This is a genomic window from Nocardia aobensis NBRC 100429, assembly GCF_000308375.1.
GTDB lineage: Bacteria > Actinomycetota > Actinomycetes > Mycobacteriales > Mycobacteriaceae > Nocardia > Nocardia aobensis.
In genome coordinates, this window is record NZ_BAFQ01000179.1 from 1 (window position 1) to 47427 (window position 47427).

Genomic DNA, 47427 nt, shown 5'->3' on the forward strand with positions numbered 1-47427 from the left:
GTCCGACGCCGGCTCCCGCGGCGCCGACCGCACCCGCGCAACAGCCGCTGATCCCCGGCCTGCCCGCCCTGCCCGGTGTTCCGGCGCTGCCCGGTCTGCCGAGCCTGCCGCTGATTCCCGGCATCACCGCACCGGCCGCCTACCGCGCCACGCCCGGTGATCCGGCGGCCACCCGTCCCGCCGCCCTGCGTGGGCCCGCCGCGGTCGCCGCGGTGGTCGGCGGTCCGCCGAATCTGGCGCAGCTGCTGCTGCTGGGGCCGGTCCTCGCCGGGGGCTATCTGACCGTCGGTGAGACGCCGGAAGGCGGTGTGACGCAGTGAAATCGACGAAGGCACTGATCGGTTTCGGCATCTTCGCGGTCGTCGCGATCGCGCTGACCTCGACCATCTACGGCACCCTGCAACGCACGGTGCCGGGCTCGACCAGCCGGTATTCGGCCGTCTTCTCCGATGTGCTCGGACTGCGGGTCGGCGACGACGTGCGCATGGCCGGGGTGCGGGTCGGCCGGGTGGACAAGATCGACTTCGTCGGCGACTACAAGGCCGGTGTGGAGTTCAGCATCCGGAGCAACCAGCATCTGACCACCACGACCAAGGCGATGGTGCGCTACCAGAACCTGATCGGCCAGCGCTATGTCGCGCTGGCGCCGGGGAAGGAAGCGGGCACATCGTTGCCGGCGGGTGGGCGCATTCCCCTCGAGCACACCGAGCCCTCGTTCGACGTCTCGGCCTTGCTGTCCGGCTTCGAACCGCTGTTCTCGGTGCTGCAACCCGATCAGGTGAATTCGCTGTCCGAGACGCTGATTCAGGCGCTGCAGGGCAATCAGGTCTCGCTGAGCACCCTGATCACCCAGGCCGCGCAGCTGGCCGGAACCTTCGGCCAGCGCGACAAGATCCTCGGTGATGTGGTCTCGAACCTCAGTAGCGTGATGTCCGGCCTGGCGCATCGCAGCAACGAGCTGGAGACACTGATCACTCAGACCCGCTCGCTGATGGACGGGCTCTATGCCCAGGGTGAGGCGCTGAAGTCGTCGGTCGACCAGGTCGCCACCTCGACCGATTCGCTGGTCGGATTGGTGGCCCAGGTCAAGCCCGGCATCGCGGCCGCGCAGAACAAGGCGACCACCGGTGTGGCGCTGCTGCTGCTCAACGGCGCGTCGCTGGACCGGGCGGCGGTGCAATTGCCGAACGTGCTGAACCGGGTGGCCCAGTTCTCCAGTTACGGCGCCTACGGCAACGCCTACTTCTGCGGTCTCGACGTCTCGCTGTGGGGCGTGCTCCTGCCGCCGGGCCTGTTCTCCCAGATCGGTGGCAACGCGCATTCGGAGGTGTGCCGGTGATGGCGAGGTTCGCGCGACCGAGGTTGCCGAAGATGTTCGGCTTCCTGCGCAACCGGTATCTGCGGCTCGGCCTGATCGCCTCGGCGACCGTGCTGATCCTGCTGCTCGGCTCCAGCGCGCTGACCCAGGCGCGCCTGGGGGACAAGACGATTCACGCCGAATTCGCGCAAGCCGCGGGGCTGCGTCCCGGTGCGACCGTCGACGTCTCGGGGATCGAGGTGGGCGCGGTGCGGGCGGTGCGGCTCGACGGCGCCAAGGTGGTCGCGGACCTGAAGGTGCGCGGCGATCTGCGGCTGGGACCGGACGCGCGGGCGGCGATCAAGATGTCGACCATCCTCGGGCGGCTGCACGTGGACCTCGTGCCGGGGAACGGAAAAGGCCTGCCGGGCAACCGGATCGAGCTCGATCACACCAGCGTGCCCTACAACCTGAGCAAGGTCATCCAGGACCCGCAGTACAAGGCGTCGTTCGAACGAATCGAGCGGATCGACCCGCAGAAGTTGCGGGAGGCGCTCGACACCATGAACCAGCAGATGGGCGACTCGCCGCAGCTGGCGGTGCAGGCGCTCGACAGCATCGGCTCGCTGGCCAAGGTGATCAACGACCGCCGCGACGAGGTCGACACCCTGCTGAAGGGGATGGATCAGGTCTCCCAGCTGGTCGCCGACAACCAGAACAGCGTGCTGATGCTGCTGACCCGCGGCGAGGCCATCGGCCAGGCGGTGCAGAAGCGCCGGCAACTGCTGAAGAACCTGCTCGACAATGTCGCCGCACTGTCGAAGTTGCTGCAGGACATGGGATTGGAGAACAACAACCAGTTCGGCCCGATGATCCGGGATCTGAACACCATGTCCGAGGGGCTGGAGAAGAACAAGACCAACCTCGACCGGCTCTACGAGATCATGCCGGTCACCTTGCGGCAGTTCAACAACGTATTGGGCAACGGACCGTACGGCGATGTGTATGTGCCGTGGGGGCTGTTCCCCGACAACTGGATCTGTTTCGCACAGGTCGTTCAGGGGTGTAAGTGATGAAACTGCGCGCACTGGCCCAACTCGCCGCGGTGTGCCTGGTCGCCTCCGCCGGCTCTGGCTGTTCGTTGCTGCCGGGTTCGCTCGGCACGGCCACCGACGAGGTGCTCGGCGACAACATGCGCATCAGCGCCGATTTCGACAATGTGGCCGGGCTGTACGCCGGCAACGAGGTCGATGTGCTGGGTGTGCCGGTCGGCACCGTCGAATCGGTGGAGGCCAAGGGCACCTACGTGCAGGTGGTCATGAAGGTCGACAAGAGTGTGAAACTGCCCGCCGACGCCATGGCCGCACTGGTGAATCCGCAGCTGATCACCAACCGCCACGTCGAACTGGCGCCGGCCTACGACGGAACCGGACCCACCATGGCCGACGGCGCGCATATTCCGTTGCCGCGCACCAGGACACCGGTGGAGCTCGACCGCATCATGCAGACCTTCGACCAGCTCGGGGCATCGCTGAAGGGCGACAGCGACACCGGGCCGATGGCCAGCCGGGTGTTGTTCCCGCTGCTCAACGGCAATGGCGACAAACTGCGCGAAACCCTGGACGCGCTCTCGGGCGCGTTCGAGACGACGTTCGCCAACAAGGACCAGATCTCCAATACGATCGTGAAACTCAACGACGTCACCCAGGTCATCGCCCAGAACGACCAGACCGTGCGGGATTTCAGCGGCCGGCTCACCGAATTGCTGAAGCTGATGGGCGATCAGGCGCCCGGCTTGCAGGCGGTGCTCACCCAGCTCAACGATTTCGTCGCCAATACCGCCACGGTGGTGGGGCAGAACAAGGACCAGCTCGCCGGAGCTCTGACCCGGTTCGTCGCGATCAGCGACCAGATGCGCGCCAATGCCCGCAATCTCACCGAAATCGTGGATGTCGCACCGCTGATGTTCGAGAACCTGGCCAACGCCACCAGTTACGAACATCAGGCGCTGCGCCTGCACGGCCTGCTCGACAAATCCGTGCTCGACGGTGAAGCGCTGTCCACCTTCTGTGAGCGGGTGATGATGCGCCTCGACGGCTGCCGGACCGGAAGGATCGCCGATATGGGGCCCGATTTCGGACTCACCGCAGCACTTCTGGGGATCAGCGGAAAATGACACGATCACAGCGCAGAACATCCCGTCGCGGCCTCGTCGTCACCGCCGTCGCGGCCGCCACCACACTCGGCATCAGCGGATGTGGGCTGACATTGGAGAATGTGCCGATGCCCAAGCCGGGTATCGGCGGTCCCGGCTACACCGTGCACGCCGCGTTCACCGATGTGCTGAATCTGCCCGATCACGCGCACGTGCGCATCGGCGGCACCGATATCGGCACCGTCACCGGCATCGAGACGACGAATTTCGTCGCCGATGTGCGGATGCGGATCAGATCCGACATCGTGCTGCCACGTGGGACGACAGTGGAATTGCGCCAGGCCACGCCGCTGGGCGATATGTCGGTGGCCATGACCCTGCCGTCCGCGCAAGAGGCGGGTCCGCCGTTGCGCGACGGAGACACCATCGGCGTCGATCACACCGGCACCGCCGCTTCCGTCGAGCAGTTGATGATGTCGGTGGCCATGCTGGTCAACGGCGGCGGTATCAACCAGGCCGCGCAGATCACCACGCAGATGAATTCGATGTTCGCCGGACGCGGACCGCAATTGGCGCATCTGCTGAGCGAGATGACCGGCGTGATCGCCGCGCTCAATCAGCGCACCGGCGATATCGACGCCACCCTCCAGGGATTGAATACGCTTTCGGATGAATTGGCCAGGCGCAAAAAGGAACTCGGCGCGGCGGCCGATACCTTCCCGCAACTGCTCGGGCTGGTGAACGAGAACAATCAGCGCATCGTGGATCTCACGACGAAGGTGTCGACCACCATGGCAGCGCTGGGCGATTTCACCGATACCACCAGCCCGCAGTTCCTGAGCCTGTTCGACAGCATTCAGAAACTGATGTCGGGCTTCACCGAAATGGGCGGCAATCTCACCGAAGCGCTCAACGGGCTCAACGACATCTATCCGCCGCTGATGGCCAGCCTGCGGGGTTCCGGACTGGCCGTCATGCCCGTGGTGTCGTATCTGAGTATCGGCGCGCTCAGTGATCCGCACGGCAGCCGGTGGCCCGAAATCGGTGACGTTCCGGCATTCGCCGGCAGTCTAGCGCAGGTATTCGAGAAAGTGTTCGGCCGGGTCATCAGTCCGCCGCAGCCGGTGCCGGGTACGACGCCTCCCGGCGCGAATCCGCCGGACGCGCCCGGTGCGCCGACCGAACCTTCCCAGCAGGGTGGTGAGCGATGAATACTCCGCTGTGGAACTGGGTGGTGCGGCGGCGCATCGCTCTGGCCAACCTCAGCCTGATCGTGGTGCTGGTGATCGGGTCCGGATATCTGGCCCGATATGTGTTGCGGTTCGATCCGATTCCGCACACCTTCACCGTCACCGTGCAACTGGCGACCTCGGGCGGCATCCTCCCGGGCAACGACGTGACCTTCCGCGGCACCCGGGTCGGCAAGGTCGCCGATGTGCGGGTCTCCGGTGACGGAATCGACGCGATCGCCGAAATCGACGACAGCGCCGAGATTCCCGTCGGCGGTGCGGTGCACGTCGGCCGGCTGTCCGCGGCGGGCGAGCAGTACCTGGACTTCCGGCCCGACGCCGATACCGGTCCGTATCTGTCCGACGGCGCCGTGGTGGAGCGCGCACGCACCAGCGTGCCGATCCCGGTGCAGAATCTGCTGACCGACCTGAGCGGATTCATCGGCGGATTGAATCCGGACCGGCTCACCGTCATCGTCGACGAGCTGGACACGGCGCTCGGCGGGGGCCCGGATCGATTGCGCAACATGATCTCCGGGATCAGCCGTGCGATGGCGGGGCTGTCCGATCTGCTGCCGCAGACCCAGCAGCTGCTCGAGAACCTGCAGGCTATCGCGGAGACCACCTCGCACGCCCAGCCCGACCTGAGCACCCTCACCGCGGCGGGCAGCGCGTTGTTCCAGCAGGCCACCGCCGCCGACAACGAAATCCGGAAGTTCCTCGATCAGGGCCCGGGTGAGCTGGCGACCCTCGGTGACGTGGTGGCGAAGAATCAGGATCCGCTGACCGATCTGGTCACCAATTTCGTCGCCATCACCAAGGCCGCGAAACTGCGTCAGCCGGCGATCGAGGCACTGTTTCCCGCACTGCGCCAAGGCATCCAGGCGCTCGGGGTTCCCGCCCACGACGGCGCGTATCACACGCTCGCCGACTTCTGGCCGCGTCCGACGTGCGACTACGACACGATTCCGGTCACCCCGACCAAGATCATGACCGATACCCGGGTGCGGCTGTACAACTACTGCCTCACCGCCGATCCCGCACTGCAGGTGCGTGGTTCGGCCAATGCGCCGCGGCCGAACCTCCCCGACAACGGATCCGGACCGCCGCCGGGAGTCACCGGCAACGAGATGTCGCGGCCCATCCCGTCCGGCCCCATACCCGACAACTAGGAAGCGAACACGATGAGTGACAAGGAAAGCGGAGGCGCCGAGAAGCGCGAACCCACGGTCGACGCCGTCGACGAATCGGAGACCACGGCAGCTGTGGAACCCGGCACGGCCGGATCGGATGCGGCGGGGACATCCGATACCGGCGAGTCGAATCCCACCGAAACGAATCCCGCCGAAACGTCCACCGCGGCGAAGGTTTCGCCACTGTCGCGACTGCGTCCGGCCGCCGGCGGACGCGGTGCGCGGATCGGTCTGCGGGCGGCGGTGGCCGTGGTTCTGGGCGCCGCGATCGGCACGAGTATCTACTTCTACCTGCAGAACAAGGATCACGAGGAGGTACTGGACGCGCAGGCGCAGGCCCGCCAGGCCGCCTGCGCCTATGGCCCCGTGGTCTCGACCTACGATTCCGAACATCTCGACCAGTACGTTCGCGATGTGCTGGCCGGCGCGTCCGGTGAGTGGAAGAAGCAGTTCGAATCCAACAGCAAGGACCTCAGCGACGTCCTGGCCAAGGGCGAGGTCGTCGCGAAATCGACCGATGTGCAGTGCGCGATCCGTTCCGGGGACAAGAATTCCGCGGAGGCGATCGTGGTGATCGGGCAGACCATCACCAGCCTGGGCACTCAGGGCAAACCGGAACCGGGACAGCTGTCGACGGTGATGCGACTGCAGAAGCAGGGCGACCGCTGGCTGGTCGACAAGATCAGTACGCCGCTGACTCCGCTGCCGCCGCAATCGTAGCGGTCCTCGGCGAAAAGGATTGGCAGACAATTTGAGTCGCGCACAGGACGGTCGCGCGAAGGCGACGGCGCCGGCCACGCACAACCCCGAACGCGTGATCCGCCGCCGGCCCAAGAACCGCCGGGCGCAGATCGCCTCCGCCTCGGCGGCGGCCTTCGGATCGCTGGGCTATCACGGCGTGAGCATGGAGGATATCGCCGCCCGGCTGGGGATTTCCTCGGCGGCGCTGTACCGGCACTATCCGAGCAAGTACGCGCTGTTCCGCGAGGAGCTGCTGCGTTTGTCCGCCGCCGCGGTGACGGCGGTGACGCTGCCCGTGGAGGCGCAGGGCCACAGCGCCGAAGCGCGACTCGGACTCGTCGTCGACGCCATCGTGGCCGATACCATCGCCAACCGTCCGACGGCAGCGCTGGCGCGGTGGGAGGCCCGCTACCTCGATCGCGACGATCGCCGGACCTTCGACGAACGGTTCGAGACCGCGATCTCCGCGCTGCGTGCGCTGATCGGCGAACTGCGCCCGGAATCGGCCCGCCGCGAGGGCCTGGTGCGCGCGGTCGCGATCTTCAGTGTGGTGAGCAGTATCGGCGACCACCACGCGCATCTGCCGGCGAAATCGCTCGCGGCGGTGCTGAGTGAGGCCGCCTGGTCGTTGATCCGAACCGACCTGCCGGTTGCCGCCGACCCGCCGGAACCCGTGCGGGCGAACGATATTCCGCCATCGTTCAAACATCAGGTGCTGCTGAACAAGGCGGTCGAGCTGTTCCACGAGCGCGGCTACCCGAATGTGAGCGTGGAGGAGATCGCGGCGGCGGCCGAACTGTCGGCGGCCTCGGCGGTGTACCGGTACTACCGCAGCAAGGATGCCCTGCTGGCGGCGGCATTCCGGCGGGTGGCCGACCGGATGGCCGCCGCGATCGCACCCGCGGTGGAGGCGTCGCGGACCTCCGAGGAGGCGCTGGCGAAACTGATCGACCTCTATGTCGCGGGATCGTTCGCCGAGCGCGAGCTGACGTTCGTCTACTACGCCGAATTCGGCAATGTCGGCGCCTACGAGCGCACGGTGCTGCGCAATATCCAGCGGCTGGTGGTGGCCGAATGGGTGGAGCTGCTGGTGGATGCGCGGCCGGAGCTGGCGCGGGCGCAGGCGCGAATCCTCGTCCATGCCGGGTTCGGGCTCGTCGTCGGTCTGGGGCGGCTGTTCGGTAACAACCAGCAGATGTGTCCTCGCGCCCATGTGGTCAGGCTGATGGAGATGACGTTGTTCGGGCGACTCACCTCGCGGTGAACGTGCAGCCGTCGGAATGTTCGGCAACTTAGTCGGCGGACCTGGGCTGAAGATCCGAATATCGCGGTTCCCCACCCGTTGATCAAATGAGAATTGTGAGTAACATAGTGATGGCCGGGCCGACCCTGCGGAGTACCCGAGGGGGTGTCGCCGTGGCAGAGGGAGAAATCCGCGAGAGCGCCGGTAACCGCGCATCGGTGGTTGTCGCGTCGGCTCCGAGGCGAGCCGGTCTGCCGGGTGTGCCCCTCGGTCTCCCGTGTCGCATGGTGCCGCCGATCCCGGCGGCGCCGCCCGCGCCTCGAAGCGCGGGGCCCGGCGCATCTCCGGTCGCGCCGGCGAAACGTTCCGAGAGAGGACTCGCATGACAACGGCAACGCAGCCTTGGGAGCCGAATTACACCGACCCGCACAGTGATTCCTACATCCCGGAGGAATCCGTGCCGGTCGGTCGGGGCCGGACGGAGGGCGAGCGAGCTCCACACCCCGACCTCGCGCAGACGCCGCCGCTGACGCTGGAGCGGACGCGCATCCACATCCCGGACTTCCATCGCTCGCCGCGCAAGCGCCCCGCGCAGCTGCCCGACTCTCTGGATTTCTGGATGTTCGCGGGCGCGGCCGCCAACGTCGCGATGCAGTTCGCGCACCCCGCGGTGGCGGCCGGTGTCATGGAGAGCACCGTGGAATCGGGTGCGCTCATGGTGCATCCGTGGAAACGACTGCGCACCACGGCCTCGTATCTGGCGGTGGCGATTCTCGGTACGCCCGAGGAGAAGAAGGAATTCCGCGAGGCGGTGAACGTCGCGCACCGGCAGGTGCGGTCCGAGCCCGGGGCGAAGGTGAAGTACAACGCCTTCGACCGGAATCTGCAGCTGTATGTCGCGGCCTGTATCTACATCGGGTTCGAGGACTCCCACCAGCTGATCAACGGCAAGATGTCCCCGGAGGAACTCGAGGCGTTCTATCAGGGGGCGGATACCTTCGGCACCACGCTGCAGGTGCATCCCGACATGTGGCCGAAGACGCGCGCCGACTTCGACGAGTATTGGGTCGAGGCCTGCCGGCAGGTGATCGTCGACGACGCCTTCCGCGCGTATATCGGTGACCTGCTGCATCTTCGGATGATCCACTGGTACATGCGACTGCTCTTCGGCGGGCTGCTGCGCTTCCTCACCGCCGGATTCCTGCCTCCGCATTTCCGCGAACAGATGGGCGTGGAGTGGAGCGCGGCCGATCAGCGCCGATTCGAGCATCTGTTCCTGTTCGTGGGATTCGTGAACCGGTTCATCCCCAAGTTCATCCGGTTCTCCGGGACGAAGATGATGATGCGGGATGTGCAGCGGCGGATCCGTAAGCAGAAGGTTCTCGTCTGAATTCACCGGTGCGGCACATCGATTGCTCACCGTGACAGGTGCGGCGGATCCGGCCATCCGCCGCACATTCCGCGCGGTGAACTCGATTCGGTGCCCGAGTCGTTTCGGGGACCGTTCGCCGCGGGCGGGTGTGTGATAGCGCACTAATAGTTTGTGCACTAACGATTAGCGCGCTAATCTGGCCTCGACACGAGGAGGTGCGCCATGACGACCGACGTCGAGGACCCGCTGCGGCTGGACCGGCAGGTGTGTTTCGCGCTGGCCGTCGCGAACCGATCGGTGCTGACGGTGTACCGCCCGCTGCTGGAGCCGCTGGGACTGACCCATCCGCAGTATCTGGTGATGCTGGCCCTGTGGGGTGAGGCGCCCATGTCGGTGAAGGGCATCGCCGAGGCGATCCAACTCGATTCCGCCACGCTGTCCCCCCTGCTCAAGCGGCTCGAGTCGGCGGGCCTCATCACCCGCCGCCGCGATCCGCGCGACGAACGCACGTTGCTGATCGATCTGACCGAGGCCGGGTGGGCACTGCGCCGCCAGGCCGAGCAGATCCCACCGGCGGTCGTGCGGCGGCTGGGCGTCAGCCTGGGCGATCTGGAGGAACTACGCGAGGTGCTGACCCGCGTCAACGAGGCCGCACGGCGAGCCGCGCTCGCCGATACCCAGGGAGCTACCGATGAGTGAGCAGAAGCCGAATCCGGTTCAGCGCGTGCGCTATATCTGCGGCGCCACCCTGCCGCCCTCGATGCAGCAGTGGGTGCTTCGCGATCTGACCGGGCCGGGCGCCGCCCGCCGCTATCTGCTGCGGTTCCTGGTGCCGATCATCCCCGTGCTGTGCCTGTTCCTGCTGGTTCCGGGCCCGTTGTGGATCGGATTGTCGATGGCGGCGCTGCTGTACGTGCCGCTGGTCTACTTCACCATCGCGCTGATGTACGTGTATCGGCGCCACCGCCTGCTCAAGCACGGACTCGATCCCGAACTGGCCGATGTCGCCGAACGGCAGCGTGCGGCGGCCGAACGCGAGCAGTACGAACTGCGGCACGGCCGCGGCTGACGGCCGCGCGGTCGCGGAATGTGTGCCCGCCGAACCGATTCCGCGCCGCGACTCGAATGACCGGTCCGGCTCGTCGCGCCCGCGGTCGGTTATCGGGGGTGTACTGTAAGTCCTGTCGGTAATCGCACAGTGCGCTGTGCGCGCGAGCGGTGCGGCCGATTCGCTGGCCGGACGGGCCGTCGATGGTGAGAATCTGAAGGACATCCGATATGAGTGAGCAGCCGAATCTGTTCAGCCACAGTCCGGTACCCATCGAGACGCCGGCGCCCGCCGGCGGGGTGGCGCATCGTCCGCTGTTTCGCAGTGCGAGTTCCTCGGCCGGACCCGAGGGCGGGGAGGCGCCCGCCGACGACGTAGCCCGATGAATTACGCGGCGCCCGTCGCCGATCGGTCCGGGGACCTCGGACACGATCCGGCAACGGGCGCGCCCGTGTGAACCGGGCGCGACCTGGGCGAACGGGTGGTGACACGCGGTGGCGGACGGAATTGACACGAAAGCGATATCCGTCGCGACCGAACCGTTAGCAAATCCTCACCGAATTGCCGATTTCCGGCCTCAGATACCGATCAGAGGCCCGAGGAGCGATTCCGTGCTCCGGTAGTGTCGGTCCCGCAATCATTCGGCTAACGAATCGGCGGGGTAGTCACGCCCAGGCGTTACCTGCTGGGGACGGAGTCCGGCATGAGTGCTGTGACTTTCGGTTCTCCGGATATCCGGGGGCACGTACAACGGTTGTCGGCCGGGATCACCGACGCGCAATGGCTGCGAGTGGCCGCGGAAACCTCGGCCGCCTGCATTACCGCCGCGGTCGCCGGGCTGGCCATGATGATGCCGATCAGCCAGTCCTGGCTCTCGCCGGGGTCGGCGCTGCAGGTCGACCTGCTGATCTTCAATATGCCGCTGGCCCTGACCGCCGGAGCGCTGATCGCGGTGATCGCGGTCTCGGTGTCGGCGGCGATCGGCAACAGTCGCCTGGCGTGGTGCACGGTCTTCTGCGCGACCGTCGCGATGCTGATCAACCACACCCTGCTCGTGCGACTGGAGACCCGGACGCTGTCGACGCTCAACTATGTCGACTCCATGCTCGCCGGGGTGATCCTGGGCTGTCTTGCCGCGGCGGTCTGGCATCGCCGTGCCCCGGCCGGCGGCTATCTGTTCGGTGCGCTGGCCTCGATCCTGTTCGCCGACCTCACCCAGGCGCCGGACTTCGCGTCCAGTGTCCCGGGGGAGGGCATCATGCGCGGGGCGCCGCCGGTCTGGCTGATTCTCGCGGCACTCGGACTGATGCTGTTCACGGCCGTGCTGTTCCGTCAAGAGCAGCAACCGGAACCCGACGACAGTGCGATGGTGCCGCTGAAACCGGTGGTGTCCGCGGTGGTGATCGTCTCGGCGACACTGGCCACCTCCGTGTGGATGGCCCGCGGCGGCGCGATCGTGCCGATCGTGTTCGGCGTCGTCGTACTGCTGCTCGCCACCGCGGTGTCGGCGCTGCTGCTGCCCGGGCGCGACGGAATGCTGGTGGTGGTCATGGTGGCCTTCGCCTCGGCGGGCTCGGCGCTGCTCACCGTGCCCCGGCCGGCCTGGTCGACGGTGCTGGTCGTCGCGGCCGCGGGGGCCGGGCTCTACGCCGGATGGCGAATTCGCCTGCCGCTGCCCGCGGTCGCCGGCTCCGTCGCGCTGTCGATCGCCGCGGCGGTGAGTTCCGCGTTGGTGGACGTGCCGACCGCGGCGGTGACCGTGCCGAGCTGTATCGCGTTGGCGGCGGCCGCGGGCTATGCCGTCGGATGCGCGATCGGCCCGCGGGCGACCAGTGCGGTCGTCGGAATCGTGATCCTTTTCGTACCCTCCGCGGGAGTCGCGCTGCAGGGCCGCGATCTCGGCCGGATCGAGTATTCGCACACCTGGTTCCGCAGCGCCGAGGCCGCTGTCACCGCGGTGCCGGGCATCGTCGCCGCCACGATCGGCATCGGCTGTGCGGGCATCGTGCTACTGATCGGGCGGCTGCGGCCGGGTGATCCCTTCGGCCGGCATTCCGTCGTCGGTGCGCGCGAGCCCAGGCCGAATCCGGCTCAGGCGCGGCGCAATTCGCTCACCACGTCGAAGTCCACGCCGTCGGCATCGGCGAGGTAGACGGGCTGGGTGGTGTGGGCGCCGCGCACCTTCACCTCACCGCGCGGGCCGCCGTAGCGCACCCGGGCGGCATGGCGCTCGATATCGCGCACGTCGAGGCTGCGGGCCGCCTCCGCCAGTGAGGCGAACAGCAGCAGACCCTCGTAGCAGGATTCGCCGATATTGTTCAGCGCCGGAGCGAAGGTGCCGTACCGGGCGGTGTAGCGGCTGCCGAATTCCATCGCCTCGGGCGACACCACGCTCTCGAAATAGCCTGAGGCGGTGAACAATCCGCGGGTGCTGTCCGGGCCGCCCGCGTACAGGACGTCCTCGCCGATCATCATGCTCAGCCGCAGCCGGTCCTCGTCGAGCCCGGCGCGGGCGAAGGCGCGATTGAACGCCGCGCAGTCGGCGCCGACCATCAGCAGCAGCACCCCCTGGGCGGACGAGCGTCGAATCAGGTCGAGGGCCGGCCCGAAGGCGCGGCTGCCGAGCGGGACGAATGTCTCGCCGACGATGTCGATATCCCCGAATGCCGCCGCCTCACGGGTGACCCGGGCGGTTTCGCGCGGCCACACGTAATCGTTGCCGACGATGCACCAGCGGCGGATGCCCTGTTCCGCGCGCAGCCAGCGCAACGCCGGGAAGAGCTGATGATCGGGCGTCTCGCCGACCATGTACACGCCGTCGGAATTCTCGCCGCCTTCGTAGAACGTGGTGTAGACGTACGGCACCCGTCCGGCCGTGCGGGGTGTCAGCACCCGGCGGGCGTTGGACAGATGCCAGCCCACGACGCCGTCGACGGCGCCGGTGCCGATCATGCGATCGATGCGCTCGGCCAGCATCGGCAGCGGCGCGCCCGCGTCGACCGTGTGCAATCGCACCGGTCGATCCAGAATTCCGCCCGCGCGATTGATGTCCTCCACCGCCAGCGCGGCGCACGCCTCACAGGACGGGCCGAACAGGCCCGCCGGTCCGCTACCGGGCACCACCAGCGCGATATCGACGGTGTCGCGCCCGCCGCGGGAGTTCGACACCCTCACCGGAACCTCCGCCGCCCAAAACATCCTTCGCCGAATAGTCGCCCCCCGAACCGACCATGTTAACGACGGCCCGTGACGGTGGCGAGCCCCGACCTTCCGGGGCAGGTGAAGGCGCGTTGTTTGGCATATACCCCCTGTGGGTATATGGTCGTGGTAGTCGGTCGAGAGGAGTCGTGCACATGCAGGACAACGGTCACGGAACCGTGGTGCTGGATCTGAGTGGCCTGCACTGGGCGAGTCGCCAGCAGGTCGCCACCCGGGTCCTGCAAGCCCGTCCCGGTGTACTCGAGGCCACGGTCAATCCCGCCGCCCAGACCGCGACGGTCGGCTTCGACCCGGCCCGGACCTCGGTCCACGAACTGCGGGAATGGTTGCGCGACTGCGGAATCCACTGCTCCGGACTGTCGGTGCCCCGGCACGTCTGCGACCCGCTGGCCGAGCCGTCGGAACCGGCCGGCGCGCACCGGCACGAACCCGCGGAACCGCCGCACGATCATCACGGCACGCACGATCATCACGACATGTCGATGGCCGCGATGGCCGCCGATATGCGCAACCGATTCCTGGTCGCGCTGGTCTTCTCGGTGCTCGTCATGATGTGGTCGCCGATGGCGACGGATATGTTCGGCATCGACCTGCCGGTGCCCTTCGGGCTGCGCCAGGATGTGTGGGCGTTGATCCTGAGCCTGCCGGTGATCGGCTATTCCTCGACCATCTTCTTCACCGGTGCGTGGCAGGCGCTGCGGGCGCGGACCCTCGACATGATGGTGCTGGTGGCGGTCGCCATCGGCGCGGGCTGGTTGTATTCGCTGACCATCACGCTCACGGGCGGCGGCGAGGTCTTCTACGAGGCGTCGACCATGCTCGCCACCTTCGTGCTGCTCGGCCACTGGTTCGAGATGCGCGCCCGCGGCGGGGCCACCGACGCCATCCGCACGCTGCTGGATCTGGCGCCGCCACGCGCGGTGGTGTTGCGTGACGGCGAGGAGGTGGAGATTCCCACCGCCGAGGTCGCCGTCGGCGATCTGCTGCTCGTGCGGCCCGGTGCCAAGATCCCGGTCGACGGCGTCGTGGAAGACGGCGACAGCGAGGTCGACGAGTCGATGGTGACCGGAGAGAGTCTGCCGGTGCACAAACAACCGGGTGCTCCGGTGATCGGCGCCAGCATCAACGTCGACGGCACCCTGCGCGTGCGTGCGGACAAGGTCGGCTCCGACACCGCGTTGGCGCAGATCGTGAATCTCGTTCAGCAGGCACAGAATTCGAAGGCGCCAGGCCAGAAGCTGGCCGATCGCGCGGCGTTCTGGCTGGTCCTGGTCGCGCTGATCGGCGGTGCGGCCACCCTGGCCGGATGGCTGCTCGCCGGTGCCACCTTCGCCACCGCCATGTTGTTCGCGATCACCGTCGTGGTGATCACCTGCCCCGACGCGCTCGGCCTGGCCACGCCGACGGCGATCATGGTCGGCACCGGACTCGGCGCTCGCCGGGGCGTGCTGTTCAAGAACGCCCTCGCGCTGGAGACCGCGGCCCGCGTCGACGTGGTGGTGCTGGACAAGACCGGCACCCTGACGAAGGGCGAACCGGCCGTCACCGAATTCGTGACCTCGGCCGCCGAGCCCTCACCCCGGTTGCTCGCGGCGGTGGCCGGCGTCGAGCGGGAGTCCGAACACCCGCTGGCCCAGGCGATCGTCCGCTACGCGGAGGAACGCGGCGCCGCGCCGGCGCGAGCCGAGAAGTTCGAGAACGTACCCGGCCACGGCGCCGTCGCCACGGTCGACGGGCAGCGCGTCGTCGTCGGCAACCGGCGACTGCTGGACCGCGAGGGGATCGAACTCGGCGACTTGGCCGCCGCTCGGGCCCGGATCGCGGACGGCGGGCAGACCGCGGTGCTGGTGGCGGTCGACGACAAGGCGGTCGCGGTCGTCGGCATCGCCGACGCGCCCCGCGAGACCGCCGCCGCGGCGGTGCGCGAAATGCACGATCTGGGCGTGGAAGTCGTGATGCTCACCGGTGATAATCGCGCGACCGCCGACCGCATCGCGGCCGAATTGGGTATCGACACCGTCATCGCGGAGGTGCTGCCCGGCGACAAGGCCGACACCATCGCGCAATTGCAGTCCGGCGGAAGGAGGGTCGCGATGGTCGGCGACGGCGTGAACGACGCGCCCGCGCTGGCGCGGGCCGACCTCGGTATCGCCATCGGCGCCGGTACGGACGTGGCCATCGACACCGCCGATGTGGTTCTGATGCGATCGGACCCCCTCGACGTGCCCACCGCGTTACGGATCGGGCGTGCCACCCTGCGCAAGATGCATCAGAACCTGGCGTGGGCAGTGGGATACAACGCGGTCGCCCTCCCGATCGCGGCAGGTGTGTTCGAGCCTGCCTTCGGCTTCACCCTGCGTCCGGAGATCGCCGCCCTGACCATGTCGGGCTCCAGCATCATCGTCGCGCTGAACGCGGTGTCGCTCAAACGACTTCGCTTGCCGGAGCGCCAGGGGTGAGAAAGCCGGACGGTGCTACCCCTGCGGCCGGACGATGGGCGAGCGCGGAACGACCGCCGAGATCTGTGCGCACAACTGCCAAGGTCGCTCGGTGTCCACGGTCGATTTCCCGCTGGTCAAGATCGCGCCGGACAGTCCGCGGTCGAGGTCGGCCCAGCCGTACTGGGTGGTCAGACCGCTACGGCCGAAATGGGTTTCGGTGTGGGCGCCGAATTTCGACCGGCGCCCGCCCAGCTCGAATCCGGCGCGACTGACCCGGCCCGCGATGCCCGGGATCCGGGGCGCCGGTGCGATCGCACTGCGCAGCGTGTCGGGGGACAGGATCCGTACACCGTCGAGTTCCCCACCGCGACACAGTATTTCGTAGAAGCGGGAAAGTTCCGAGGCGGTCGTCACGAGATTCCCGGAGGGCAGCTCCGCGGTGAGGAACGCGCGCACCGATTCCGCCGACGTGGCGGCGCTCATGCCGCCGCCGAGCGCCTTCCCGGCCACCATCGAAAAGGCTCGGGAAGGCCGCGGTCCGGTGCGCACGCTCGGCACCACCCGGTCGACGTCCTCGGGGGCCACGCCGAACGTGGTCCATCGGAAACCGAGCGGATTCAGCACCTGGTCGGCGAGATGGTCGCGCATCCGCTTGCCGGTCGCGCGCTGGACCAGCAGGCGCAGGATCAACCCGCTGGTCAGGGCGTGATAGACACGGAACCGCCGGGGCGGCCAGCTCGGCCGCAGCTCGATCAGCGCCCGGACCGCGAGTTCCTCGTCCACGACGGCGTCGAAGCCGCGGTAGCCCGCCGGCATGAACGGCACCCCGGCGGAGTGGGAGAGCACATCGGCGATGGTGATGCGGCCCTTGCCGTGCGCCGCGAATTCCGGAATGTAGTCGCACACCCGGTCTTCCGGTGCGAAGGCGCCCTGCTCGATCAGCATCGCCATCACCGTCGCGGCGACGCCTTTGGCGGTGGAGAAACCGCAGAACGGGGAGTCGACGGTGATCGGTGTGCGCTCGACGCCGGGCCCGTCGCCGGGGGCGTTACCCCAGCCGTGACCGATGGCCCGGTTCAGCACGATGGCGCCGTGGCGGCGCAGGCAGATCTGGATCGCGGGAGTGGTTCCCATCCGATACCACGCGCGGACCGACTCCCACACCGCGTCGATGTCGCCGCGTCGCAGACCGACCGCGGTGGGGTCGTCCTCGGGACCCACCGCGGTCACGGTGTCCGGATCGGCGGGGACGGAAACCATCGGCGCGACACTGCTCACGGCGTCAGCATAGTGATCGGGGGCATCGGTGCAGGTCGGAGCGTCGTTGCCGCTCAGCTGTGCAATTCGCGGGCGAGCGCTCCCACCGCCTTGCCGAGCGCTTCCACGGCGTAGGCCAGCTCACGGGTGGCGGTGTCGCGGGCATAGCCACTGGCTCGGCCCGCGCTGGCGGCCGCGGTATCGGCCCATTCGGCGGCATCGGTGGAACCCACGAGCTCTCCTTCATCGGTCGGTCGATCACCCTCACGGTAGGTGCCACACCGGCCTCCGGGCGAGGGTCGCGACCGCTCTACCAGGGAACTCTCAGCGGGCTCTGACCGATGTGCGCCCTACACCCCAGGCGCGACCGGTTCGACCGTGCGCCATCCGACGCTGGTCACCGACGGTTCCAGACTCAACCGGCTGACGGCCGACTCCATCTGCCGGTCGTCGCGCTGATCGCCGACCAGATCCGCGCGCACCTCCACCCGGCCCGCATCCTCCGCATTGGCGCTCGCGACCGACACGAGCTGAAAGTCGGTGCGGGTCAACGCCTGTACCAGCAATGCCCGCACATGCGCTTCGTGCGCGTCGTCGGTGACGGCGGTGAACGCGTAGTGCGCGGGTTGCTCGTGACCCGATTCCGGCTGACGGTCGACCCTGCGCCCGGCCGCCCGCAACGCGATGTTGACGATGACGACCGCGACCGTCCCGGCCGCCGCGGTGCCGTACATCCCGGCACCGGAGAGCGCGCCCACCGCCGCCGCGCACCAGAGCGTCGCGGCGGTGTTGAGACCCCGCACGTTCAATCCGTCGCGGATGATCACACCCGCGCCGAGAAAGCCGATACCGGAAACGATTTGGGCCGCGACCCGCGTCGGGTCGGCAGCGCCACCGTGAAACCCGTGCGCGGACAACAGCACGAACAACGCCGCGCCCGCGGAGACCAGAGCGTTGGTCCGCAATCCGGCCATCCGGGCCCGGTACTGCCGTTCGAAACCGATCACCGCACCGAGACCGACACCGGTGGTCAGGCGCAGCAGCATCTCCCACGTCGACATGAGAAAACAACCCTTCGATGGAGGGCGAGAACTCGCGCGCGCAGGCTACCGCGACATCCGCACGCCCGCGTCGACACGAGAATGGTCGCCGAGTGAACTCTTGGCAAAACGACGTATATGACTGTCGTCGGGCACAGTGACCACCTCCTTCCGGGACACGAACCGCGTAGACAGCGCCGGGCACCGGCGCCGGGAAGGAAGTAAACACCGGCATCGCGATCCTGGCAACCTGCCGCCGGCCACCGATTTGACAATCGCGAACTCCGGGTTCACCCTTTTGTCGTTAGCACCTCGCTAGGCGAGGCTCCTGTACGAACACAGGCCACTGATCCGACGACGTCGAGAGACGCCCAGGGTTAGGACAGGTCTTCCCGGATTAAGGGATGACCCGAAGTGGCTTCTCCCGCAAGGGGATACGTCGTACAGTGCCGAAGCTCTGACGAGAGGGGTGCGCGATCCGCCGTCCGGCGGGTCTCCCTCTCGCGTGGTGCCGATCACCCGAACACGACGTGCGCGTGCGTCCCGGCAGCGAGGAGGTGAGGGGCGATGCCATCCGGAGATAGTCCGTATCCGAGTTCACGAACCGTATCGTTCCCGGCTCGCTGCCTGTCCGCCTGAACTCATCCCCCGATCCACCGCATCGGCGTCACCGGTGCGGGGTTCCGGGGTGCCGCGGTCTGCCCACAGCCGGGTTTCCCTGTGAGGAGATCCCATGCACCGCAACGTCTTCCGTCGGCTCGCCGGCCGTCGTCCGGGCGCGTTCCGCTAGCCCTGGAACTCGAAAATCCACAGAACTGCACCGAGTTTCAGGAAGCGAGCGCGGCAATGACCACCTTCTCCGACGACACCCGCACCCCGGCCGCACCGCCCGGCGCGGTCGCCGATCACGCTCACGTCGGCGATATCGTCGGCGCGCTGGGCGTGATCCGGCAGCACGACGGCCTCGCCGGCCGCAGCCGGACGCAGAGATTGCGCATGCTGGCGGCGGTGATCGGGCCCGGCCTGATCGTCATGGTCGGCGACAACGATGCCGGCGGCGTGGCCACCTACGCCCAGGCCGGGCAGAACTACGGGATGGCCCTGCTCTGGACGCTGGTGCTGCTGATTCCGGTGCTATACGTCAACCAGGAAATGGTGGTCCGGCTCGGTGCCGTGGCCGGGGTCGGCCATGCCCGGCTGATCTTCGCGCGCTTCGGGAAGTTCTGGGGCGCGTTCAGCGTCGGAGACCTGTTCGTGGTCAACGCCCTGACCATCGTCACCGAATTCATCGGTGTGGCAATGGCTCTGAGCTACTTCGGCCTGCCTAAGGCGGTATCGGTGCCGCTCGCGGCGGTCGCGCTGTTCGCGGTGGTCGCGGGTGGGTCGTTCCGGCGGTGGGAAAGCCTGATGATGACCCTCATCGCCGTGAACATCGTGCTGTTCCCGATGGCGTTGCTGGTCCATCCCAGCTTCTCGGGGACCGCGCACGGCCTGATCCCGTCGCTGCCGGGAGGGCTCTCGTCGACCCTGCTGCTGATCATCGTGGCGATCGTCGGCACCACCGTCGCGCCGTGGCAGTTGTTCTTCCAGCAGTCCAACATCGTCGACAAGCGCATCACCCCGCGCTGGATCCGCTACGAGCGCATCGACCTGTGGCTGGGAATCGTGGTGGTGATGGCCGGTGCGGCCGCGATCATGGCCGCGGCCGCCTACGGATTGTCGGGAACCGGTCCGGCCGGGGGCTTCACCGATGCGGGAGCGGTCGCGGCCGGATTGCGCGCGCACGCGGGCCCGGTGGTCGGCGCGCTGTTCGCGATCGTCCTGCTCGACGCCTCGCTGATCGGCGCCAACGCGGTCGGGCTGGCGACGTCCTACACCCTCGGCGATACGCTCGGCCGGCGGCATTCACTGCACTGGAAGGTGTTTGAAGCGCCCGGTTTCTATGCCGGCTACGCGGCCCTGCTGGCTGTCGCGGCCGCGATCTCGTTCAGCCCCGACCATGTGCTGGGCCTGATCACGCAGGGTGTGCAGGCACTGGCCGGGGTGCTGCTGCCCTCGGCGACGGTATTCCTGGTGCTGCTGTGCAACGACCGTGCCGTACTCGGTCCCTGGGTGAATACACTGCGGCAGAACATCTGCGCCGCGATCATCGTCTGGGCGCTGGTACTGCTGTCGGCGGCGCTCACCGCAGCCACGTTCTTTCCCGGCCTGAGTGCCCGAACCCTCGAGTTCGGGCTGGGTGGGGCGTCCTCGCCGGTCTGGTCGCGGGTGCGGTCGCACTGCTCGCGCACGGGCGAACCCGGCGCCGCTGTGCCGCTGTGACCGCGGCTCGGTTCGGTGACCTCGATTCCGGTCAGGTGAGGGATCTGGACCGCGATGCCGAACGCGCCGAACTCGCGGGGGATCGCGACAGCTTCCGCACCCCGGCGCTGCACACCCTCGAGCGTCCGTCGTTCACCCCGCTGCGCACCGCGGGCATGCTCGCCCTGCGCGGATATCTGCTGGTGGCGGTCGTGCTGGTCGTGGTCAAGATCGTCGAATCGATCGGCTGAGGGGCGCTGGGCCGGTGGGATTTGCCTGATTCGAACCGCCGAAGCCGGGTAGTACGCCTGCAAGCAGGGAGGAGTGTGCCCTGTGCGGCCGACACCGGGAAACGGAGGTGCCATGATGACGGACCCGCGGATGACGCGTGGAAGTACATCGCAGGAGCAGGCGCAGCGGCGGCGGGTGCTGCGAGCGCCGCGCAAGCATGCCGGTGAGGGAATCGAGGACACGTACAACATTCCGGGCATCGTGCTGTGTGCCTTGAGTTTCGTCGCGCTGGCGCTCGCGCTGACCGCGGCCGGATACGGCTTCGGCGGATGGGCGATCGTGGCCGGTGTGGTGTGCGCGGTATGCCTGATCAGCGGCGTGGCGTGGATCGCGCTCGAGAGCAAGCGGACGCAGGCTCGCGACCAGTGGGAGCCGCATCAGCGACAGGGGCACTGATCGCGGGAGAACCGCGGGTCCGCCGCGGAGCGTGACCACCGCACCGATCCGGTCCGGGAGAGGAGAGAGATGGTCGAGAAGACTCGCGCCGGCGGTTTCACCACCGACGACGCCGGAATTCCCGTGGCAAGCGACGAAGATTCGCTGACGATAGGCCCTGACGGCCCGATCCTGCTCAACGACGCGTATCTGATCGAGAAGATGGCGGCGTTCAACCGCGAACGCGTCCCCGAGCGTCAGCCGCACGCCAAGGGCGGCGGCGCGTTCGGGGTCTTCGAGACCACGCAGGATATGAGTGCCTATACCTGCGCGAAGGTCTTCCAGCCCGGGGCGAAAACGGAGATGCTGGCGCGGTTCTCCACCGTGGCCGGTGAACGGGGCAGCCCGGACACCTGGCGTGATCCGCGTGGATTCGCGTTGAAGTTCTACACCGAGGACGGCAATTTCGACTTGGTCGGCAACAACACGCCGATCTTCTTCGTCCGCGATCCGATGAAGTTCCAGGACTTCATCCGATCGCAGAAACGCCGGGCGGACAACAACTTACGCGACCACGACATGCAGTGGGATTTCTGGACGCTGTCGCCGGAGTCGGCGCACCAGGTCACCTGGCTGATGGGCGATCGCGGTATCCCGCGCACATGGCGTCACATGAACGGCTACTCCAGCCACACCTACATGTGGGTCAACGCCGAGGGCGAGAAGCACTGGGTCAAATACCATTTCCTCACCGACCAGGGTGTCGAGTTCTTCACCCAGGACGAGGGCGATCAGATGGCCTCGATGGATACCGACTATCACACCCGGGATCTGTGGGAGGCGATCGAACGCGGCGACTATCCGAGCTGGACGCTGAAGATGCAGATCATGCCGTTCGAGGCGGCAAAGTCCTATCGGTTCAACCCGTTCGATCTGACCAAGGTGTGGCCGCACGGCGACTATCCGCTCTACGAGGTCGGCCGGATGACGTTGAACCGCAATCCGTCCGACTATCACACCGAGATCGAACAGGCCGCCTTCGAGCCGAGCAGCGCGGTGCCGGGCACGGGACCGAGCCCGGACAAGATGCTGCTGGGCCGGTGGTTCTCGTATCCGGACGCCCACCGCTACCGGATCGGCGCGAACTACAAGGAATTGCCGGTCAACGCGCCGAAGTCGCCGTCGCATTCCTACACCAAGGACGGCCACATGCGGCACCACAATCCGGGCGACCCGGTCTACGTGCCGAATTCCAAGGGCGGTCCGCACGCCGAACCCGGCCGGGCCGGTCCGACCGCCGGCTGGTACACCGACGGCGAAATGGTGCGCGAGGCCTACACACTGCGCCGCGACGACGACGATTGGGGCCAAGCGGGCACTCTCGTGCGCCAGGTACTCGACGACGCGGCGCGAGAACGGTTGGTGGACAATATCGTCGGCCATCTGCTCAACGGGGTGTCCGAGCCGGTCCTGGCGCGCGCCTTCGAATACTGGCGCAATGTCGACAAGGATCTCGGCGACCGGGTGGAATCCGGAGTCCGGGCGAAACAGGACGAGAAGGATCCGAAGGCGGCCGCGCAGGGCAACCCAGCCCGCTCCGCCGCTCAGCACAAGGCTTGAGGAGGATCCGGAAAGGCGAATGCGGTGATCGCGAATTCCGCTGCCGCCCCCCATGTCCTGCGGGAGTACTCGTTCATCGCGGACGGTCAGCGCGGCGCCCTGGTCGGTCCGCGCGGCGATATCTCGTGGATGTGCCTGCCGCGCTGGGACGGAGACGCGGTCTTCGCGAGCCTGCTGGGCGGTTCCGGCATGTATGCCGTCACGCCGTCGGGGCCGTTCGTCTGGGGTGGCTACTACGAGGACGGCACGCTGATCTGGCGGTCGCGGTGGCTGTCCGGAGGTGCGGTGATCGAATGCCGGGAAGCATTGGCCTTTCCGGGCGATCGGCATCGGGCGGTGCTGATGCGGCGCGTCGTGGCGGTACAGGAGGATGCCGAGGTCGATGTGGAATTGCGGCCGGTCGCGCGGTTCGGCACCGCGCCGATACACCATCCGCGCCGCGCGGAGGGGGTGTGGACGGCTCGCGCGGGCGGGCTGCGGATGCGCTGGACCGGTGCGCCCGGCGCCGAGATCGACGAGGACGGTTCCGGCCGGGGATGGACGACTCACCTGTCGGTGCCCGCGGGCGGCTACCACGATCTGATCCTGGAACTGTCCGATCGCACCCTGCCCGATGATCTACCGGACCCCGAAACCTATTGGGAGGCAACCGAAAACGCCTGGCGGCGCGATCGGCCGGATTTCGGTGCCACGGCCGCGCCGCGCGACAGCGCCCACGCGTTCGCGGTCCTGCGCGGGATGACCGCCGATACCGGCGGCATGGTGGCGGCCCCCACCACCAGCCTGCCCGAACGCGCCGACCGGGGTGAGAACTACGACTATCGCTATGTCTGGATCCGCGACCAATGCCTGGCCGGGCAGGCGATCGCGATCGGCGGCCCCCACCCGTTGCTCGACGCCGCGGTCGGTTTCACGGCCGCCCGCCTGCTCGACGACGGTCCCACGCTGGCGCCCGCCTACACCATCGACGGGAAGAGTGTGCCGCGGGTGCGCGAGATCGAGCTTCCCGGATATCCGGGCGCGCGGCCCGTCATCGGGAACCGGGTCCGCGGGCAGTTCCAGCTCGACATCTTCGGCGAGGCGTTGCTGTTGTTCGCCGCGGCCGCTCACCACGACCGGCTCGGCAGCGATCACCGCCGCGCGGTCGATATCGCGGTGTCGGCGATCGCGGACAACCATCACCGCCCGGACGCGGGGATCTGGGAGATCGAGGACCGGCTGTGGACCCATTCCCGGCTGATCTGCGCGGCCGGGCTACGCGCGGTCGCGGCTTGTGCCGACACCGGCGCCGACACCGCCTACTGCAGTTCGCTGGCCGATACGCTGGTGGCCGAGGCCGCCCGCACCGGACTGCATCCGACCGGCCGCTGGCAGCGGGCTCCCGATCAGCCGGGTGTGGATGCCGCGCTGCTCCTGCCGCTGATCCGCGGTGCGATACCGGCCGACGACCCGCGCTACGCGGCCACCTTCTTCGCGATCCAGCGGGATCTGACCACCGACTACTGCGTCTACCGCTACCGTCACGACGATCGTCCGCTCGAGATGAGTGAAGGCGCGTTCCTGCTGTGCGGCTTCACCATGGCGATGGCGGCCGCCCAGCTCGACCGCCCGGTGACCGCGATGCGCTTCTTCGAGCGCAATCGCGCCTCGTGCGGGACACCGGGCCTGTTCGCCGAGGAATTCGACGTCCGGCAGCGGCAGTTGCGCGGCAATCTGCCCCAGGCGTTCGTGCACGCGATGCTGCTGGAGGCGTCGCTGCGGCTCGGACCGCTCGCGCCGGAGCTACCGTCGGAAGCGGTGGTGCCGACGGATCGGGGCAACTAGGTGATGTCGACGATCGGCAACCGCAGCGCACCGGGGGCGTCGGCGGGAACCATCGGCGCCGTGGGGGAGACCGGGGCCAGCCGCCGGTAGGGTGCGCCCAGGGCCGGACGCCGATCCGGCTCACCCTTGTTGGGCCACAGCGCCAGCGCCCGTTCGGCCTGTGCGGTGATGGTCAGCGACGGATTGACGCCCAGATTCGCCGAAATCGCCGAGCCGTCGACGATGTGCAGGCCCGGATGGCCGTACATGCGCTGATAGGGGTCCACGACGCCGGTCTCCGGGGAATCGCCGATCACGCAGCCGCCGATGAAATGTCCGGTCATCGGGATGCCGAACAGGCTGGTGAAACCGGCGGTCGCGATGCCGTCGATCTTGTCGGCCACGCGGTGGGCCACCTCGTGCCCGGCCGGAATCGAGGTCGGATTCGGTTGTCCCTCACCCTGTTTCGTCGTCATCCGGCGGCCGAACAGCCCGCGTTCGGTGTAGGTGGTGAGCGAGTTGTCCACCGACTGCATCACCAGCAGCCCGATCATCCGCTCCGACCAGTGGCGCGGATTGTGCACCTTCGCCAGATCGCGGCGGCGCCGCCAGTTCTCCCGCAACCACAGCCGGGTACGCGAGGTGCTGCCGTCCTCGTCGTACATCACGGTCGTCATCAGCGACAGCACATTGCTGCCCTTGCCGTAGCGCACCGGTTCGATGTGGGTGTCGCCGTCGGGATGGATCGAGGAGGTGATGGCCACGCCCTTGGTGAAGTCGGTATCGGCGCGCCGGCTCCGGATCGACAGCAACTCTTCGGAATTCGTGCGCGACAGATAGCCCAGGCGCGCGGAGATGTGCGGTAGCGAGCCGCGATCGCGCAGCCGGTGCAGCAGCCGCTGGGTGCCGAGCGCGGCGGCGGCGAAGATCACCTGGTCGGCGGTGAAGCTGCGGCGTGCCTTGCGAATCCAGCGCCCGGTGCGAACGGTGGCGACACGGTACCCACCCGACGGCAGCGGCACCACATCCACCACGGTGGTGTGCGGATGCACGGTGGCTCCGGCCTTCTCGGCGAGATACAGGTAGTTCTTCACCAGCGTGTTCTTGGCGTTGTGGCGGCATCCGGTCATACATTCGCCGCAGTGGGTGCAGGTGCGCCGGGACGGTCCGACACCGCCGAAGTAGGGGTCGGGCACCTCCTGTCCGGCGCGAGTGCCGTTGCCGCCGAACAGGACTCCCACGGGGGTGTGCCGGAACGACGCTCCCACGCCCAGTTCTTCGGCCACCTCGCGTAGCACCCGGTCCGAGGCCGTGGTCGCCGGATTCGTGGTGACGCCGAGCATGCGTTTGGCCTGGTCGTAGTGCGGCGCCAGTTCGGCGTCCCAGTCGGTGATGTGGGCCCACTGCGGGTCGGCGAAGAATTTCGCGGGCGGTTCGTACAGGGTGTTCGCGTAGACGAGGGAGCCGCCGCCGACACCGGCGCCGCTCATGATGAAGGTGTCCTTCAACAGGGTCAGGCGCTGGATGCCGAAACATCCCAGGCGTGGCGCCCACAGGAATTGCCGCGCGCGCCAGGAGTTCTTCGCGAACTCGTCGTCGGCGAAGCGGCGGCCGGCCTCGAGGACGCCGACCCGGTAGCCCTTCTCGGTCAGGCGCAGCGCGCTGACACTGCCCCCGAATCCCGACCCGATGACTACCACGTCGTAGTCGAACCCCATCGCCGCGCCCTTTCCTGGTGCCGATCGTCCTCCCGTACCGTATGGGCAGATCAGGGGGCGGACGCAGAGATCGACGGCCAGAAAATCAATAGTTCCGGTCACGCCGGTAGGCGGCCGGCGTGGTTCCGGTCCAGCGCTTGAAGGCGTGGATGAACGGCGTCGCCTCCGCGTAGCCGAGCCGGATGGCGATGTCGTCGATGGTCAGGGGCGTCCCCGAGAGCATCTCCTGGGCGAGCGCGCGGCGCACCTCGTCGAGCAGCGCCCGATAACTGGTCCCGGCCTCGGTGAGGCGGCGGCGCAGCGTCCGCACGCTCATGTTGAGCTCCCGGGCCACGGCCTCGATCGGCGGCGGGGTGGTGATACCGGTCGCGCCGCTGCCGGGCAGCAGTCGTTCCCGGACCTCGGCCGCGATACCGGTACGTGCGCTGCGGCGTTGCACCAGATCCCGGCACTGGGCGATACAGACCGCCCAGGTCTGCTGATTCGCCTGCGGCAGCGGCTGGGCCAGGATCTCCGGTGCGACGGTGAACATGGTGTGCGCGCGCCCGAAGCGCGGCCGCGCGCCGAGCACGGCCTCGAGCCGGTCGGCGTAGGGGGGTTCGTCGTAACCGAATTCCATCCGGGCGAAGGAGAAGTCGTGGCCGAGCAGATCGGCCATCACCCGATGCATGGCGACGATGTCGCGTTCCACCAGGAAGGTCTGCACATCGGGCGGGATGAGCTCGTGGTGAATCCAGGCGATCACATCGTCGCGCCGGTACTCGACGATCGGTGTGCAGAAGGCGAATCCGAGGCGGTAGTACCGCATCGCCAGCGAAATCGCTTCGCGCAGAGTGGGGCTGGTGACGCAGGCGAAGCCGAAGATGCCGAAGGTGCTCAGCCGGTACCGCCGCCCGACCTCGACGCCGAGCGCGGGGATCTCGCCGAGTTCGGCGACCAGATTGCGTACCACCGCCAGTTCGGCCTCGGCCGGGATCTGGGCCCCGGGATCGGTGAGTGCGGCCGGCCCGATACCGGATCCGGTGAGCAGCCGCGCCCGGTCCACCCCGTGTTCGGCGGCGAATTCGATCATCACCGCGACGCTGGCGATCCCGCGGGGGAAGTTCCAGGTGCGGACCTCGGGCGCCTCGACGGTGTGCATGACACCATTATGGCCGAAAGTATTGATCACTCGGAACGAACGGATAGGGTTGTCGGATGGAGCAGGCGCAGTCCGCCGGCGGCCGGGAAGACCGCGATCGGGAATGGGACCGCGAGGTCCGTGGTGGTGAGACGGAAACCGAACAGCTGGACCGCAATCTGACCAGCCTGATTCAGGAATTGCGGGTGGTGCAGACGGGTGTGCAGCTGCTGACCGGCTTCCTGCTGACGCTGCCGTTCCAGGCCAGGTTCACCGTGATGTCCACGCCGATGCGCGGTCTGTATCTGGCGGTGGTGGCCGCCTCGATCGCGGCGACGGTCTTCCTGATCGCGCCGGTCGCCGCCCACCGCATCCTGTTCCGTCAGCATCGCCTCGGCAGCGTGGTGCGCACCGCCCACACGTTCGCGCTGGTCGGGCTGGCGCTGCTCGGCATCGCGCTCACCGGAGTCGCGGTGCTGATCTTCGACACGGTGGCCGGTGCGGTCGCCGCCATCGTCATCGGTGTGTGCTTCGCGGTGCTGTTTGGCCTGACCTGGTTCGCCCACCCGTGGCGGGAGCGCAGACGCGGTGGCCGGACGCGGTGAGGACGCCCACAGCGGCCCGAAATAGCGGTCGGAGGGCGTTTCGTGCCGGGGTGGCCGGGTATCGCGCCCGATGTCAGTGATTTCGACGCGTTGGAGGTGAATCCCTTGTCGGAGCACGAGAAGGGCGGAGGCCGCGAAGGCCTCGAAGGCGTCGTGGAAGGCGCGAAGGGTAAGGCCAAGGAAGCCGCCGGCCAGGTATTCGGAAAGGACGACCTGCGCGAGGAGGGCAAGGCCCAGCAGAGCCGCGCCGAATCGCAGCGCGAGGCCGCCCAGAAGGAGGCCGAGGCCGAGAAGCACCGCGCGGAAGCCGGTGTGGAGGAGAAGCGGCAGCAGGCCTACCAAGGCAAGGGCGGCTCCTGACGGCGACGTGAGGAGAGTAACCCGAAGAAAGGGGTGCCCGGCCGTATCGGCCGGGCACCCCTTCTCCATTCGAACGTCGTGCGCGAGAATCGGATTCGCACCGGGGATTCGTGATCCTCGGTATTACCGGCCCAGCGCGCTGGCGAGTTGTTTCTTGGTCATCTTGGAGCGGCCCTTGATATTGCGTTGGCGCGCTTCGTTGTAGAGCTGATCACGGGTCGGGCCCTGTGACCCCTTGCCGGACCGCTGGCCGCCGCGGCGCTGCGGAGACATATCGTTGGTGGAACTGCGGCTCGCGGTACGAGTTTTGCCCGCCTGCGCGCGATTCTTGTTGACCGTGCGTGCGCCGATTTCCTCTGCACGGCCTTTGCTCGCACCCCGTTTCCGAGCCGAGGACTTCACATGTTCGTATTGGCGTTCTTCTTTGGCAGACCATTCCTTGGGCATGACTACACCTTTCGGTCGTGTGGATGGACGGTTCGATCCCTAGGTCGGCTGCGGCTCGCAGAGCGCCTGCTGCCGAAGACTTTTCAGCGTGCGCGACAGAATGCGGGAGACGTGCATCTGGGAGATCTGCAGTTTCTCGGCGATCTGATTCTGCGTCTTGGATTCGAAGAAGCGCATGATCAGAATTCTGCGTTCGCGGGTGGGCAGCGCATCGATGAGCGGCCGCACCGCCATCGCGTCCTCGGTCAGTTGGTAGCACTGTTCCTCGGCGCCGAGCTTGTCCATGATCGCGCCGTCGTCGGTGTCGACGACGGCGTCGATGGAGTTCGGCTGGTAGGCGTTGCCGGCGATCATGGCCTGCACCACCTGCGGACCGTCGACGTCGAGGGCGTCGGACAGTTCGCGGGCCGTGGGCATGCGTCCGAGTTCGTGAGCCAGATGTTCGGTCGTCGGACCGATGCGCAGCCACAATTCCTTGACTGCGCGCGGTACCCGGGTCGACCAGGTGTAGTCGCGGAAGTGACGGCGAACCTCGCCCATCACCGTCGGCACGGCGAAGGAGAGAAATGAATTCCCCCGTGCCGGATCGAATCGATCGACTGCCAGGACGAGACCGAGCCTCGCCACCTGGTGCAGATCGTCGAACGTCTCGCCGCGGCCGGAGAATTTCCGGGCGATATGCTCGGCCAGCGGCAGGCAGAGTTCGATGATTTCCGCTCGGACCGACTCCCGATGCGGATCGGCATGATCCAGAGCGGCCAGTTTCTCGAACCAGGGTTCGATGTTGTCATAACTGTTGGCACCGTGGCGTGCGGCGGTTTCGGCACGACGGGCGATCGGTTCATGTGTCATTCGAGATACCTCGCTTCCAACTGAATCCGACCCAGACTGGGTACCCGTTGGTGCGGCTCTCAAAAGACGTCGACCGGCGCACGCCGGAATATTCGCCTATTTCCAGGCGATGACCAGGTCGTACGCCGATTCGAACATATCCGGCGCGAGCCGGAATTTTGCGGTTTCAGCCTTTCGGCGTGTTGCCGACCCGCCGGTCGTAGTCCGCGCGGGCGGCTCGATCGACCTCGTCGGTGAATATTCGGTGCACTCCCATGCGGCGGGCGGTGAATTCACCGAATGCGCGCGGCGTGAGTTTGTCGAACGCCATCGCCACCCCGGCCAGCCGGGTGACCGAGACCCGTCGCCGCGGGCGCGCGATCAGCCGCACCACCGCCCGGGCGACATCCTCGGGTTCGGCCAGCAGGCCCATGGGCGCCTTGGTTCCGGCGATCAGTTCGGTGCGGGTGAAGGTCGGTAACACTGCCGAGAAGTGCACTCCACTGCCGCGGCATTCCAGCCGCATGGCCTCGGTGAAGCCGAGGACGGCCTGTTTACTCGCACAGTAGGTCGCCATGCCGGGCGTGGGATTCTCCCCGGCCAGCGACGCGATATTCACGATATGGCCGTGCCCGCGCGAAAGCATCTGTGGCAGTGCGGCTTTGGTGCCGTTCATGACACCGAGGACATTGACCTCGAGGATGCGGCGGGTGATGGTGTCGGATTCGTCGGTGAAGCGGCCGACCGGCATGATGCCGGCATTGTTGATCAGGACGTCGACGGGGCCGGCCTCGGTCTCGACCGTCGCGAGGAAGTCCGCGAACGATCCCGGGTCGGTCACGTCGAGCGCCAGGGCGGCCGCGGCGCCGAGCCGCGATCCGGCCTCGGCGACGGCGGCCGCATCGATATCACCGAGCGCCACCCGCGCACCGGCGTCGCGCAGGTGTTCGGCGATCGAATAGCCGATACCCCGTGCGCCGCCGGTGACGGCGACCACCGTTCCCGGCAGTCCGGTGCTCACCCGCGCCGCCGGTACCGGACGGTGCACGGCTGCTGCAACTGCACCACCATCTTGGAGTGGTCGTTGCGGTAGCTGTCGGAGGGCTGCGCCATCTCGAATTCCCAGTCCCGCAACAGGATCGAGAAGATCGCCTTCAACTGCATGAGGGCGAACGCCTGACCGACACAGCGATGCCGTCCGGCGCCGAACGGGATCCAGGTCCACCGGTTCACCAGATCCGCCTGGTTGGGATCGACGTAGCGGCCCGGATCGAAGCGGTCGGGCTCGGGGAAGTCCTCCGCGATCCGGTTGGAAACCGCCGGCGTGGTCGCGACCAGATCGCCCGGTGCGATGCTGTGCCCGCACACCTCGAATTCGCCGCGCGCGACGCGCATCAGGATGATCAGCGGCGGATGCAGCCGCAGCGTCTCCTTCAACGTCGCCTCGAGCTGCGGAATCTGGCGCAGCGCATGGAAACTCACGTCCTGGCCGTCGGCGTAGAGCTCGTCGAGTTCGCCGACGACCCCGGCCAGCACCTCGGGATTGCGCAGCAGTTCGATGGTCGTCCAGGCCGCGGTGCCGGAGGTGGTGTGGTGGCCGGCGAACATCATCGAGATGAAGATGCCGGTGATCTCGCTGGCGGAGAACCGCAACTCGCCCTGTTCGTCGCGGATGGAGACCAGCACGTCGAGCATGTCGCGATCCTCTTTGCCCTGCGGCGGATTCGCGATGCGGCCGTTCATGATCTCCTGGACCAGTTCGACCAGCTTCGCGCGCGCCTCGTCGCGGCGGCGGAAACTCTCGATCGGCGCATAGGGGTCGACGTAGCACAGCGCGTCGGTGCCGCGTTCGAGTTCGTGGTACAGGTGCGCGAACCGCTCGTCGAGTTCCTCCCGGAACTTCTTGCCGATCAGACAGGCCGAGGAGGTGTAGATGGTCAGCTCGGCGAAGAACTCGAGCAGGTCGATTTCGCCCTCGTCGCCCCAGCCCTTGAGGATGCGGTGCACCTCGTGCGCGATGGTTTCGGCGTGCCCGCGCATGAAGTCACCGCGCAGCGCCTGGTTGTGCAGCATCTCCTTGCGGCGCTCGGGGCTGGCGTCGAAGACCACGCCGTCACCGAAGATCGGCTTCATGAACGGGTAGGCGGCGCCCTGGTCGAGATCCTCGTCGGCCGCGCGGAAGAAGAATTCGTTCGCCTCGGCGCCGGAGAGCAGGATGACGTCCTTGTCGGCCAGCCGGAACGAGCCCACATCGCCGCACTCGGAGCGCACCCGCCGCATCAGGGCGATCGGATCGGTGCGGAACTCTTCGAGGTGGCCGTGCTCGTGCTCGCCCCCGGAGACCTGCCGCGGCTTGACCAACGTCATGAGAAATCCTTCCGCATTTCCGGATCCATCCGTGATGGACACGTGTCTGGACGGTACTACGGAAGGGTGGGCGAGGCAAGGTCCGGCACTGTTTCGGGCAGTGCCGGACCGGTGTGCGGGACGGCGTCGGGTGCGGGTGCTCAGCGCAGGACCGGCGCCGAGCGCACGGTGCTGAGCTGCCGGATGATCGCGGCGGCGTGGTTGTCGAACCGCTCCCGGTCGATGGTGATGTCGCCGATCAGATACGGGCGGTAGCAATAGGCGAGCGCGCCGAAGATGGCCATCGCGTTGAGCGTCGCGTCGGTCTCGTCGGGGGCCGGGGTGTCGGTGTCGTCGGCGGCGATCACCGAGGCGATCGGCCCGGTGATCACCGCGACCAGTTCGCTGCCGCGCCGGGTCAGTGCCGGGGTCGCGATCGATTCGACGAACAGGATGCGCCCGCGCCGGGGGTCCTCGGTGAGGAAGTCGGTGAACGCGCGCACCACGTGACCGAACAGCAGATCCCGGTCCTCGGGGGCGTCGGCCAGTGCGGCGAGCAGTCGATCCCGGCACTGTTCGACGGTGTTCTCGAGGACGGTGGTCATCAAATCGTCGAGATTGGCGAAACTCTCGTAGAAATAACGTTCGGTGAGCCCGGCCTGTCGGCATACTCCGCGCATCGAGGTCTCGGCCGCGCCGGCGCCGGCCATGAGCTCGTAACCGGCCTGCAGCAGCCGTTCGCGACGTGCGGCGATGCGATCGGCCGGTTCGCGCCCACGCCAGGGGCGGCTGCCCGTTTTCGGAATGTGCGGCGAATCGGCCATGGCCGTGATGCTACCGGGGGACGGTGACGAGGCGTTTTGTTGACATCGACCGCTGTTGACATCCAGTGATGTCAACATTACGGTCGGAGCATCGCTTCGACCACCTGCAAGGACGCGCCATGAACACCTCGGTCTACGACGACCAAGCCCACGCGATCAGGGCCCGTGATGTGCGATTCGATTTCGACTCCGTCCCGATGCACTACATTCCGGGCGAGGTCATGGCGACCCACATCATCAATGTGATGCACCTGGTTCTCCCGGAGGGGGAACGCGCGATGGCCGCGGCCCTGGCCGAGGCGCTGGCCTATATCGACGACGAGCGGCTGCGCGAAGAGGTGCAGGGCTTCATCGGCCAGGAGAATCAGCACGCCACCTCGCACGCGCAGGCACGTCGTCACCTGGAGTCGCTCGGGCTCGACGTGGCCCCGATGGTGGAGACGGTGGCCTGGCTGGTCGATCGGATACTCGGCGATCACGGCCTGACCGGCCGCGCCAAACACGAGTGGCTGTGCGAGCGGCTGGGCCTGTTCGCCGGGATGGAGCACTACACCGCCGTCATCGGCGAATGGCTGCTCACCAACGACGTGCTCGAGGCCAAGAACATGCATCCGGCGATGCTGGACCTGATTCGCTGGCACGGCGCGGAGGAGGTCGAACACCGCAGCGTGGTCTACGACGCGTATATGCACGTCGACGGCGGATATCTGCGCAAAGCCCGCACGGCCGTGCTGGCCAGCTCGTCGTTGCTGGTGCTGTTCGTGGTCGCCGGCGGCTATCTGTTCGGCAAGGATCCCGACCCCCGCAAGGGACGGTTCTGGCCGTTGCAGTTCCTCAGTGCCTCCGTCCGTGGCGTGGTGCCGAGCATGTCGACCTTCCTGACCGAGATTCCGAGATATCTGCGACCCGGATTCCATCCTTCCCAGCTCGGAAGCATGGACAACGCGCTGCGGTATCTCGCGCAGTCGCCGGCGGCGCGCGAGGGCCGGCGATGACGGCGGTGGCGTACCCGGTCGCCGCCGACCGGCCGGAGTATCGGCCGCCGCTGCCGCTGCGGGCGGTCGGCGCCGTGTTCGACCTGTATCGCCGCGGCGTCACCACGCAACCGCCGATCGAGGTGCTGTCGCGGCCGAACCCGGTGCGGCGCAGTGGTTTCGAACGCGAACTGATCGTCGCCCGGCGCGAGACGCAGGCGGGAGACGTGGTGGTGCTGACTCTGGTCGCGCCCTACGGCGGGCAGTTGCCGCGCTGGGTTCCGGGCGCGCACATCGACGTGCTCCTGCCCTCCGGGCGCCAGCGGCAGTATTCGCTCAACGGTGACCCGGCCGATCGCGGGAGCTATCGCATCGCCGTGCGCCATCTGCCCCAGGGCGGCGGCGGATCCGACGAGATCCATCGCGACGTGGCGGTGGGGGACCGGTTGCGCGTGCGCGGGCCGCGCAACGCCTTCGGTTATATCGACGCCCCGCACTACATCTTCGTTGCCGGCGGCATCGGTATCACCCCCTTGCTGCCGATGGTGGCCGACGCGGAACGGCGCGGAATCGATTGGCGGCTGGTCTATCTCGGCCGCAGCCGGGCGACGATGCCGTTCCTCGACGAGCTGTCGGCCCATCGCGGCGGACGGCTCGAGATCCGGCCCGACGACGAATTCGGGATCGCCGACCTCGATCTGATTCTGGCCGACGTACCGCGCGGGACCGCGATCTACGTCTGCGGTCCGCCGCCACTGATGGCCGCCGCGCTGGACACCGACGCCGCCCACGAGCCGACCGTCTCGGTCCACACCGAACGTTTCTCGCCGCTGCCGGTGCAGCAGGGCCGGCCGTTCCGGATCCGGCTGCGGCGCAGCGGTCACACCGTGGACGTGGCCGCCGACGAGTCGGCCCTGGCGGCCATCGGCCGGGTCCTGCCCGACGTCGCCTATTCGTGCCGGCAGGGATTCTGCGGCACGTGCGCGGTGACCGTGCACGCCGGCGCCGTCGACCATCGCGATCGCCGGCTGAGTCCCGCCGAACGCGAGACCACCATGCTCACCTGCGTCTCGCGCGCGGCGGGCGACATTCTCGAACTCGACCTGTGAGCACGAGACCGGTTGTTTCGGGCAACGACGCCCGCACCGAAAGGAATTCGACGATGGCAGTATCCGAGAGCGCCCCCGCCGAACACACGCCGATCGCGGTGATCGGCGCCGGAGTCGCCGGAATCGGCCTGGCGGTGGCGTTGCGCGCGGCCGGATTCGAGGACTTCCTGATTCTCGAACGGGCCGACGATCTCGGTGGCACCTGGCAGGCCAACACCTATCCCGGCTGCGCCTGCGATGTGCCCTCGCACCTGTACTCCTATTCCTTCGCGCCGAATCCCGACTGGTCGCGCACCTACGGACGACAGCCCGAAATCCTGGGTTATCTGCGCGATGTCGCCGAGCGCCACGATGTGGTGCGGCATATGCGTTTCGGCACCGATGTGGTGCGCGCGCAATGGGACGAATCGCGGCGGCGGTGGCTCGTGCGCACCGACCGGGGCGTGCTCAGCGCGGATGTGCTGATCTCGGCGGTCGGCCCGTTCAGCGAGGCGAAGATTCCGAATATGCCGGGGCGCGAGACCTTCCGCGGCACCCAGTTCCACTCGCTGCACTGGAACCACGAGCACGATCTGACCGGCGAGCGCGTCGCCGTGATCGGCACCGGCGCCTCGGCGGTGCAGTTCATCCCCGAGATCGCGCCGAAGGTGCGACGGCTCACGGTCTTCCAGCGCTCCGCCCCGTGGATCGTCTCCCGCCTGGATCGGTCCACCCTCGGCGTGGAGCGCGCACTGCTGCGCCGGGTGCCGCTGCTGGGCACCGCGCTGCGGGGCGCCTACTACGCCGGTATCGAGAGCTTCGGACTGGTCGGATTCGTCGACCGTCGCTTCCGCCATCCGTTCCAGGCGTTGTCGGGGATGCAACTGCGCCGCCAGGTCCGCGATCCGGCCCTGCGCCGGAAACTGACCCCGGACTACATGATCGGATGCAAGCGCGCGATCTTCTCCGACGCGTACTATCCGGCCCTCACCCGCGACAACGTCGACGTGGTGACGGAATCCATCGCCGAGATCCGCCCCGGATCGATCGTCACCACCGACGGCGCGGAACATCCGGTCGACACCATCGTCTGGGGCACCGGGTTCGGCGCGATACCGAAACTCTACGACCGGATCGAAGGTGTGGGCGGACTGACCGTGGCCGACCACTACCGTCGCCGGCCCAGTAGTTATCTGGGTGCGGCGATCGCGGGCTTCCCGAATATGTTCCTGACCCTCGGTCCGTTCGGCGCCGCCGGGAACCAGTCCGCGATCTTCATGATCGAATCGCAGATCGCCTACATCGTCGACGCTCTGAAAACCCTGCGCGACAATGATGTCGACCGCGTCGAGGTCCGGGCCTCGGCGCAGGACCGGTTCCTCGACGAGATGCGGCAGCGCAGTCGCGATACCGTGTGGCTGGGCGGCGGCTGCGACAGCTACTACACCACCGACAAGGGCGAGAACGCCGGGCTGTATCCGAACTGGAGTTTCGAATACCGCCGCCGCGTAGCGAGTTTCGACGCGGACTCCTACCTGCTGTCGCGCCACGTACCGGATCCGACCACCGCAGAGATGAGCAGTATCCGATGATCACAGGACCGTTCGATATGGTGCGCACGCTGCTGGCCCCGGTGCTCGGCGGGGGTGAGCGACTCGACGTGCGCGACAAGGTCGTGGTGATCACCGGCGGCGCCGCCGGCATCGGCTACGAGCTGGCCCGGCTGCTCTACGACCGCGGCGCCTACGTCGCGCTGTTCGATATCGACGCCGAGGCCGTGCGCGCGAGCGCGGCCGCGCTCGGCATCCGGGCGGTCGCGATCACCGTCGACGTGGCCGACCGGGAGGGGGTGCGGCTGGCTGTCGGACAGGTGCGGGAGAACTTCGGGCGCATCGATGTGGTGGTGGCCAACGCCGGGGTGGTCCCGCGCCCGGCCACCGTGCGGCTGCTCGATCCCGAGGAGTTCGACCGGGTGCTGGCGATCAACCTCACCGGCGCCTTCAACACCGTCCAACCTGCCCTCGACGACGTCATCGCGGCGCACGGTCACGTCGTCGTGGTCTCCTCGTGTGCCGCGTTCGCGCCCGGAATGGGCGGTTCGCCGTACATGGTGAGCAAGGCCGGGGTGGAACAGCTCGGGCGCGCGCTGCGGGTGGAACTCGGCGGAACGGGCGCCTCGGCCGGAATCGCCTATTTCGGCGTGGTGGAGACGGCGATGACCCACGACACCCTGGACGCGGACGAGCTGGGCGCCGAATTCGGCGCGCTGCTGCCCTGGCCGCTGAATCAGCGCATCACCGCGCGGCGGGCCGCCGAGGTGATCGCCGGTGCCATCGAACGCCGGTCCGCGCGCACCGTGGCGCCCGCGGGGTGGGAGCCGTACGCCCTGCTGCGGGGCGCGGTCAACGTGGCCCTGGATCACAAGCTGAGCGTCGACGAGCGGGTGCGCTCGCTGACGCAACGGCTCGAACAGCGCATCCTCGCAGATCGCGGCCGGTAACCGGGTTCGTAAATCTGAGAGATTTCAAAGGATCGGCACAGATTCCGATCAGGACCGATCGGCACCATGGAACCCGAGGACCCACTCGGCGAGATGAGGTGTGCGATGGTCGATATCGAGATCACGGGTACGACGGTGACCGTCCATGTCCGTGGCACCCATCGTTTGCTCTCGCTGTGCGAGCGGGTGCGCTTCGATCTGTCCCATATCGTGGCCGTCGCGCCCGCCGAGGTCGATCTGCGGCCGCCGTGGATGCGCGCGCCCGGCACCTTCTTCCCGGGCGTGATCGCGGCCGGTGTCTTCCGCGGCAAAGGCCGCAAGGAGTTCTGGGATACCCGTTTCGACGGCCGTGGGGTGCGGATCGAACTGACCGGCACCGAATTCAGCCGGATCGTCGTCGACGTGGAGGAGCCGGACGAGGTGCGCCGGATGCTGGCGCGCGCCGCTGCCGCCTGAGCCCCCGCACGCGCACCCCGAACGGGGTGAAACCCGCTGCCTCACAGCCCATTGCGACACGCCCAATCGGCGTGCCGCGCGCGACACGCCGAATAAGTCTGGCATTGGGGCTAATCCGCAGTTTCGCAGATGGCGGTTCATCGACTATGAATGGCATGTGCCGTTCCCACTTCGTGAACACTTGCCGGCCACCGTATCTCACCGGGCGGTGGTCTAGTTGACCGTCGAACACCCCGGAGAAGATGAGGTCAGGCAGCTCGCGCGACGGGTCGAGAAGGCCCGCGGGCGGCTTGCGTACCAGTTCGATCCGGCGCTGACCGAGGCCCTCTCCGAGAACGAGCTGCAGGCCGAACGTGAACTCGCGGAGAAGATCCGCGAGCAGGAACGCGAACAGCGCTGGAAAAATGTACAGGCGGCGGCATCGACGTCCGACCGCGCCAGGCAGACCTCCGAAGCGATCGCGAAGGCCGATATGCGAGATCTGTTGATGGCCCGCAAGGCAATTGCGGCGCAGAGACGAGAATCCAGCCCGCACGCCAAGGTGGCGTCGCTGTATCGGCATCGCGCCTGGTCGATGCGTGCTCTCGCGGGTGTGGTCATCGCCGGCATGCTGTGGTCGGCCGTCAACGTGCAGCACAACATCGCCCCCGGTGGCCCTACCGATCCGCTGTACTGGTTCAGCTACCTGCTCGAAGGCATGATCAGCGTCTGCCTGGTCATCATCATGATCGGCACCAACAAGGTCGCCGAATGGGGCATCCTGGAGAGCCGCCGTCAGGTCGCGCTCGCCGAACTGGCCCTGCTGGCGCTGACCGTCGGCCTCAACACCTACCCGTACCTGCGCAGTGGCGACTGGTACAACGTCGGCGTGCACGCGGTGGCGCCGGTGATGATCGGTGTGGCGCTGCTGGTGCACGACGCGGCAAGTCAGCGCTACGGCCAGGCCATCACCCAGGCCACCGATCAGATCCGCGATCTGCCCGACCCGGCCGAACAGATCCGCCGCAGCATGCCGACCTTCGTCAGCTTCATCCGGCAGTCCGCGCCCGACACCCGCCCGGCCCCGATGGCCGCGCTGCCCGGCGCCGGCGACACCACCACCGAGGCGCCGGCCACCGAATCCGCGCGCACGGTGGAGACGGTCGATCCGATCGTCGAGCCGGACATCTGGACCCCGAAGAAGTCCTCGACTCGCCGGTCCGATACCGATGCGGCGGATTCGGTCGCCGACGGCAAGGCGAGCAAGCCACCGAAATCCGATGCCGCCGACGACGACTCGGATCCGCTGAGCGCCTACGACACCGGCCAGTTCCGCATCGCGGACAGCCTCGAGCAGGAACTCGAACAGATCCGTGCCGAGCGGAAGGCGGCCCGCGCCGCGAAGCAGCGCGCGGCCTCCAACGGCTCGATCATCGACTGATCCATACCCCGGTACGTCCCCTCGTACCGTCTGCACAACAGCCCGGCGCGACCAGCGCCGGGCTGTTGTCGTTCCCGACCGGCGTGGCATAGATCACAACCGGCCGCCTCCGGCTACAGTGCCTGCGGTCAGCGCAATCATTGCCGGCGTTTTCGGGTTTCGTGGGGAAGTTCGAGGAGGCGTGGTGAGCATCCGCAAGCAGGCGCTCGGATTCGGCGCATTCGCCATCGTCTCGGTTCTGGTCACGGTGGTGATCTGGAATACGCTGGCGCGCACGGTGAACGGCCCTACCGACCGTTATTCGGCGATCTTCAGCGATGTGCTCGGGCTGCGGCCCAACGACGACGTGCGCATCGCCGGGGTGCGGGTCGGCAAGGTCACCGCGATCGGCTTCGACGTCAACCCCCAGACCAACAAGCATCTGGCGAAGGTGACCTTCGAGGTGCAGCGCGATCAGCACCTCTACAGCGACACCAAGGCGCTGGTCCGCTATCAGAACCTGATCGGTCAGCGGTATCTCGCGCTGGCGCCCGGTACCGCGCCGGATTCGCGCCTTCTCGCGGCCGGTGGGCGGATCCCGCTGGAACGCACCGAACCCTCCTTCGATATCTCGGCCTTCCTCAACGGTTTTCAGCCGCTGTTCGAGAATCTGCTCCCGGAGCAGGTGAACGACCTGTCGACGACGTTGATCCAGGCGCTGCAGGGCGACGGGGTGTCGTTGTCCACCTTCATCACCCAGGCCGCCGCACTGGCCACCGACTTCGAGCGGCGCGACGCGATTCTGAAAGACATCATCACGAACCTGTCCGGAGTGATGTCGGGCCTGGCCCGGCGCAGCGACGAACTGGAAACCCTGATCACCCAGACCCGCGCGCTGGTCAGCGGCCTCTACGAACAGGGGCAGTCGCTGCTGGCCTCGACGGAGCAGATCGCCGGTGCCACCGATAGTTTGGTGGCGATGGTCTCGCAGGTGCAGCCGAAGCTGGTCCCCGCGCAGAACTCCACCCGGGACGCGCTGACGCTGCTGATAAACAACGGCGCGAAATTGGATCAGGCCGCGATCGATCTGCCCGGAATCCTGTCCGATGTCGGCAAGTTCTCCGGGGACGGGACCTACGCCACCGCGTATCTGTGCTCTCTCGACATCTCGCTGTACGGCATCCTGTTTCCGCGTGGATTGTTCTCGCAGATCGGCGGACACAACCAGTCGGCGGTCTGCCGCCCCTGACCCAGGACGGCAACGGGCCCGGCTCCGAAGCAGGAGCCGGGCCCGTTGTTCGTGCGCTCAGGCGCGACTGCGGATCGCCTTGTAGATGACCAGAATGATCACGGCACCGACGATCGCGCCGAGGAAAGTGTGCTGGACGGGCGGGTGGACGCTGAACTTGTGCGGCGCGAAGACCAGACTGCCCAGGGTCCCGCCGACGTAACCGCCGACGATGCCCAGCACGATGGTCAGAATCCAGCCGAAGTTCTCCTTACCGGGAACCAGGAGGCGAGCGATCGCACCGGCGATGAGGCCGATGATGATCATCGTGATGATACCCATGGTGAATCTCCTTGCGGGCAACCTGTAGGGGACCCGACGGTAGCAGGGGAAAGGCCCGGTTCGCAGGCGCACGACGTCGCCCCAGGCGAATTCGCGCCCGGGGCGAAGGGGTGTGCCGGCCGATTACAGGTCGACGGGAGTCTTCTTGGCCACGCTGCGGACCTCGATGGCGTAGATCATCTCCATCACGCCCATGAAGATCAGCCACCAGCCGACGACCAGTGCCAGCACGGTGATCGAGTGGATGGGCCAGACCACCAGTGCGATACCGCCGATCAACAGCAGGATGCCGAAGAAGATCGACCAGCCGCGACCCGGAACCCCTTGCGGCGTCTCGGCTCCCGCGACCATGGCGGCGATGCCGCGGAACAGCCAGCTGATGCCGATCCACAGGCCCAGCAGCACCAGGGAGTTGCCGATGCTGCGGAAGGCGAAGAAGGCGAGGATGAACGACAGGATGCCGCTGATGAGGGTCAGCACCCGGTAGCCGGTGCTGACGTGCGGGCCGAAGGCGGCGATCAACTGCAGGATTCCGGAGATCAGCAGGTAGACGCCGAACAGAATGCCGGCCACGGCGAGCGTCGGACCGGGCCAGACGAGCACGATAATCCCGACGATCACCGACAGCAGGCCGATGACCAGCAATGATTGCCATGCGCCACGGGCCAATTGGTGCAATGGCCCCACGTAAACTCCCTCTTTGCTGGTTGTCATGTGGGCAGGATAAGTCCAGTGGGCTCGATAGCGGGCAATTAACCAGTATCGAACGAGTTACGTTGTGCGAGCGAGCGCCGCGGGCGCGGCACCGGCGATGGCGAGAATTCGTGCCGGAATGCCCCTCGATGCACGAAATCGGCGCGGCGCCCTGCCCAGGCGGCGGTTTTCGCATCGGCCGCTGCGCTGGATGGCCGGATATGCCTCCCGGATCGGACCCTGATCGAGCGCGGGCCGCAGTCCCGCGGTCGAGACCCCTTACCGGGAGATGGAGTGCTCATGATTCTCGTGACCGGATCCACCGGAACCGTCGGACGTGCCGTGATCGATCACCTGCTCGCCGCGGGTGAACCGGTGCGCGCCCTGACGCGTCGCCCCGATGCCGCCGCACTGCCACCGGGGGTGGAGGTCATCGGCGGCGATCCCGGGCGGCCGGACATGTTGTCGCGCGCCCTGCGCGGGGTATCGCGGGTATTTCTACTGTCGTCCGGGCCCGAGCTCGCCGAACACGACCGCAATATCGTGACCGCGGCCGCGCGGGCGGGGGCCGAGCGCGTCGTGAAGCTGTCCTCGGGGCGCGCCGGCGATTCCGAGGCGACCGATCCGATCCCGGCCTGGCATCGCGCCGGTGAGCGTGCGGTTGTCGGCAGCGGGCTCGCGTGGACGATCCTGCGCCCCTTGGGCTTCATGTCGAACGCTCTGCACTGGGCACCGACGGTCCGCGAGCACGATACGGTCTACGCGCCCTACGGGCACGGGCGTATCGCGGTGATCGATCCGGCGGATATCGCCGCGGTCGCCGTCGCCGCACTGGTCGAGGCGGGGCACGACGGCCGTATCCATACGCTGAGCGGGCCGCAGGCGTTGACGCCGGCGGAGCAGACCGGGATTCTGTCGGAGGTTCTGGGGCGGCCGCTGCGCTATGTGTCCACCGAACCGGCGCAGGCGCATGCCGCCCTGCTCGGCGCCGGGGTCGACGAGGTCATGGCCGATGCGATCATGGCGCTGCGGGCCACCGCGCTGGATTCGTTCACCTCGGTGATCCATCCGGACGTGGAGCGGATCACCGGCCGCCCCGCCCGCACCTTCCGGGAATGGGCCCGCGACCATCGCGCCGATTTCGAATAGGCCACGGCCGCAATGGATTCACGCCGGCCGCACCGGTCGTCGGCGGTCGGCGCGGCGGCGATGGATAGGCTGGGTGCGGGTATCGACACCTGTCCACCGCTGCGCAGAATCGAGGCGTCATGGAACTGAGTCTGCACTACTGGAACTTCTCGACTCCCGCCGATCCGGCGCGCACCGCCGGTGCCATCGCGGAGACCGCGCGGATCGCCGAGGAAGGCGGTTTCACCGAATTCACGGTGATGGATCACTACTTCCAGATGGAACACACCGGGGTGGCCGAGGAGTCGATGCTCGAGGCCTATACGACCCTGGGGTACGTCGCCGCGCTGACCGAGCGGATGCGCCTGGCGGTACTGGTGACCGGGGTGATGTACCGGTATCCCGGCCTGCTCGCCAAGATCGTCACCACCCTGGATGTGCTGTCGGGCGGGCGGGCGCAGCTCGGTATCGGCGCCTCCTGGTACGAGCGGGAGCAGCGCGGGCTGGGTGTGCCGCTGGTGCCGATGGGGGAGCGTTTCGAACGACTCGAGGAGACCCTGCAGATCTGCCTGCAGATGTGGAGCGACGACAACGGCCCGTACCAGGGGACGCACTACCGGTTGGACGAAACACTGTGTGTACCGGCGCCGTTGAGCCGTCCGCGGCCGCCGATCCTGATCGGTGGTGGCGGAGAGAAGAAGACTCTGCTGCTGGTCGCCCGCTACGCCGACGCGTGCAATCTGTTCGCTTCCTCGCCCGAGGATGTCGCGCACAAACTCGACGTGCTGCGCGCGCACTGCGCGGCGGAGGGACGCGATTACGACGCGATCCGCAAGACCGCCACCTATATCGGCCCGGTCGTCAACGATCCCGATGCCTTCGTCGCCGACGCCGAACGCTATGCGGCACTGGGGATTACGCAATTCGACATCATGCCCGACCGGGATCCGGTCGAATACGCCGAACGTGCGGCGGAGTTGGTGCCGCGGCTGCGTTCACTCTGATTTGTTCACTCTGATGGGTTCACCCGGATGCGCGGCCGTACTCGCCGAAGGCCGGTTCCAGCAGATCGAAGATCCGCTCGGCCTCGGCGGTGACGGTGGCCGCGACGTGGTGGCGCGACGCGCCCGACAGTTGTAGCTGCTGAATCCGCTGGAACAGCAGGCGGCAGGCCGCCGTGAACTGGGCGGCGGCCGCGCGGCGCAGCAGATCGTCACCGGGCAGTACCTCGGCCAGGGCCTGTTCGCGCAGCTCGTGGAGTTCGCGCACCCGCGCGGTGAGCGTGGGGCTGTCGGCGAGCATGCGGCTGAATTCCGGCCCCGAGAAGCCGAGGTCGGCGGCGTGATCCTGTGCCGCGGTACGGAACCGGCGCCGTAGCGCGTCGAGGGCCGATTCGTTCGCGGCGCGGGCGGTCACCGCTGCGGCGAGAGCTCCGACGAACTGCTCGTGATGGTCCAGCGCCAGATCCTCCTTGCGGGGGAAGTAGTTGGTGACGGTCTTCTTCGCCACTCGTGCGGCCTCGGCGATCTCGGCGATCGTGGTCGCCTCGAATCCGCGCTCGATGAACAGCCTGGTCGCGGTGTCGGAGATCTCCTGGCGGGTCCGCTGCTTCTTGGTCTCCCGCAGTCCCGGGGGTGCGCTGGTCATGAAAGAAGGTTACCACCGACGTAAAATTCGCCTTGACGTATGTTGAGACCGCTGCCTAATCTTACGTCGGTAGTAAGAATTCGATGAGGCTGCCGTAACAGCTGCCGAGTCATCTCCGAGTATCAGTTCGCGGCCGCATGCCGCCCAGGTCGAAAGACGCTGTCAGTGCGCGCAATTCAGTTCACTCCCGCCGCGGATCGCATCGCCGAGGCCCGGATCGTGGCGATCGAGCGTCCCGCGCCCGGCCCTGGGCAATTGCTGGTCCGCACCGAGTTGACCGGTGTGAGTGTCGGACTGGTACGGATGCTGCGGGCCGACGCCGCGGCGAATCCCGGTGGGGAGATGGTCGGAACGGTGGTCGCGGTGGGCTCCGGCCTCGAGGAAACGTGGATCGGCACCCGGGTGGGCGGTGTGGTGTTCGCCTCGTTGTATGCCGAATACGTCTGTGCCACACCGGCGATGGTCACCGAGATCCCGGCCGGTGTGCCGGCGGCCGACGCCCTGGCCGTGGTGCGTGGCGGCCTGGTCGCGATGGGCGTGGTGCGGGCCGCGAAATCCGTTGCGGGCAGCTCGGTTCTGATCACCGCCGCTGCCTCCGGGGCCGGACATCTGGCGCTGCAGCTCGCCCGGGCGGCCGGAGCGACCCGGGTGGTCGGCGCGGTCGGATCGGCCGGCAAGTTCGATTTCGTGCGGGAGTGCGGCGCCGATGCCGCGCTGACCTACGACCGTCCGTGGTCCGAGACCTTCGACATCGTGCTCGACGGTGTCGGCGGCGAAATGGTGCAGCGCGGGGTGGACAGCCTGGGAGCACACGGCACGCTGGTCGCCTTCAGTGCGGGCGGCGGCGCGGTCGACACCTCCACGCTGCTGGGTGAACTCAAAACGGTCACCGGTTTCTCGATGGGACTGCTGTCTCGGACCGAACCCCAACTGATCGAGCGGTATCGGGCGGAGTTGTGGAAGCTGTTGGAGCAGAATGTGTTACGGCCGCACGTGCAGGTGCGTGACTGGACCGAACTGGATGCCGTCGTCGATCTGATCGCCACCCGCCGCACCGTGGGGCGGATGGCGATCAGCGCCGGGCCCGGCGTGTGATGAGCGCGCTCGCGCTCACAACACCGCTTGGGTCTGGGTGACCTTGCCGACGAGTTTGCCGGCGTCGTCGTGGATTTCGGTCTCCACCACGATGAAACTGCGCCCCGCGTGCAGCGGCGTCGAGGAGGCCACCGCGTACCCGGACCGTACCGCCCGCAGGAAGTTCGTCTTCGACTCCACGGTCGTGGTGCCCTGTTTGCCCTCCGGCAGATTCAGGTACGCGCACACCGCGCCGGTGGCGTCGGCCAGCGACATCAGCACCCCACCGTGCAGGGCGCCGCCCAGCGTGCACAGGCTCTCGTCCCACGCGAGCCGACTGCGCACCAGCTTCGGCCCGTGCTCGAGCACCTCGACGCCGAGCTTCTCGGTGAACGGCATGGTGCTGTGGAACAGCCGGGTTCCTTCGGTATCGATCATGATGTCGAGCTTGCCCGTACGCGTGCGCGAGGTCCATTACCTTCGGGGTAACGATCGCGGGCGGACCGCATCGGCCACCAGTTCAGCGGGCCCATCAATCGCACCAGCGCCGGCACCAGCAGCATCCGAACCAGCGTGGCGTCGATGATCAGCGCCAGGATCATGCCGAGACCGAGGAACCGCATCGGGGTCAGCGGGGAGAGTGTGAAGGCACCCGTGATGAACACCAGAAGCGTTGCGGCGGCGGTGATCACGCGTGCGGTGCGAACCGTGCCGGTGCGGACCGCGGACACGGTGTCGCAACCGGCGTGGCGCGCCTCGACCATGCGTGAGAGCAGGAAGACCTCGTAGTCGGTGGAGAGCCCGAAGACGACGGCGATGATCAGCACCATCATTCCCGCCGAGAGCGGTCCCACGCTCACGTGCAGCAGATCGGCCAGATGGCCCCGGCAGAAGATCCAGGTCAGGACGCCGAAGGTCGCCGCCAGGCTGAGGAAGGCCAGCAGTACCGCCTTGACCGGCAGCACCGCCGAGCGGAACGCCGCGCCGAGCAGGATCAGCGTGGCGAGCACCATCACCGCGATCATCAGCGGCATCCGGGAGGTGATGGCCGCGACGCTGTCCACGGTGGCCGCGGTGTCGCCGCCCACCTGGATGTCGACACCGTCGGGTGGGTCGAGTTCCCTTATGCGCGTGACGGTTTCGGTGGCGGCGGGGGAGCGGTCGGGGTCGTTCAGCGCGGCGTGCAGCACGATCGCGTCGTCCACCGTGGCGAGTCGCTGCACGTCGTGCACACCCGGGATCGCGCCGAGCGCGCGGATCGCGGCGGCGGTGGGCCGGGAGTCGGGTGGGGTGCCGTCACCGCGCAGCAGGACGGTCGCGCCGCTGCCGGCCTCCGGGAAACGGGTGGCGAGTTCATCGACGCCGGCGCGCACGCCATTGCCCGCAGGCAGGGCCGTGTGGTCGACATCGCCGAGCCGGACGCCCAGCACCGGGGTGGCGAGTACGAGCAGCAGTCCGCCGACGGTGACGGCCACGACTCCGGGCCGGCGCACCACGGCGTCGACCACCCGGCCCCACCATCGCTCGGCACGCCGCTGTCCGCGGTCGAAGGCGTCTCGGCGCCAGCTCCAGGCGCCGACGCGGTGACCGAGCAGCGTGAGCGCGGCCGGCAGAACGGTCAGCGACAGCCCCGCGGCCAGCAGCACCGCCGCGATGGCCCCGAAGCCCAGTGATCGCAGCACGGCCTGCGGGAAGACGAACGTCCCGGCGAAGGCGCAGGCCAGCAGCAGCGCCGAGAATCCGACGGTGCGGCCGGCGGTGGCCAGGGTGCGGGTCACCGCCTCGGGGACCGCGGCCCCCGCGGCGAGTTCCTCCCGGAAGCGAGTCACGACGAACAGCCCGTAGTCGATGGCCAGGCCGAGCCCCAGCAGCGAGGCCACGTTGACGGCGAACACGCTCACCTCGGTGACGTGCGCGATCACTCCGACCGCGCCCAGTGAGCCCACGACCGCGAGCACACCCACCAGCAGCGGCAGGCCGGCGGCGACCACCCCGCCGAACACCAGCACCAGAATCGCCGAT

Annotated in this window: 44 protein-coding genes, 2 pseudogenes and 1 riboswitch; of the genes and pseudogenes, 30 read left to right on the plus strand and 16 right to left on the minus strand. The window is 67.7% G+C overall.

The features are described 5' to 3' along the window. The 13 genes and pseudogenes from RJ03_RS23325 to RJ03_RS23380 all read left to right on the plus strand — a co-directional run. Positions 1-320, plus strand: a pseudogene (locus RJ03_RS23325) (mammalian cell entry protein); the annotation flags it as partial. Continuing rightward, the gene (locus RJ03_RS23330) at positions 317-1339 is read left to right on the plus strand and encodes an MlaD family protein (RefSeq protein WP_036505741.1); all 1023 of its coding nucleotides are present in this window, start codon (positions 317-319) and stop codon (positions 1337-1339) included. The pseudogene RJ03_RS23325 and the gene RJ03_RS23330, both read left to right, overlap by 4 nt. After that, a complete protein-coding gene (locus RJ03_RS23335; protein WP_036505768.1) occupies positions 1339-2370 on the plus strand; it encodes an MCE family protein in 1032 nt (343 codons plus the stop codon). Before RJ03_RS23330 ends, RJ03_RS23335 begins: the two co-directional genes overlap by 1 nt. Further along, on the plus strand, positions 2370-3473 hold the full coding sequence (locus RJ03_RS23340; protein ID WP_036505742.1) for an MCE family protein: 1104 nt from the start codon (positions 2370-2372) through the stop codon (positions 3471-3473). The genes RJ03_RS23335 and RJ03_RS23340 overlap by 1 nt, the downstream gene beginning before the upstream one ends. Further along, positions 3470-4663, plus strand: a complete 1194-nt coding sequence (locus RJ03_RS23345) for an MCE family protein (protein ID WP_036505743.1) — start codon at positions 3470-3472, stop codon at positions 4661-4663. Before RJ03_RS23340 ends, RJ03_RS23345 begins: the two co-directional genes overlap by 4 nt. Further along, complete coding sequence (locus RJ03_RS23350; RefSeq protein ID WP_036505744.1) at positions 4660-5853, plus strand: MCE family protein; 1194 nt, start codon at positions 4660-4662, stop codon at positions 5851-5853. Before RJ03_RS23345 ends, RJ03_RS23350 begins: the two co-directional genes overlap by 4 nt. 12 nt (positions 5854-5865) lie before the next feature. Further along, positions 5866-6594, plus strand: a complete 729-nt coding sequence (locus RJ03_RS23355) for an Rv1363c family protein (protein ID WP_036505745.1) — start codon at positions 5866-5868, stop codon at positions 6592-6594. Positions 6595-6625: 31 nt separating this feature from the next. Beyond that, positions 6626-7879 carry a TetR/AcrR family transcriptional regulator gene (locus tag RJ03_RS23360; RefSeq protein ID WP_036505769.1) on the plus strand — a complete coding sequence of 418 codons (1254 nt, stop codon included), beginning with the start codon at positions 6626-6628 and terminating at the stop codon, positions 7877-7879. A gap of 361 nt (positions 7880-8240) precedes the next feature. Beyond that, the gene (locus RJ03_RS23365; RefSeq protein WP_083871287.1) at positions 8241-9248 is read left to right on the plus strand and encodes an oxygenase MpaB family protein; all 1008 of its coding nucleotides are present in this window, start codon (positions 8241-8243) and stop codon (positions 9246-9248) included. Positions 9249-9452: 204 nt separating this feature from the next. Next, a complete protein-coding gene (locus RJ03_RS23370) occupies positions 9453-9929 on the plus strand; it encodes a MarR family winged helix-turn-helix transcriptional regulator (protein WP_036505746.1) in 477 nt (158 codons plus the stop codon). Then, positions 9922-10299, plus strand: a complete 378-nt coding sequence (locus RJ03_RS23375; protein WP_036505747.1) for a DUF5313 family protein — start codon at positions 9922-9924, stop codon at positions 10297-10299. The genes RJ03_RS23370 and RJ03_RS23375 overlap by 8 nt, the downstream gene beginning before the upstream one ends. A 209-nt stretch (positions 10300-10508) precedes the next feature. Then, the gene (locus RJ03_RS37315) at positions 10509-10664 is read left to right on the plus strand and encodes a hypothetical protein (RefSeq protein WP_157104334.1); all 156 of its coding nucleotides are present in this window, start codon (positions 10509-10511) and stop codon (positions 10662-10664) included. A 317-nt stretch (positions 10665-10981) separates the two neighbouring features. Continuing rightward, positions 10982-12430 (plus strand): hypothetical protein, encoded by a 1449-nt coding sequence (locus tag RJ03_RS23380; RefSeq protein WP_157121723.1) that lies wholly within the window; start codon positions 10982-10984, stop codon positions 12428-12430. On the opposite strand, the gene RJ03_RS23385 is transcribed toward RJ03_RS23380, so the two are convergent. After that, positions 12370-13452: a substrate-binding domain-containing protein gene (locus RJ03_RS23385; RefSeq protein ID WP_232329288.1), complete on the minus strand. Its 1083-nt coding sequence runs from the start codon at positions 13450-13452 to the stop codon at positions 12370-12372. The two genes, RJ03_RS23380 and RJ03_RS23385, sit on opposite strands and share 61 nt — an antisense overlap. Before the next feature lie 179 nt (positions 13453-13631). Between RJ03_RS23385 and RJ03_RS23390 the strand changes: the two genes are divergently transcribed. Further along, complete coding sequence (locus RJ03_RS23390) at positions 13632-15956, plus strand: heavy metal translocating P-type ATPase (RefSeq protein WP_036505750.1); 2325 nt, start codon at positions 13632-13634, stop codon at positions 15954-15956. A gap of 15 nt (positions 15957-15971) precedes the next feature. On the opposite strand, the gene RJ03_RS23395 is transcribed toward RJ03_RS23390, so the two are convergent. The 3 genes from RJ03_RS23395 to RJ03_RS23400 form a co-directional block, all read right to left on the minus strand. Further along, positions 15972-17216 carry a serine hydrolase gene (locus RJ03_RS23395; RefSeq protein ID WP_245552367.1) on the minus strand — a complete coding sequence of 415 codons (1245 nt, stop codon included), beginning with the start codon at positions 17214-17216 and terminating at the stop codon, positions 15972-15974. A gap of 53 nt (positions 17217-17269) precedes the next feature. Further along, positions 17270-17428, minus strand: coding sequence for a hypothetical protein (locus tag RJ03_RS37320; protein ID WP_157121725.1), 159 nt, complete (start codon positions 17426-17428; stop codon positions 17270-17272). 117 nt (positions 17429-17545) lie between these two features. Then, complete coding sequence (locus tag RJ03_RS23400) at positions 17546-18256, minus strand: MgtC/SapB family protein (protein WP_036505751.1); 711 nt, start codon at positions 18254-18256, stop codon at positions 17546-17548. Positions 18257-18539: 283 nt separating this feature from the next. After that, a riboswitch (M-box (ykoK) riboswitch) is annotated at positions 18540-18711 on the plus strand. A 370-nt stretch (positions 18712-19081) separates the two neighbouring features. Here RJ03_RS23400 and RJ03_RS23405 point away from each other — a divergent pair. The 4 genes and pseudogenes from RJ03_RS23405 (at position 19082) to RJ03_RS23420 (ending at position 24646) form a co-directional block, all read left to right on the plus strand. Next, a pseudogene (locus tag RJ03_RS23405) lies at positions 19082-20787 on the plus strand (NRAMP family divalent metal transporter). Between the two features lie 112 nt (positions 20788-20899). Continuing rightward, the gene (locus RJ03_RS23410; RefSeq protein WP_232329290.1) at positions 20900-21223 is read left to right on the plus strand and encodes a hypothetical protein; all 324 of its coding nucleotides are present in this window, start codon (positions 20900-20902) and stop codon (positions 21221-21223) included. Between the two features lie 69 nt (positions 21224-21292). Then, on the plus strand, positions 21293-22822 hold the full coding sequence (locus tag RJ03_RS23415; protein ID WP_036505752.1) for a catalase: 1530 nt from the start codon (positions 21293-21295) through the stop codon (positions 22820-22822). Positions 22823-22846: 24 nt separating this feature from the next. Continuing rightward, positions 22847-24646: a glycoside hydrolase family 15 protein gene (locus RJ03_RS23420; protein WP_051025154.1), complete on the plus strand. Its 1800-nt coding sequence runs from the start codon at positions 22847-22849 to the stop codon at positions 24644-24646. Here the strand turns inward: RJ03_RS23420 and RJ03_RS23425 are convergent. Both RJ03_RS23425 and RJ03_RS23430 read right to left on the minus strand, forming a co-directional pair. Further along, positions 24643-26343: an FAD-dependent oxidoreductase gene (locus RJ03_RS23425; protein ID WP_036505753.1), complete on the minus strand. Its 1701-nt coding sequence runs from the start codon at positions 26341-26343 to the stop codon at positions 24643-24645. The genes RJ03_RS23420 and RJ03_RS23425 overlap by 4 nt on opposite strands. 85 nt (positions 26344-26428) lie before the next feature. Continuing rightward, positions 26429-27484: an AraC family transcriptional regulator gene (locus RJ03_RS23430; protein WP_036505754.1), complete on the minus strand. Its 1056-nt coding sequence runs from the start codon at positions 27482-27484 to the stop codon at positions 26429-26431. 56 nt (positions 27485-27540) lie between these two features. Here RJ03_RS23430 and RJ03_RS23435 point away from each other — a divergent pair, with 56 nt between their 5' ends. Together RJ03_RS23435 and mbp1 are read left to right on the plus strand one after the other, a co-directional pair. Next, positions 27541-28068, plus strand: a complete 528-nt coding sequence (locus RJ03_RS23435; RefSeq protein ID WP_036505755.1) for a DUF6328 family protein — start codon at positions 27541-27543, stop codon at positions 28066-28068. A gap of 105 nt (positions 28069-28173) precedes the next feature. Continuing rightward, positions 28174-28428 (plus strand): microaggregate-binding protein 1, encoded by a 255-nt coding sequence (gene mbp1, locus RJ03_RS23440; RefSeq protein ID WP_036505774.1) that lies wholly within the window; start codon positions 28174-28176, stop codon positions 28426-28428. A gap of 123 nt (positions 28429-28551) precedes the next feature. Here mbp1 and RJ03_RS23445 read toward each other — a convergent pair whose 3' ends face one another. The 5 genes from RJ03_RS23445 to RJ03_RS23465 form a co-directional block, all read right to left on the minus strand. Then, positions 28552-28875 (minus strand): hypothetical protein, encoded by a 324-nt coding sequence (locus tag RJ03_RS23445; RefSeq protein ID WP_030515621.1) that lies wholly within the window; start codon positions 28873-28875, stop codon positions 28552-28554. 39 nt (positions 28876-28914) lie between these two features. Then, positions 28915-29727: an RNA polymerase sigma factor SigF gene (locus RJ03_RS23450; RefSeq protein WP_036505756.1), complete on the minus strand. Its 813-nt coding sequence runs from the start codon at positions 29725-29727 to the stop codon at positions 28915-28917. Between the two features lie 166 nt (positions 29728-29893). Further along, positions 29894-30727 carry an SDR family oxidoreductase gene (locus RJ03_RS23455; RefSeq protein ID WP_036505775.1) on the minus strand — a complete coding sequence of 278 codons (834 nt, stop codon included), beginning with the start codon at positions 30725-30727 and terminating at the stop codon, positions 29894-29896. Further along, a complete protein-coding gene (gene cyp51, locus RJ03_RS23460) occupies positions 30724-32073 on the minus strand; it encodes a lanosterol 14-alpha demethylase (protein ID WP_036505757.1) in 1350 nt (449 codons plus the stop codon). Before cyp51 ends, RJ03_RS23455 begins: the two co-directional genes overlap by 4 nt. Positions 32074-32213: 140 nt before the next feature. Then, on the minus strand, positions 32214-32876 hold the full coding sequence (locus RJ03_RS23465; protein WP_036505758.1) for a TetR/AcrR family transcriptional regulator: 663 nt from the start codon (positions 32874-32876) through the stop codon (positions 32214-32216). Between the two features lie 119 nt (positions 32877-32995). Between RJ03_RS23465 and RJ03_RS23470 the strand changes: the two genes are divergently transcribed. From RJ03_RS23470 to RJ03_RS23500, 7 genes are all read left to right on the plus strand, one after another. Further along, positions 32996-33871: a metal-dependent hydrolase gene (locus RJ03_RS23470; protein ID WP_051025156.1), complete on the plus strand. Its 876-nt coding sequence runs from the start codon at positions 32996-32998 to the stop codon at positions 33869-33871. Next, entirely contained in the window at positions 33868-34959 is a 1092-nt protein-coding gene (locus tag RJ03_RS23475; protein WP_051025159.1) for a PDR/VanB family oxidoreductase, read from the plus strand. Before RJ03_RS23470 ends, RJ03_RS23475 begins: the two co-directional genes overlap by 4 nt. A 53-nt stretch (positions 34960-35012) precedes the next feature. Further along, entirely contained in the window at positions 35013-36530 is a 1518-nt protein-coding gene (locus tag RJ03_RS23480) for a flavin-containing monooxygenase (RefSeq protein ID WP_051025161.1), read from the plus strand. Next, positions 36527-37438 carry a short-chain dehydrogenase/reductase gene (locus RJ03_RS23485; RefSeq protein ID WP_036505759.1) on the plus strand — a complete coding sequence of 304 codons (912 nt, stop codon included), beginning with the start codon at positions 36527-36529 and terminating at the stop codon, positions 37436-37438. The genes RJ03_RS23480 and RJ03_RS23485 overlap by 4 nt, the downstream gene beginning before the upstream one ends. 105 nt (positions 37439-37543) lie before the next feature. Then, complete coding sequence (locus tag RJ03_RS23490) at positions 37544-37894, plus strand: hypothetical protein (RefSeq protein WP_036505779.1); 351 nt, start codon at positions 37544-37546, stop codon at positions 37892-37894. Positions 37895-38111: 217 nt separating this feature from the next. Next, complete coding sequence (locus RJ03_RS23495) at positions 38112-39314, plus strand: hypothetical protein (RefSeq protein WP_036505760.1); 1203 nt, start codon at positions 38112-38114, stop codon at positions 39312-39314. A 184-nt stretch (positions 39315-39498) separates the two neighbouring features. Beyond that, on the plus strand, positions 39499-40542 hold the full coding sequence (locus RJ03_RS23500) for an MCE family protein (protein ID WP_036505780.1): 1044 nt from the start codon (positions 39499-39501) through the stop codon (positions 40540-40542). Between the two features lie 57 nt (positions 40543-40599). On the opposite strand, the gene RJ03_RS23505 is transcribed toward RJ03_RS23500, so the two are convergent. Beyond that, positions 40600-40863, minus strand: coding sequence for a GlsB/YeaQ/YmgE family stress response membrane protein (locus RJ03_RS23505; protein WP_036505761.1), 264 nt, complete (start codon positions 40861-40863; stop codon positions 40600-40602). Between the two features lie 123 nt (positions 40864-40986). Next, entirely contained in the window at positions 40987-41577 is a 591-nt protein-coding gene (locus RJ03_RS23510) for an HdeD family acid-resistance protein (RefSeq protein WP_036505762.1), read from the minus strand. Positions 41578-41856: 279 nt separating this feature from the next. Between RJ03_RS23510 and RJ03_RS23515 the strand changes: the two genes are divergently transcribed. Next, the gene (locus RJ03_RS23515; RefSeq protein ID WP_036505763.1) at positions 41857-42705 is read left to right on the plus strand and encodes an NAD(P)H-binding protein; all 849 of its coding nucleotides are present in this window, start codon (positions 41857-41859) and stop codon (positions 42703-42705) included. 119 nt (positions 42706-42824) lie between these two features. Beyond that, positions 42825-43688: an LLM class F420-dependent oxidoreductase gene (locus tag RJ03_RS23520; RefSeq protein ID WP_036505764.1), complete on the plus strand. Its 864-nt coding sequence runs from the start codon at positions 42825-42827 to the stop codon at positions 43686-43688. Positions 43689-43707: 19 nt separating this feature from the next. Here RJ03_RS23520 and RJ03_RS23525 read toward each other — a convergent pair whose 3' ends face one another. Then, on the minus strand, positions 43708-44331 hold the full coding sequence (locus tag RJ03_RS23525; protein ID WP_036505765.1) for a TetR/AcrR family transcriptional regulator: 624 nt from the start codon (positions 44329-44331) through the stop codon (positions 43708-43710). A gap of 165 nt (positions 44332-44496) precedes the next feature. Between RJ03_RS23525 and RJ03_RS23530 the strand changes: the two genes are divergently transcribed. Next, positions 44497-45426, plus strand: coding sequence for a quinone oxidoreductase family protein (locus RJ03_RS23530; protein ID WP_051025163.1), 930 nt, complete (start codon positions 44497-44499; stop codon positions 45424-45426). A 15-nt stretch (positions 45427-45441) separates the two neighbouring features. Here the strand turns inward: RJ03_RS23530 and RJ03_RS23535 are convergent, their stop codons facing one another. Both RJ03_RS23535 and RJ03_RS23540 read right to left on the minus strand, forming a co-directional pair. After that, the gene (locus RJ03_RS23535; RefSeq protein ID WP_036505766.1) at positions 45442-45843 is read right to left on the minus strand and encodes a PaaI family thioesterase; all 402 of its coding nucleotides are present in this window, start codon (positions 45841-45843) and stop codon (positions 45442-45444) included. Next, positions 45840-47427, minus strand: a 1588-nt coding sequence (locus RJ03_RS23540) for an MMPL family transporter (protein ID WP_036505767.1), incomplete at its 5' end; no start/stop codon positions are given. The genes RJ03_RS23540 and RJ03_RS23535, both read right to left, overlap by 4 nt.

What these genes read in the sequence shown, in the direction of transcription:
- RJ03_RS23335 (WP_036505768.1), top strand. Translation starts at nt 1,339, where the DNA reads ATGGCGAGGTTCGCGCGACCGAGGTTGCCGAAGATGTTCGGCTTCCTG.
- RJ03_RS23340 (WP_036505742.1), top strand. Translation starts at nt 2,370, where the DNA reads ATGAAACTGCGCGCACTGGCCCAACTCGCCGCGGTGTGCCTGGTCGCC.
- RJ03_RS23345 (WP_036505743.1), top strand. Translation starts at nt 3,470, where the DNA reads ATGACACGATCACAGCGCAGAACATCCCGTCGCGGCCTCGTCGTCACC.
- RJ03_RS23350 (WP_036505744.1), top strand. Translation starts at nt 4,660, where the DNA reads ATGAATACTCCGCTGTGGAACTGGGTGGTGCGGCGGCGCATCGCTCTG.
- RJ03_RS23355 (WP_036505745.1), top strand. Translation starts at nt 5,866, where the DNA reads ATGAGTGACAAGGAAAGCGGAGGCGCCGAGAAGCGCGAACCCACGGTC.
- RJ03_RS23365 (WP_083871287.1), top strand. Translation starts at nt 8,241, where the DNA reads ATGACAACGGCAACGCAGCCTTGGGAGCCGAATTACACCGACCCGCAC.
- RJ03_RS23370 (WP_036505746.1), top strand. Translation starts at nt 9,453, where the DNA reads ATGACGACCGACGTCGAGGACCCGCTGCGGCTGGACCGGCAGGTGTGT.
- RJ03_RS23375 (WP_036505747.1), top strand. Translation starts at nt 9,922, where the DNA reads ATGAGTGAGCAGAAGCCGAATCCGGTTCAGCGCGTGCGCTATATCTGC.
- RJ03_RS37315 (WP_157104334.1), top strand. Translation starts at nt 10,509, where the DNA reads ATGAGTGAGCAGCCGAATCTGTTCAGCCACAGTCCGGTACCCATCGAG.
- RJ03_RS23380 (WP_157121723.1), top strand. Translation starts at nt 10,982, where the DNA reads ATGAGTGCTGTGACTTTCGGTTCTCCGGATATCCGGGGGCACGTACAA.
- RJ03_RS23390 (WP_036505750.1), top strand. Translation starts at nt 13,632, where the DNA reads ATGCAGGACAACGGTCACGGAACCGTGGTGCTGGATCTGAGTGGCCTG.
- RJ03_RS23400 (WP_036505751.1), bottom strand. Translation starts at nt 18,256, where the DNA reads ATGTCGACGTGGGAGATGCTGCTGCGCCTGACCACCGGTGTCGGTCTC.
- RJ03_RS23410 (WP_232329290.1), top strand. Translation starts at nt 20,900, where the DNA reads ATGATGACGGACCCGCGGATGACGCGTGGAAGTACATCGCAGGAGCAG.
- RJ03_RS23415 (WP_036505752.1), top strand. Translation starts at nt 21,293, where the DNA reads ATGGTCGAGAAGACTCGCGCCGGCGGTTTCACCACCGACGACGCCGGA.
- RJ03_RS23425 (WP_036505753.1), bottom strand. Translation starts at nt 26,343, where the DNA reads ATGGGGTTCGACTACGACGTGGTAGTCATCGGGTCGGGATTCGGGGGC.
- RJ03_RS23430 (WP_036505754.1), bottom strand. Translation starts at nt 27,484, where the DNA reads ATGCACACCGTCGAGGCGCCCGAGGTCCGCACCTGGAACTTCCCCCGC.
- RJ03_RS23435 (WP_036505755.1), top strand. Translation starts at nt 27,541, where the DNA reads ATGGAGCAGGCGCAGTCCGCCGGCGGCCGGGAAGACCGCGATCGGGAA.
- RJ03_RS23445 (WP_030515621.1), bottom strand. Translation starts at nt 28,875, where the DNA reads ATGCCCAAGGAATGGTCTGCCAAAGAAGAACGCCAATACGAACATGTG.
- RJ03_RS23450 (WP_036505756.1), bottom strand. Translation starts at nt 29,727, where the DNA reads ATGACACATGAACCGATCGCCCGTCGTGCCGAAACCGCCGCACGCCAC.
- cyp51 (WP_036505757.1), bottom strand. Translation starts at nt 32,073, where the DNA reads ATGACGTTGGTCAAGCCGCGGCAGGTCTCCGGGGGCGAGCACGAGCAC.
- RJ03_RS23465 (WP_036505758.1), bottom strand. Translation starts at nt 32,876, where the DNA reads ATGGCCGATTCGCCGCACATTCCGAAAACGGGCAGCCGCCCCTGGCGT.
- RJ03_RS23470 (WP_051025156.1), top strand. Translation starts at nt 32,996, where the DNA reads ATGAACACCTCGGTCTACGACGACCAAGCCCACGCGATCAGGGCCCGT.
- RJ03_RS23475 (WP_051025159.1), top strand. Translation starts at nt 33,868, where the DNA reads ATGACGGCGGTGGCGTACCCGGTCGCCGCCGACCGGCCGGAGTATCGG.
- RJ03_RS23480 (WP_051025161.1), top strand. Translation starts at nt 35,013, where the DNA reads ATGGCAGTATCCGAGAGCGCCCCCGCCGAACACACGCCGATCGCGGTG.
- RJ03_RS23485 (WP_036505759.1), top strand. Translation starts at nt 36,527, where the DNA reads ATGATCACAGGACCGTTCGATATGGTGCGCACGCTGCTGGCCCCGGTG.
- RJ03_RS23490 (WP_036505779.1), top strand. Translation starts at nt 37,544, where the DNA reads ATGGTCGATATCGAGATCACGGGTACGACGGTGACCGTCCATGTCCGT.
- RJ03_RS23505 (WP_036505761.1), bottom strand. Translation starts at nt 40,863, where the DNA reads ATGGGTATCATCACGATGATCATCATCGGCCTCATCGCCGGTGCGATC.
- RJ03_RS23510 (WP_036505762.1), bottom strand. Translation starts at nt 41,577, where the DNA reads ATGACAACCAGCAAAGAGGGAGTTTACGTGGGGCCATTGCACCAATTG.
- RJ03_RS23515 (WP_036505763.1), top strand. Translation starts at nt 41,857, where the DNA reads ATGATTCTCGTGACCGGATCCACCGGAACCGTCGGACGTGCCGTGATC.
- RJ03_RS23520 (WP_036505764.1), top strand. Translation starts at nt 42,825, where the DNA reads ATGGAACTGAGTCTGCACTACTGGAACTTCTCGACTCCCGCCGATCCG.
- RJ03_RS23525 (WP_036505765.1), bottom strand. Translation starts at nt 44,331, where the DNA reads ATGACCAGCGCACCCCCGGGACTGCGGGAGACCAAGAAGCAGCGGACC.
- RJ03_RS23535 (WP_036505766.1), bottom strand. Translation starts at nt 45,843, where the DNA reads ATGATCGATACCGAAGGAACCCGGCTGTTCCACAGCACCATGCCGTTC.